Origin of the sequence: Curtobacterium sp. MCLR17_039 (assembly GCF_003234745.1) — a bacterium.
Lineage (GTDB): Bacteria > Actinomycetota > Actinomycetes > Actinomycetales > Microbacteriaceae > Curtobacterium > Curtobacterium flaccumfaciens.
This window is the reverse complement of record NZ_QKTF01000020.1, coordinates 1-45,223: the sequence shown is the minus strand read 5'-3', so window position 1 is coordinate 45,223 and position 45,223 is coordinate 1. Positions and strand designations below refer to the sequence as shown.

46 protein-coding genes and 1 riboswitch are annotated in these 45,223 nt (G+C 72.3%); of the genes, 27 read left to right on the top strand and 19 right to left on the bottom strand.

The features are described from left to right. Positions 1-105: 105 nt before the first annotated feature. Positions 106-201: riboswitch (TPP riboswitch) on the top strand. The 3 genes from thiM (at position 190) to thiD (ending at position 3,379) form a co-directional block, all read left to right on the top strand. Continuing rightward, positions 190-1,056, top strand: a complete 867-nt coding sequence (thiM, locus tag DEJ00_RS17120) for a hydroxyethylthiazole kinase (RefSeq protein ID WP_181440225.1) — start codon at positions 190-192, stop codon at positions 1,054-1,056. It overlaps the preceding riboswitch by 12 nt. After that, positions 1,053-1,805, top strand: coding sequence for a thiamine phosphate synthase (gene thiE / locus DEJ00_RS17115; protein WP_258373724.1), 753 nt, complete (start codon positions 1,053-1,055; stop codon positions 1,803-1,805). The genes thiM and thiE overlap by 4 nt, the downstream gene beginning before the upstream one ends. Continuing rightward, complete coding sequence (gene thiD / locus DEJ00_RS17110) at positions 1,802-3,379, top strand: bifunctional hydroxymethylpyrimidine kinase/phosphomethylpyrimidine kinase (RefSeq protein WP_111058187.1); 1,578 nt, start codon at positions 1,802-1,804, stop codon at positions 3,377-3,379. Before thiE ends, thiD begins: the two co-directional genes overlap by 4 nt. On the opposite strand, the gene DEJ00_RS17105 is transcribed toward thiD, so the two are convergent. From DEJ00_RS17105 to DEJ00_RS17090, 4 genes are all read right to left on the bottom strand, one after another. Beyond that, entirely contained in the window at positions 3,324-3,833 is a 510-nt protein-coding gene (locus DEJ00_RS17105) for a metallophosphoesterase (RefSeq protein ID WP_111058186.1), read from the bottom strand. The genes thiD and DEJ00_RS17105 overlap by 56 nt on opposite strands. Then, positions 3,830-4,300, bottom strand: coding sequence for a MarR family winged helix-turn-helix transcriptional regulator (locus DEJ00_RS17100; protein WP_051596672.1), 471 nt, complete (start codon positions 4,298-4,300; stop codon positions 3,830-3,832). The genes DEJ00_RS17105 and DEJ00_RS17100 overlap by 4 nt, the downstream gene beginning before the upstream one ends. 83 nt (positions 4,301-4,383) lie before the next feature. After that, the gene (locus DEJ00_RS17095; protein WP_111058185.1) at positions 4,384-4,845 is read right to left on the bottom strand and encodes a VOC family protein; all 462 of its coding nucleotides are present in this window, start codon (positions 4,843-4,845) and stop codon (positions 4,384-4,386) included. A gap of 21 nt (positions 4,846-4,866) precedes the next feature. Next, positions 4,867-5,163 carry a GNAT family N-acetyltransferase gene (locus tag DEJ00_RS17090; RefSeq protein WP_110862566.1) on the bottom strand — a complete coding sequence of 99 codons (297 nt, stop codon included), beginning with the start codon at positions 5,161-5,163 and terminating at the stop codon, positions 4,867-4,869. A gap of 77 nt (positions 5,164-5,240) precedes the next feature. Between DEJ00_RS17090 and DEJ00_RS17085 the strand changes: the two genes are divergently transcribed. Beyond that, positions 5,241-5,876: an NADPH-dependent F420 reductase gene (locus DEJ00_RS17085; protein WP_111058184.1), complete on the top strand. Its 636-nt coding sequence runs from the start codon at positions 5,241-5,243 to the stop codon at positions 5,874-5,876. A gap of 144 nt (positions 5,877-6,020) precedes the next feature. On the opposite strand, the gene DEJ00_RS17080 is transcribed toward DEJ00_RS17085, so the two are convergent. Further along, positions 6,021-6,989: an aldo/keto reductase gene (locus DEJ00_RS17080; RefSeq protein WP_111058183.1), complete on the bottom strand. Its 969-nt coding sequence runs from the start codon at positions 6,987-6,989 to the stop codon at positions 6,021-6,023. A gap of 97 nt (positions 6,990-7,086) precedes the next feature. Between DEJ00_RS17080 and DEJ00_RS17075 the strand changes: the two genes are divergently transcribed. Next, positions 7,087-8,322 carry a hypothetical protein gene (locus tag DEJ00_RS17075; RefSeq protein ID WP_181440224.1) on the top strand — a complete coding sequence of 412 codons (1,236 nt, stop codon included), beginning with the start codon at positions 7,087-7,089 and terminating at the stop codon, positions 8,320-8,322. A gap of 177 nt (positions 8,323-8,499) precedes the next feature. Here the strand turns inward: DEJ00_RS17075 and DEJ00_RS17070 are convergent, their stop codons facing one another. Then, on the bottom strand, positions 8,500-9,357 hold the full coding sequence (locus tag DEJ00_RS17070) for a LysR substrate-binding domain-containing protein (RefSeq protein WP_017886578.1): 858 nt from the start codon (positions 9,355-9,357) through the stop codon (positions 8,500-8,502). A 169-nt stretch (positions 9,358-9,526) separates the two neighbouring features. Here DEJ00_RS17070 and DEJ00_RS17065 point away from each other — a divergent pair, with 169 nt between their 5' ends. Then, positions 9,527-10,849, top strand: a complete 1,323-nt coding sequence (locus tag DEJ00_RS17065; protein WP_071247258.1) for an MFS transporter — start codon at positions 9,527-9,529, stop codon at positions 10,847-10,849. Between the two features lie 177 nt (positions 10,850-11,026). Here the strand turns inward: DEJ00_RS17065 and DEJ00_RS17060 are convergent, their stop codons facing one another. Then, positions 11,027-11,674 carry an NAD(P)-dependent oxidoreductase gene (locus DEJ00_RS17060; protein ID WP_111058181.1) on the bottom strand — a complete coding sequence of 216 codons (648 nt, stop codon included), beginning with the start codon at positions 11,672-11,674 and terminating at the stop codon, positions 11,027-11,029. A gap of 108 nt (positions 11,675-11,782) precedes the next feature. On the opposite strand from DEJ00_RS17060, the gene DEJ00_RS17055 reads away from it, so the two are divergent. Then, the gene (locus DEJ00_RS17055; protein ID WP_071247254.1) at positions 11,783-12,145 is read left to right on the top strand and encodes a helix-turn-helix domain-containing protein; all 363 of its coding nucleotides are present in this window, start codon (positions 11,783-11,785) and stop codon (positions 12,143-12,145) included. 49 nt (positions 12,146-12,194) lie between these two features. After that, positions 12,195-13,226, top strand: a complete 1,032-nt coding sequence (locus DEJ00_RS17050) for an NADPH:quinone reductase (protein ID WP_111058180.1) — start codon at positions 12,195-12,197, stop codon at positions 13,224-13,226. A gap of 144 nt (positions 13,227-13,370) precedes the next feature. Here DEJ00_RS17050 and DEJ00_RS17045 read toward each other — a convergent pair whose 3' ends face one another. After that, positions 13,371-13,556: a hypothetical protein gene (locus DEJ00_RS17045; protein WP_027465208.1), complete on the bottom strand. Its 186-nt coding sequence runs from the start codon at positions 13,554-13,556 to the stop codon at positions 13,371-13,373. Positions 13,557-13,597: 41 nt separating this feature from the next. After that, on the bottom strand, positions 13,598-14,407 hold the full coding sequence (locus tag DEJ00_RS17040; protein WP_111058179.1) for a GAF domain-containing protein: 810 nt from the start codon (positions 14,405-14,407) through the stop codon (positions 13,598-13,600). Between the two features lie 113 nt (positions 14,408-14,520). Between DEJ00_RS17040 and DEJ00_RS17035 the strand changes: the two genes are divergently transcribed. Then, the gene (locus DEJ00_RS17035; RefSeq protein ID WP_111058178.1) at positions 14,521-15,417 is read left to right on the top strand and encodes a patatin-like phospholipase family protein; all 897 of its coding nucleotides are present in this window, start codon (positions 14,521-14,523) and stop codon (positions 15,415-15,417) included. Further along, on the top strand, positions 15,414-17,474 hold the full coding sequence (locus DEJ00_RS17030) for an alpha/beta fold hydrolase (protein ID WP_111058177.1): 2,061 nt from the start codon (positions 15,414-15,416) through the stop codon (positions 17,472-17,474). Before DEJ00_RS17035 ends, DEJ00_RS17030 begins: the two co-directional genes overlap by 4 nt. A gap of 39 nt (positions 17,475-17,513) precedes the next feature. Here DEJ00_RS17030 and DEJ00_RS17025 read toward each other — a convergent pair whose 3' ends face one another. Then, positions 17,514-18,695 carry an acyl-CoA dehydrogenase family protein gene (locus tag DEJ00_RS17025; protein WP_111058176.1) on the bottom strand — a complete coding sequence of 394 codons (1,182 nt, stop codon included), beginning with the start codon at positions 18,693-18,695 and terminating at the stop codon, positions 17,514-17,516. Between the two features lie 59 nt (positions 18,696-18,754). Between DEJ00_RS17025 and DEJ00_RS17020 the strand changes: the two genes are divergently transcribed. After that, positions 18,755-19,363, top strand: coding sequence for a QsdR family transcriptional regulator (locus tag DEJ00_RS17020; protein ID WP_071247243.1), 609 nt, complete (start codon positions 18,755-18,757; stop codon positions 19,361-19,363). Beyond that, positions 19,360-19,803 (top strand): thioesterase family protein, encoded by a 444-nt coding sequence (locus DEJ00_RS17015; RefSeq protein ID WP_111058175.1) that lies wholly within the window; start codon positions 19,360-19,362, stop codon positions 19,801-19,803. The genes DEJ00_RS17020 and DEJ00_RS17015 overlap by 4 nt, the downstream gene beginning before the upstream one ends. A gap of 182 nt (positions 19,804-19,985) precedes the next feature. Here DEJ00_RS17015 and DEJ00_RS17010 read toward each other — a convergent pair whose 3' ends face one another. Both DEJ00_RS17010 and DEJ00_RS17005 read right to left on the bottom strand, forming a co-directional pair. Next, positions 19,986-20,426, bottom strand: coding sequence for a VOC family protein (locus DEJ00_RS17010; protein WP_111058174.1), 441 nt, complete (start codon positions 20,424-20,426; stop codon positions 19,986-19,988). A gap of 224 nt (positions 20,427-20,650) precedes the next feature. Continuing rightward, complete coding sequence (locus tag DEJ00_RS17005; RefSeq protein ID WP_111058173.1) at positions 20,651-24,133, bottom strand: bifunctional proline dehydrogenase/L-glutamate gamma-semialdehyde dehydrogenase; 3,483 nt, start codon at positions 24,131-24,133, stop codon at positions 20,651-20,653. Between the two features lie 105 nt (positions 24,134-24,238). Here DEJ00_RS17005 and DEJ00_RS17000 point away from each other — a divergent pair, with 105 nt between their 5' ends. The 6 genes from DEJ00_RS17000 to DEJ00_RS16975 all read left to right on the top strand — a co-directional run bounded on the left by DEJ00_RS17000 (position 24,239) and on the right by DEJ00_RS16975 (position 33,196). Beyond that, the gene (locus DEJ00_RS17000) at positions 24,239-25,141 is read left to right on the top strand and encodes a LysR substrate-binding domain-containing protein (protein WP_027465200.1); all 903 of its coding nucleotides are present in this window, start codon (positions 24,239-24,241) and stop codon (positions 25,139-25,141) included. Positions 25,142-25,307: 166 nt separating this feature from the next. Then, a complete protein-coding gene (locus DEJ00_RS16995; RefSeq protein WP_111058172.1) occupies positions 25,308-26,915 on the top strand; it encodes a hypothetical protein in 1,608 nt (535 codons plus the stop codon). Between the two features lie 227 nt (positions 26,916-27,142). Continuing rightward, positions 27,143-28,483: a hypothetical protein gene (locus DEJ00_RS16990; protein WP_111058171.1), complete on the top strand. Its 1,341-nt coding sequence runs from the start codon at positions 27,143-27,145 to the stop codon at positions 28,481-28,483. Positions 28,484-28,723: 240 nt separating this feature from the next. Further along, positions 28,724-30,616: a hypothetical protein gene (locus tag DEJ00_RS16985; RefSeq protein ID WP_111058170.1), complete on the top strand. Its 1,893-nt coding sequence runs from the start codon at positions 28,724-28,726 to the stop codon at positions 30,614-30,616. A 209-nt stretch (positions 30,617-30,825) separates the two neighbouring features. Continuing rightward, entirely contained in the window at positions 30,826-32,439 is a 1,614-nt protein-coding gene (locus DEJ00_RS16980) for a putative Ig domain-containing protein (RefSeq protein WP_111058169.1), read from the top strand. A 124-nt stretch (positions 32,440-32,563) separates the two neighbouring features. After that, positions 32,564-33,196, top strand: coding sequence for an FMN-dependent NADH-azoreductase (locus tag DEJ00_RS16975; RefSeq protein ID WP_027465195.1), 633 nt, complete (start codon positions 32,564-32,566; stop codon positions 33,194-33,196). Positions 33,197-33,198: 2 nt separating this feature from the next. Here DEJ00_RS16975 and DEJ00_RS16970 read toward each other — a convergent pair whose 3' ends face one another. Then, complete coding sequence (locus tag DEJ00_RS16970) at positions 33,199-34,242, bottom strand: MBL fold metallo-hydrolase (protein ID WP_181440223.1); 1,044 nt, start codon at positions 34,240-34,242, stop codon at positions 33,199-33,201. Positions 34,243-34,423: 181 nt separating this feature from the next. Between DEJ00_RS16970 and DEJ00_RS16965 the strand changes: the two genes are divergently transcribed. The 3 genes from DEJ00_RS16965 (at position 34,424) to DEJ00_RS18650 (ending at position 35,911) form a co-directional block, all read left to right on the top strand. Continuing rightward, positions 34,424-35,467 (top strand): ATP-dependent DNA ligase, encoded by a 1,044-nt coding sequence (locus tag DEJ00_RS16965; RefSeq protein WP_111058168.1) that lies wholly within the window; start codon positions 34,424-34,426, stop codon positions 35,465-35,467. A 142-nt stretch (positions 35,468-35,609) separates the two neighbouring features. Further along, positions 35,610-35,771: a hypothetical protein gene (locus tag DEJ00_RS18655; RefSeq protein WP_163343780.1), complete on the top strand. Its 162-nt coding sequence runs from the start codon at positions 35,610-35,612 to the stop codon at positions 35,769-35,771. Further along, positions 35,768-35,911, top strand: coding sequence for a hypothetical protein (locus DEJ00_RS18650; protein ID WP_181440222.1), 144 nt, complete (start codon positions 35,768-35,770; stop codon positions 35,909-35,911). Before DEJ00_RS18655 ends, DEJ00_RS18650 begins: the two co-directional genes overlap by 4 nt. Before the next feature lie 58 nt (positions 35,912-35,969). Here DEJ00_RS18650 and ligD read toward each other — a convergent pair whose 3' ends face one another. Next, the gene (gene ligD / locus DEJ00_RS16955) at positions 35,970-36,992 is read right to left on the bottom strand and encodes a non-homologous end-joining DNA ligase (protein WP_111058167.1); all 1,023 of its coding nucleotides are present in this window, start codon (positions 36,990-36,992) and stop codon (positions 35,970-35,972) included. 153 nt (positions 36,993-37,145) lie between these two features. On the opposite strand from ligD, the gene DEJ00_RS16950 reads away from it, so the two are divergent. Genes DEJ00_RS16950 through DEJ00_RS16940 form a run of 3 tightly spaced genes read left to right on the top strand, consistent with a single transcriptional unit; the run spans position 37,146 to position 39,802 of the window. Further along, positions 37,146-37,982 (top strand): DUF429 domain-containing protein, encoded by an 837-nt coding sequence (locus DEJ00_RS16950; RefSeq protein ID WP_111058166.1) that lies wholly within the window; start codon positions 37,146-37,148, stop codon positions 37,980-37,982. Between the two features lie 9 nt (positions 37,983-37,991). Continuing rightward, positions 37,992-39,194 carry a glycosyltransferase gene (locus DEJ00_RS16945; RefSeq protein WP_111058165.1) on the top strand — a complete coding sequence of 401 codons (1,203 nt, stop codon included), beginning with the start codon at positions 37,992-37,994 and terminating at the stop codon, positions 39,192-39,194. Next, a complete protein-coding gene (locus tag DEJ00_RS16940) occupies positions 39,191-39,802 on the top strand; it encodes a uracil-DNA glycosylase (protein ID WP_111058164.1) in 612 nt (203 codons plus the stop codon). Before DEJ00_RS16945 ends, DEJ00_RS16940 begins: the two co-directional genes overlap by 4 nt. 28 nt (positions 39,803-39,830) lie before the next feature. On the opposite strand, the gene DEJ00_RS16935 is transcribed toward DEJ00_RS16940, so the two are convergent. Next, positions 39,831-40,259, bottom strand: coding sequence for a DUF6892 domain-containing protein (locus DEJ00_RS16935; RefSeq protein ID WP_051596670.1), 429 nt, complete (start codon positions 40,257-40,259; stop codon positions 39,831-39,833). Between the two features lie 97 nt (positions 40,260-40,356). Between DEJ00_RS16935 and DEJ00_RS16930 the strand changes: the two genes are divergently transcribed. Further along, positions 40,357-41,811, top strand: coding sequence for an APC family permease (locus DEJ00_RS16930; protein ID WP_027465189.1), 1,455 nt, complete (start codon positions 40,357-40,359; stop codon positions 41,809-41,811). Positions 41,812-42,167: 356 nt separating this feature from the next. Then, positions 42,168-42,788, top strand: coding sequence for a hypothetical protein (locus tag DEJ00_RS16925; RefSeq protein ID WP_111058163.1), 621 nt, complete (start codon positions 42,168-42,170; stop codon positions 42,786-42,788). 4 nt (positions 42,789-42,792) lie between these two features. Here DEJ00_RS16925 and DEJ00_RS16920 read toward each other — a convergent pair whose 3' ends face one another. From DEJ00_RS16920 to DEJ00_RS16910, 3 genes are all read right to left on the bottom strand, one after another. Further along, the gene (locus DEJ00_RS16920) at positions 42,793-43,227 is read right to left on the bottom strand and encodes a hypothetical protein (protein WP_027465188.1); all 435 of its coding nucleotides are present in this window, start codon (positions 43,225-43,227) and stop codon (positions 42,793-42,795) included. 96 nt (positions 43,228-43,323) lie between these two features. Continuing rightward, positions 43,324-43,797 carry a DUF6264 family protein gene (locus DEJ00_RS16915; RefSeq protein WP_375537596.1) on the bottom strand — a complete coding sequence of 158 codons (474 nt, stop codon included), beginning with the start codon at positions 43,795-43,797 and terminating at the stop codon, positions 43,324-43,326. Beyond that, positions 43,770-44,150 carry a hypothetical protein gene (locus tag DEJ00_RS16910; RefSeq protein WP_111058162.1) on the bottom strand — a complete coding sequence of 127 codons (381 nt, stop codon included), beginning with the start codon at positions 44,148-44,150 and terminating at the stop codon, positions 43,770-43,772. Before DEJ00_RS16910 ends, DEJ00_RS16915 begins: the two co-directional genes overlap by 28 nt. Before the next feature lie 90 nt (positions 44,151-44,240). Here DEJ00_RS16910 and DEJ00_RS16905 point away from each other — a divergent pair, with 90 nt between their 5' ends. Continuing rightward, entirely contained in the window at positions 44,241-44,573 is a 333-nt protein-coding gene (locus DEJ00_RS16905; protein ID WP_035808197.1) for a hypothetical protein, read from the top strand. A gap of 93 nt (positions 44,574-44,666) precedes the next feature. Here DEJ00_RS16905 and DEJ00_RS16900 read toward each other — a convergent pair whose 3' ends face one another. Continuing rightward, positions 44,667-45,167, bottom strand: a complete 501-nt coding sequence (locus DEJ00_RS16900; protein WP_111058161.1) for a DUF427 domain-containing protein — start codon at positions 45,165-45,167, stop codon at positions 44,667-44,669. Positions 45,168-45,223 lie beyond the last annotated feature (56 nt).

The window sequence follows — 45,223 nt, the reverse complement described above, 5'->3', positions numbered from 1 at the left end:
GGCCGGGTGGGGGCCCGGGGGGCGTTGCATCTGGCACGGTCCAACCCTGGCACACGGTGCCCGGAGCGGGCCTCGAAGTGGTCACCGGGCGTCGTGTACGGTGTCGCTCGAGACACGGGGTGCCGCATCCAGCGGCTGAGATCACACCCGTCGAACCTGCTCGAGCTCGTACTCGCGAAGGGATCGTCCATGGAAACCGCTGCGCCCTCCCCTGCCTGGGCCCACCGAACCGCCGAACTGCTCGAGGCCGTGCGTGCCCGGGCCCCGCTGGTGCAGTGCATCACGAACACCGTCGTGCAGAACGTCACGGCGAACGTGCTGCTGGCACTCGGGGCCTCGCCCGCGATGGTCGACGTGGCGACCGAGGCGGGGCCGTTCGCGCGCGTCGCGGATGCTCTGCTGGTGAACACCGGCACCCCGCACGCCGAACCGCGGGTCGCCGCGCTCGAGGCCGTGCACGCGGCCCGTGACGCGGGCACCCCGTGGGTCCTGGACCCGGTGGCCGTCGGTTCGCTGCCGGTGCGGACCGCCCTGGCGCGTGACCTGCTCGCGCTGCGCCCGACGGTGCTGCGGGGCAACGCGTCCGAGGTGCTCGCCCTGCTCGGCGACTCGGCCGGTGGCCGCGGGGTCGACAGCACCGTGGGCACGGAGGACGCCCGGGTCGCGTCCGTCGCTGCTTCGGACGGGAGGCTCGTGGCTGCGGTGGCCGTGTCGGGTGCGGTCGATCTGCTGGTCGCGCCCGGCATCGGTGTGGTCCGGGTCGCGAACGGGACCGATCTGTTGACGCGGATCACCGGTGGCGGGTGCGCGCTCGGCGCGGTCGTCGCCGCGTTCACGTCGGTCGCGCCGGAGGACGCGGGGGCCGCTGCCGTCGCCGCCACCGCGGTGCACACGATCGCCGCCGAGCTCGCGGCACGGGAGGCCGGCGGGCCGGGGACCTTCCAGCCGCTGTTCCTCGACCGGCTGGCGTCGCTGACCCCGGAGGACGTCGTCCGCGAGGCCCGGATCACGGTCGAGGCCGCTCCTGCGGTCGACGCCCGGGCGGTGTCGGCGTGAGCGGGCTGCAGTCTGCGGGGTTCGGCGTCTACCTGGTGACCGACGGTGCCCTGGCCGACCGGCACGGCATCGGGGTGCTCGGGGTCGTCCGCGCCGCCGTGCACGCCGGGGTCCGGATCGTGCAGGTGCGGGACAAGGACGCCTCGGCGCGTGACCTGCTCGCCCTGACCGCCGCGGTCGCCGACGCCGTCGGGGACCGCGCGAGGGTGGTGGTCGACGACCGGCTCGACGTCGTCCTCGCCGCGCGGCACGCGGGACACCGGGTCGCGGGCGTGCACCTCGGCCAGTCCGACGTCCCCGTCACGGCCGCCCGTGCCCTGCTCGGAGCGGACGCCCACGTGGGCCTCACGGCGAACACGCTCGCGCACCTGGCTGCCGTCGAACGACTCCCCCGCGGCACCGTGGACCTGCTCGGCGTCGGGGTCGTGCACCCCACGGCGACGAAGGCCGACCACCCGCCGGCCCTCGGCCACGACGGGTTCGCCCGGTTGGCCGCCGCCACCGACCTGCCGTGCGTGGCGATCGGCGGGGTGACCCTCGACGACGTCGTGCCGCTCCGGGCAGCCGGTGCCGCGGGCGTCGCGATCGTGTCGGGCATCTGCGCCGCGGCCGACCCCGGGTCCGCCGCGGCGGCGTACGTGGCCGCGTGGGGCCCTGGACCCGGCCACGGGGCGGAGGCGGGGCGGCCCGCAGAAGGCGCACCGGTCCTCCCGGCCTCCACCTCCACGCGCCGCGGGGCGGACGCATGAGCGTCCCACGGGTGCTGAGCATCGCCGGGACCGACCCGACGGGTGGGGCCGGGATGCAGGCGGACCTCAAGGCGATCGCCGCGCACGACGGGTACGGGATGGGGGTCGTGACGGCGCTCGTCGCGCAGAACACGCACGGGGTGCGGTCGGTGCACGTGCCGGACGTCGGGTTCCTGCGGGAGCAGCTCGACGCGGTGTCGGACGACGTCGTGGTCGACGCGGTGAAGATCGGGATGCTCGGCACCGCCCACGTCGTGCGGGTCGTGACGGACTGGCTGCGGGAGCACCGGCCGGCGGTGGTCGTCGTCGACCCGGTGATGGTGGCGACGAGCGGGGACCGGCTGCTCGACGAGGACGCGGCGTCGGCCATGGGGGCGCTGTTCGCGCTCGCCGACCTGGTGACGCCGAACCGGGCCGAGCTCGTGGTGCTGGCGGAGCTGGCGGAGTCTGGTGCGGCTGGTTCCGGTTCGTCTGCATCGACGTCGGCTTCGTCGCTGGATGCCGCGCGTGCGGTGGCGGCGCGGTGGGACGTCCTGGTGCTGGCGAAGGGCGGCCACGACGAGGGACCGACCTCCGACGACGTGCTCGTGGCACCGGACGGCACCGTGCGGGTGTTCACCGGCCCCAGGGTCGCGACGACGAACACGCACGGCACCGGGTGCTCGCTGTCCAGTGCGATCGCGACGCTCGCCGCACGGCACGGCGACTGGGAGCTCGCGGTCGGGGTGGCGAAGGAGTGGCTGACGGCGGCGCTCCGCGGGGCCGATGCGCTGTCGGTCGGGAGCGGCAACGGCCCGGTCGACCACGGGGCGCAGGCGCGGGCGGCCCTGCCGGCGCTGTCGTACACGGACGTGTGGTGGGCGGATGCGGCATCGGTGCTGCAGGAGACGATCGACTGCGCGTTCCTGGTGGGGCTCCGGGACGGGACGCTCGAGCCGGAGGTGTTCGCGGGCTACCTGGCGCAGGACGTCCACTACCTGCGGGCGTACGAGCGGCACCTGGCGGCGCTCGGGGTCGGTGCACCGGGTGCCGGTTCGGATGCGGGTGCTGCCGCTGCTGCTGCGTTCTGGGCGGCTGCTGCGCAGGGGTGTGCCGACGAGGCCCGCGACCTGCACCACCGTCGACTGGCCGGTTCGCACGCCGACGATCCCGTGCACCCCACGTGCGCCGGGTACCTCGCACACCTGCAGCAGGCGGCCGACTCCGGCTCCGCGGCGGTGCTCGCCGCCGCGGTGCTGCCCTGCTTCCGGGTCTACGCCTGGGTCGGGTCGCAGCTCGGGGTCGCTCCGGACGGGCACGCATTCGCCGACTGGATCACGGCGTACGGGGACCCGGGGTTCGCGGCGTCGAGTGCCGAGGCGACCCGGCTCGTCGAGGAGCTGGCCCGTGCCGCGACACCCGACGAGCGAGGGCGGATGGCGCGGGCGTTCCGGCGTTCGACGGAGTGGGAGCTCGCGTTCTTCCGGATGCCGACGGAGGCACGCGACCGGGGCGAGCGGCCAACCGGGGCTAGCGGGGCTAGCGGGCGACCGGCGGCAGCCGCACCAGTTCGACGGACAGCTCGGCGCCGGTGACCGTGCCGCGCATCCACGTGTGGTCGGGCTGGCGACGGCGGTCGGTCGGCGAACCGGGGTTCAGCAGGCGCATCCCCGACGGTGCCACGGTGTCCCACGGGATGTGCGAGTGGCCGAAGACGAGCACGTCGGTGTCCGGGTACTCGGCGTCCATCCGCCGCTCCCGACCGGTCGACGCCCCGGTCTCGTGCACCAGGGCGAAGCGCAGGTCCTCGACGCCGAACCGAGCGACGAGCGGCAGCCGGTCGTCGAACTCCGGGCCGTCGTTGTTGCCCCGCACCCCCGCGAAGCGGCTGGACCGCGCCTGCACGGCGTCGAGGGTGGCGAGGTCGACCCAGTCCCCCGCGTGCACCACGAGGTCGGCCGCGTCGACGTCGGCCCACAGCCCGGGCGGCAGGTCCTTCGCGCGCTTCGGCAGGTGCGTGTCGGACAGCAGGACGAACGACGTCGTCACGACTCGGTGGGTGCCGGCATCGGGAGCCCGGCCTCGTCGGAGGCGCCGAGGCGCTCCAGCAGCCCGGCGAGCAACGCGATGTCGTCGTCCGACCAGTCCGCGAGCCGTTCGTCGAGCGCGTCCCGGTGCAGCTGCACCGACCGCTCGAGCGCTGCACGGCCGGCGTCGGTCGCCTCGAGCGGCTTCGCGTTGCCGCTGCCGCCGTCGGTCGTCCGCACCAGTCCGGTCGCGAGGAGCCCGGACAGCTGCCGCGAGATCGTCGAACGGTTCAGCCGCAGGTAGCGGGCGATGTCGATGGCCATGCAGCCCGGGTGCTGCACGACGAAGTCGACGAGGGACTGGTCGACGACGCTCAACACCTGGTCCGAGCCCCGGGCACGGATGCTCGCCCGACGGGTGATGCGGGCGAGCTCGGTGTACGCCCGGCTGATGTCGCTGTTCCGGACCCTCGAACTCGGGTGGTCCATGGTGGCTCCAGCCTGTCTGTGCCGGCGCCTGCCGGCGGTCTCCTGGTCCGGTCACACTACCGGCGGGTCCGTGTGGAGTGGGGTCAGCGACCGGCCGCGGCAGCCTGCAGTGCGGGGATGTCCAACTTGACCATCTGCATCATGGCCTCGAACACGCGGGCGTTGGCCTCCGGGTCGCCCGATCCGCTCATCAGCTCCCCCAGCATCGACGGGGTCACCTGCCACGCCAGACCCCAGCGGTCGGTCAACCACCCGCACGCCGTCGGGCTCCCGCCGTCGGCGAGCAGAGCGTCCCACAGCCGGTCGAGCTCGTCCTGCGTGTCCACGTCGACCTGGAACGAGACCGCGTCGGTGTGCGGGTGCCCGGGGCCACCGTTCATCGCGCGGTACGGAGCGCCGAGCAACGTGAACTCGACGACGAGGGCACGACCGTCGGGCATCCGGCTGACACTGTCGACGCGGCTGTCGGGGAACAGTCCGACGTAGTACTCGGCCGCTTGTTCGGCCTGGTCGTCGTACCAGAGGAACGGGGTGATGGTGGGCACGGGAGCCCCTTCGTTCGGTGCTCAGTCCGCGGCGCTGCGGCTGAGCAGGTCGGCTTTCTCGGGGTGTTCGTCGAACCACTTGCCGACGAACCAGCACATCGGCACGATGCGCTTCGTGGTCGACGACTCGACGTCGGCGACGGCGTACTCGACGAGTTCCGCCGCGTAGCCGTGGCCGCGGTGCTTCGGGACCGTGTAGGTGTGCGGGAACGCGACAGCGTCACCGTTCACCCGGTAGTCGAGCACGCTCACGAGCTCGCCACCGACGTACATCGCGTAGCGGTCCTGGTCGGTCTCGTCGCGGAACTCGTGGTCCATGCCCGCCATCATGCTCCCGGCGGGGCGATCGTGCCGCCCGGGGAATGCACGACGGCGGGCAGCGTTGCAGGGACACCATGACAACCATCGGAATCATCGGCGCCGGCAACATCGGATCCCAGCTCGCACGACTCGCGGTACGGAACGGCCACCAGGTCGTCATCGCGAACTCCCGCGGCCCGGAGACCCTGACCGACCTGGTCACCGAACTCGGCGACGGCGCACGCGCAGCGACCCGGGACGAGGCAGCCGCAGCGGGCGAGATCGTCGTCGTGACGGTGCCGCTCGCCGCGATCGAGACGATCCCCGTCGAGCCCCTCGTCGGCAAGGTCGTCATCGACACGAACAACTACTACTGGGAGCGCGACGGCCACATCGCCGCCCTCGACGACCAGTCCACGACCACCGCCGAGCTGCTGCAGGACCACCTGCCCGGCGCCCGTGTCGTGAAGGCGTTCAACCACATCGGCGCCGACGACCTGACCGGCCACGCGACGCCGGCCGGCACCCCGGACCGTCGTGCCCTCGTCATCGCCGGTGACGACGACTCCGCCAAGCAGACCGTCGCCGAGCTCATCGACGCGTTCGGCTTCGACGTCGTCGACGCCGGGCCCCTCGCCGAGGGCTGGCGCATCCAGCGGGACACCCCCGGCTACGGCCCGCGGATGACCGCCGCCGAGCTGCGCGACGCCCTGGCCGCCGCGACGCGCTAGTCCTCGGCTCCGCGCAGCCCGCCGCCGTTTCGCGCTGAGCGACACCTCACGGGCTCCGCAGCCCGTGACCTGTCGCTCAGCGCGAAACACGCCGGCGCGAAACGACTCAGCGCGAAACAGCGCGAAACGGCGCGAAGCGCCCGCTCAGGCCCGGTCGAAGATCGTCGTCATGTCGGCGATGTCGTCCTCGGTCGGCGTCCACGTCGTGCCGGCCTCGACGTTCTGCGTGATCTGCTCCGGCTTCGTCGCCCCCGCGATGACGCTCGACAGCCCCGGCTGCGCCAGGAGCCACGCGAACGTCGCCTGCAGCATCGTCACGCCCCGGTCGTCGCAGAACCGCTGGTAGTCGTCGAGCACGTCCCACGGGGCGTCCTCGAGCACCTGCGGCTTCGATGTCGTCAGCCGCCCGTCGGCCGGGCCGCCCGCCTTCGTGTACTTGCCGGTGAGCAGCCCGTTGTACAGCGGGAAAAACGGCAGGAACCCGAGCGCGTACGCCCGCACGGCCGGCAGGACCTCGGCCTCGGCGACCCGGGCGAGCGGGCTGTACTCGTTCTGCGCGGACACGAACGCGGTGGTGCCGGCGATCGACGCCGTGAGCTCGGCCTCGGCGATCTGCCACCCCGCGAAGTTCGAGTGGCCGACGTAGCGGATCTTGCCCTCGCGGACCAGGTCGTCGAGGACCGACAGGGTCTCCTCGATCGGCGTCACGTCGTCGGGCCGGTGCATCTGGTACAGGTCGATCCAGTCCGTGCCGAGGCGGCGCAGCGACGACTCGACCGCGAGCCGCACGTACCGACGGGATCCGCGGACGCCCCAGTCCGGGCCGTTCGCGCCCTGCATGTCCATGCCGAACTTCGTCGCGAGGACGATCTCGTCGCGCCGGCCGCGGATCGAGCGACCGAGCATCTCCTCGGACATGCCCGGCACGCCGCCGTAGATGTCGGCGGTGTCGAAGAGCGTCACCCCGGCGTCCAGGGCCGCAGCGACGACGGCGTCGGTGCCCTCCTGCGTCTCGGACGCGGTTCCCCGCCGCCCGAAGTTGTTGCAGCCGAGGCCGACGGTGGAGACGACGAGCCCCGAGGGGCCCAGGGGACGGTGTTCGATTCCGGTCATCACCCGAACGTACCGGCGACCCCGAACTGGGGCTGCGATCCACACAGCGGTTGCCGCTACAACTGAGCATGGATCAGTCGACGGAAGGAGCGCCGCAGTGGCAGCGCATCGCATGCCCGAATCGGACCGGCCCCGTCGGCCCGTCCCGGCCTGGGTGACCGCGCCGCCCGTCGACGAGGTCGCGCCCGAGCGGGTCGCCGCGGCCGGTCACGTGAACGCCTCCGCCCGGGAGGCCCGCCCCACCCCCGCCTCGTCACGCGCCGCCCACGCGGCGCCGGTCCCACCGACCACGGTCGCCCCCGCCAGGACCGTGCCCACCGCGCACGCACCGACCGCCGAGCCCGCGTCGATCGCCGCCCTGGTCGAAGCCGACGCCCCGGTGCCCGACTTCCCGCCGCAGCAGGAACTGCTGCCCCCGGCCCCGACGTCGCCGAACGTGCACACCGTGCCGTTCGAGACCCCCGCGATGCCGCCGTCGTCGGTCGTCCCCGCGTCCGGGCTCGTGGTGCCGGTCTCCCCGGTCGCCGCCGCACCCGCCTCGGCCGACGCCACTCCGCTCGTCGCACCGCTCACCACCCCGTCGCCGGAGGCCGCCCCGGCACCGCCGACCGCTGCGCCAGCGGTGCCCGTCGCCGGACAGCCCCGGTTCTCGGTGCCCGGCCTCGAGCACGTGGTCGTCGAGGGCACCGATCCCGAGCCCGTCGGCCCGATCGGCTACCGGACGCCCCGACGCTTCGCGCACCAGCAGGCCGCCGCACGGTCGGCCGCACCGGCGCCCGCACCCGCACCCGCACCCGCACCCGCACGATCCTTCGACGCCGTCCTGCACGCGGCACCGGCCGCCGCCGCTCCCGGCAGCCCCGCCGTCGCGACCCCGAACGTCGACGCGACCACGGCCGTGGTCGCACCCACCCCGGTGCCGCAGGGTGCTGGCGGGGGCGGGGCGGGCCTCCCGACCGAGCTGCTCGACCAGCCCGTGGCCGCAGCCGCCGTGCCGGAGCCGCGCCGTGCGCTCGGCGCGACCGCCGGTGCGGTGCTCGGCGCCGTCGCCGGGATCGCGACGATCGGTCTGGCGGCCTGGTGGTTCACCGCTCCCGCGACCGTGCACGGTGTCGGCGTGGTGCTCGGACTGCTCGCGCTGGTGCTCTCGATCGTGACGCTGCGCGACCGGACGGCCACGTGGCAGCGCCCGGTCGCGCTGCTCGGCGCCGTGCTCGGTGGTGTCGGTACGGTCGTGCTGCTGTGGGCCGTCGCGGCGGCGCTGCTGCCGCTCGCGGGGGTGACGCTGCCGGACGTCACCGGCACCGGCACGACCCCGACGCTCGCCCCGTAGCGCAGCGCGCCCCAGGAGCGCTCGGACGCCGTCGTCTCGGCAGGACGCCGCGTCGACGTCGAGACGCCCCCGAACGTCGCGGCGTCTCGGTGGCTCGGCGGCGGCGGGACAACACGACGGCGTCTCGCTGCAGCCACCAGCCCCCACACGCCGGCGTCTCGGCGCCGATGCGCGCGCTCAGACGGCGCGGACGACCCCGCGGGACAGGATCGCGTTCGTCAGCGCGTCGATCGGTTCCCGCTGCACCGTCGGGTTGGCGATGAGGACGTAGTCCACCGCCGGCAGGTCCGGCAGCCCGAGCCGCTGCGACACCTTCACCAGGTCGGCAGGGATCAGCGAGTGCGGGAACACCGCGACGCCGATGCCCGCGCGCACCGCGGCGAGCACCCCGTTGACGTCGCGGGTGTTGCAGGTGATCCGCCAGGTGCGGCCGGCGGCCTCGAGGGCGTCGATCGCCATCTGCCGGCTGATGCTCGGCGCCTGGTACGCGATGAGCGGGACGGGTTCGCCGGGTTCCAGGGCGATGCCGTCCTGCGCCATCCACACCATCTGGTCGGTGGCGACCCGGGTGCCCTCGGCGGACTCCCCCGCCGTCTGCTTGATGAACACCAGGTCGAGCTGGCCGGCGTGCACCCGGCGGAGCAGCGGTGACGACTGGTTCACCGTGAGCTCGAGGTTCACCTGCGGGTGCAGTCGTCGGAAGTCCCGCAGGATCCGCGGCAGCTGCGTGATGGCGAGGTCGTCCGCCGCCCCGAACCGCAGCCGTCCGCGGGTCGCCGCGCCCGAGAAGTAGGCGTCGGCGGTGGCGTGCGCGGCGAGGATCGTCCGCGCGAACCCGGCCATCGCGTCCCCGTTGTCGGTCAGGGCGACGCCGCGGGTGTCCCGGGCGACCAGGGTGCGCGCCACCGCGGTCTCCAGGCGCCGCACGTGCTGGGACACCGTCGGCTGGCTGATGCCGAGCCGGGTGCCGGCCTGCGTGAAGCTGCCGGTCTCCGCCACGGCCAGGAACGTCTGCAACAGGACCGGATCGAGCACGGGGCACCTCGTTCGTTCGCGCGGCGTTCGCGGTCGTTCGCGCGGTCGTTCGCGCGGTCATTCGACATCGCAATGGAGTGATAGCCACCATAGGGGTATCGAATGGGCCGGCGCCACGTAGTTTCGTTGGGGTACCAGATCCACACCGACGTCCGGAGAACCCCGCACCGTGAGCGCGTCACCGACGACCCTCCCCCCGCCCACCGAACCGCTCCCGATCCAGGCCACGCGACCGCCGTGGCGCCACACGCTCATCGCCCTGTCCGTGCCGAACTTCCGGCTGTTCACGGCGACCAACCTGGTGGCGATGACCGCCGGCTGGATGCAGCGCATCGCACAGGACTGGCTCGTGCTGCAGCTCACCGGGTCGGTCGCGCAGGTCGGCATCACGGTCGCCTGTCAGTTCGCACCGATGCTGCTGTTCGGGCTGCTCGGCGGCGTCCTGGTCGACCGGTTCTCGAAGCGCGCGCTCATGATGATCACGCAGGGAGCCTTCGCGGTGCTGTCCGCGCTGCTCGCCGTCCTGACGCTGGCCGGCGTCGTCGAGGCGTGGCACATCTGGGTGATCGCCTTCCTGGTCGGCATGGTCACCGTGATCGACAACCCGGCACGGCAGGTGTTCGTCACCGAGATCGTCGGCCACAAGCACCTGCGGAACGCCATCAGCGTGAACTCGTCGGTGTTCCAGCTCGGCGGCATGATCGGTCCGGCGCTGTCCGGGGCCCTGCTCGTCGCGGTCGGCGCGGGGTGGTCGTTCGGTGTGAACGCGATCGCCTGCGTCGCCGTCGTCGTGACGCTCGGGTTCCTGAAGGTCTCGGAGCTGCACCGCACACCCCCGGCGCCCCGCGGCAAGGGCCAGCTCGTGGAGGGCCTCCGCTACGCCGTGCACAAGCCGACGATCATCGTGCCGGTGATCCTCGTCGCGTTCTTCTCGGTGTTCGCACTGACGATGCCCGTGCTGCTCTCCGCCTTCGCGTCACAGGTGTACGACGTCGGTGCCGGCGGTTACGGGGTCTTCAACTCCGCCGTGGCGATCGGCGCCCTGGTCGGCGCGCTGCTGTCCACCCGCCGGGCCGTCGTCCGGCTCCGCACCATCGTCGGCGGGGTGTTCTGGACGGGCGTGCTGCTCGTCGTCTCGGGGTCGATCCCGGCGATCGCACCGTTCACCGTCGCGCTCGTGGCGGTGGGGATGTCGCAGCTGCTGTTCCAGACCGCGTCGAACTCGCTCGTGCAGCTGTCGTCGAACGTGGCGATCCGCGGCCGGGTGATGTCGCTCTACGTCCTGGTGCTGCTCGGTGGGCAGGCGATCGGCGGGCCCCTGATGGGACAGATCGTCGACCACTACGGCGCGCACGTGGGGATGATGGTCGCCGGTGGCGTGCCGGCAGCAGCCGCCGCGGTGATCGCGCTCGTGCTCGCCCGCCGGGGCGGCCTGCACCTGGCGGTGCGGATGCGCCACCACCTGCCGGTGCCGGCGATCGTCGCCCACTAGCGGGGGCCCTGGCGGTGACCACCCGCCGGTCTGGAGGCCCGTGGCGGCCCCGCCCCGCGCCTCCCGTCCGCCCGTTGGTCGCGTCGGGCAGTGCGCAAAACACCGGTGTTCACGCTCGACGCCGCGGGATCCGGCGGTGTGTTGTGTGAACACCGGTGTCTTGCGAGGGGCAGTGCCTCAGTAGGCGACGCCGAACCGCGTCTGGTGGTGTGCCGGGGTGACGATCTCGTCGACGAACGCGATCGCGTAGTCGGCGCCGGAGATGTCCGAGTTGCCCTCGGCGTCGGCGAGCAGGACCTCGTCCGAGGCGCGGTAGGTGCCGCGACGCTCGCCCGGGTTGTAGCCGCCGAAGGCCGCGGCGGGGCTCACGTAGAACCAGTCGACCTGGGTGTCCGAGGCGCGCAGGGCGTCGAGGATCTGCGCGTGGCTCTTCGCCTCGCCCTTGAAGGCGTCCGGGAAGCCGTCGGTGTCGAAGAGGCGGGGGCCGTCCTCGGACACGCGCATCGAACCGGCACCGCCGACGATGCCGAGACGCGCACCCGCTGCGGCGGCGGCGTCGACGAAGTGCTGGAACTTGTCCTTCAGCTCGCTGCCGTCCGCCTGCACGGCGTGGAGCGAGACGACGACGACGTCGGCACCCTTCGTGACCTCGGACACGAAGTCGGCGTCGAACGCGTCACCCTGCGCCAGGGTGAGGCCCTCGGCCGGCTCGAGCTTGCTCGTGTCGCGGGCGACCGCGGTGACGGTGATGCCGCGGGAGAGTGCCTCGTGGGTGATGGCGGAGCCGGCGTAGCCGGTGCCTCCGAAGACGACGATGTTGGTCATGGTGTTCCCTTCGTGGACGTGCTGGGCGTCAGTGACGTTGACAGTCACCGTACAAGAGTTACTCTCTTTGAGTAAGTAGGCACCTGGCGGTGCGTTGCGGAGGACACCATGTCAGCACTCGAGTACAGCCCCTATGCGGCGGACTGCCCCAGTCGGCAGCTGCTCGACCGCATCGGCGACCGGTGGAGCGTGCTGACGATCGGCGCCCTCGCCGACGGTCCCGCACGGTACTCGGCGGTGGCGGCCCGGGTGCAGGGGGTCTCGCAGAAGATGCTCACCCAGACGCTGCGGGCCCTCGAACGCGACGGCATGGTGACGCGGACGGTGTTCCCCGAGATCCCGCCGCACGTGGAGTACGAACTGACCGAGCTCGGCCGGTCGCTGCGCACGGTGCTCGTGCCGCTGGAGGACTGGGCCACCTCGCACATGCCCGACGTCGCCGAGGCGCGCGAGGGGTACGACGCGCGCTGAGCACCCCGCACTCGGAATCCCCGACGGCGACGAGTGGTTGCCTGGGGACATGCGATCGATCGTCTACACGAAGCCCGGTGCCAGCAGCGTCCTCGAACTCGTCGAGCGGGAGATCCCGGAGCCCGGAGCCGGTGAGGTCCGCGTCCGCGTCGTCGTCTCCGGCGTCAACCCGACCGACTGGAAGGCACGCGCCGGCGGGACCTACGGCGACGGGCTGCCGTTCCCCGAGATCACGCCGAACCAGGACGGCGCAGGTGTCGTCGACGCCGTCGGTGCCGGAGTCGACGGACTGGCCGTCGGCGACCGTGTCTGGCTGTTCATGGCGGCCGCCTCGCGGCCGACCGGCACCGCGCAGGAGTACACGGTCGTGCCCGAGTCGCGCGTGGTCCCGCTGCCCGACGGCGTCTCGTTCGACGTCGGCGCCTCGCTCGGCGTCCCTGCGATGACCGCGCACCGAGCGCTCACCACCCACGAGGACGGCCCCGCACGCCTGGGCCCCGGTGCCCTGGACGGCTTCACCGTGCTCGTCGCCGGCGGTGCCGGTGCCGTGGGGCACGCCGCGATCCAGCTCGCCCGCTGGGCCGGCGCGACCGTCATCACGACGATCAGCTCGGACGCGAAGGCAGCACTGGCGACTGCGGCCGGCGCCCACCACGTCGTGAACTACCGCGACGAGGACGCCGCCGAGCGCATCCGGTCGATCGCACCGGACGGTGTCGACATCGTCGTCGAGGTGTCGATCCCACAGAACGCCGCGCTGGTCGCCGACGTGCTGGCGAACCACGGCGTCGTGTCGATCTACGCGAACAACGGCGGTGACGAGGCGAGCCTGCCGATCCGCCCGAACATGAGCGTGAACGCCCGCTACCAGTTCCTGCTGCTCTACACGATCGGCGACGAGGCGCTGTCCGCGGCGGCCGAGGACCTCACCGAGGCGCTGCACGACGGTGTGCTTCCGGTCGGCGAGGACGCCGGTCTCCCGCTCACCCGGTTCGCGCTCGAGCAGACCGCGCAGGCGCACGACGCCGTCGAGCAGGACACGGTCGGCAAGGTGCTCATCGACGTGACCGAGGGGCGGTAGCCGCGACACCGGCTCCGGCTCCGGCTCCGGCTCCGGCTCGGGCTCCGGCTCGGGCTCGGGCTCGGGCTCCGGCTCGGGCTCGCAGACGACGAACGGCTCCCACGCATGCGTGGGAGCCGTTCGTCGTGGACGATGCGGGAGGGGTCAGCGACCCAGACGCGCGGCGATGGCTGCGGTGACCCGGAGCCGGGCTGCAACGCGCTCGCGTTCGATGTTGGCGGCGATGACGTCGAGGTCTTCGTAGTCGGCGTCGGTGGTGGTGTCGTTCCAGTTCGGCGAAGAGATCCGGGCACGCCCGAACGACGGCGGAGCAGGGTTCACGGTCGTCATGGGGGCATCGTACGTCGAGCGTCCGACAGAGCGTGTGAGCATCACGGGCCTTTCCTTGGATTGCGGTCGCGCTCGGGGAACGAGTAGGTCAGCGAGAACGCGACGGCCATGAACGACGCCATCATCGCGATGTTCTTGGCGTCGAGTTCGGTGAAGGCGTCGGGGACCGGGGAGTCGACGGTGAGCATGCCGAACGAGTACTGGTCGGACCGGATCACCACCGAGACGTACGAGGTGTACCGCGGTTCGAAGCCCGGCAGGTCCTGGTCGACGTCCACGTCGGCCGAGCGGTCACCGACGATCCGGGGTGATCCCCCGACCAGCACCCACTCGAGGTTGCGGTCGCCGTAGGGCGTGCCCGCTCGGAAGACCCCGGCGGTGTCGCCGGCGCCACCGTGACCGATCGGCTCGAGCGCCCGCAGATCGGTGGACAGCTGGTACACGTTGGCGCGGACGTCGGGCACCTTCGGCAGCAGGTAGAACGCCAGGGCCACGGCGACGCGGTCGGCGACGACCGAGAGTTCGCCGTGGCGATCGGACCGGGGCAGCTCGGTGAACCGGACGAGCCGGGTGGCGATCTGGCCGAACGCGTACCGGACCGCCGTCGACTGCTCGAGCTCGGCCGCGGTGGCGTTGTCCTCGGCCACGGACCGTGCGGCGTCGCTGCGCCGGGTCCGAACGACCTGCAGGGTCACGGCACCGACGAGCACGACGAGCCCGAACGCGACGAGCGACAGTCGGACCGCCGGCGTGACGAACAGGTTCGGCAGCTGGAACGCCGCGGTGGGCGCAGCAGCCACCACGATCGGCCACACGACCGTGCCGACCCGTCCTGAACGCTGGTTCCCCATGACCACGACGCTAGGTCACGCCACCGACGCGGACGGAGTTGTCCACAGGCCGGTTCTCCACAGGATCCATCGGCCTCCACCGGCCCGTCGCACGCAGCTGGTAAGCAGGACCCATGACCGACGTCAGCACGCCCGTTCCCGGATCCAGAGCCCTCGTCCTCGGTGGCGGAGGTGTCGCCGGCATCGCGTGGGAAGTCGGTGTCCTCGTCGCCCTGCAGGAAGCCGGCGTCGACCTCGACGCCGCCGACCTCGTGGTCGGCACCAGCGCCGGCAGCGTCGTCGGCGCGTTCGTCCGGAACGGTGCCGTCCAGCAGGCCTACGACCAGCAGCACACCCCTGCGCCCACCACCTACGAAGAGCCGGCGCCCATCGACGTCGAAGCCGTGCAGCAGCACATCGGCGCAGCACTGCAGGGCGCGACCGGCGAGCAGGACGCCCGCGCTCGACTCGGCCAGGCCGCCCAGCAGGTCGTCGGCGGGCAGAGCGACGACGAGCGCACGGCGACCTTCGGCGAGACGCTCCCGTCCACCGAGTGGCCGGAGAAGCCGCTCACCGTCACCGCGGTCGACGCCACCGACGGCACCTTCCGCCTGCTGACGGCGGCCGACGGTGTGCCGCTCCCCCGTGCGGTCGCTGCCAGCTGCTCGGTGCCCTTCGTCTGGACACCGGTCGCCGTCGACGGCCGCCCCCACGTCGACGGTGGCGTCCGCTCGGGCACCAACGCCGACGCGGCCGCCGGGTACGAGCGGGTGCTCGTCATCGCCTGCGGCCCCGAGGGCCCGTCACCGTGCGGGCCGTGGCTCGACGTCGCCGTCGAGGCACTGCGCGCCGGCGGTTCGTCGGTCGAGGTCGTCGTGGCGGACAGCGCGTCCCAACAGGCCTTCGGCACGAACTCGCTCTCGCTCGCCACGCAGGCGCCGTCGGCCGAGGCCGGTCACGCCCAGGGCACCGCGGTCGCCGAGCAGGTCGCTGCCTTCTGGGCCGAGGACCTGGCGAGCGTGCACGCATGAGCACCCCGTTCTCCGACCTCGACCAGTACATCGCGCTCCCCCGCGTCGACGGCATCGACATCAGCCCCGACGGCACCCGCGTCGCGCTGACGGTCAGTGCGCTCGACCCGGACGCCACCGGGTACCGCCGATCGATCTGGCAGGTGCCCGCGACGCCGACCCCCGACACCGCCGCGCGACCGGTCCGCCTCACACGCTCCGCCAAGGGCGAGGGCGGCATCGCCTTCACCCGCACCGGCGACCTGCTCTTCGTCTCCGCCCGGCCCGACGCCGACGCCACCGACCTCGAGGCCGCCCAGCTCTGGGTGCTGCCCGCGGCCGGCGGCGAGGCCCGTCCGCTCACCCGCCTGGCCGGGGGCATCGGTGGGGTGCTGGCCACCGCGGCATCGTCGGACCTCGTCGCGCTGACCGCCGACCTGCTGCCGGGGGCCGGCTCCGACCCGGCGACCGTGCTCGAAGCCGACGCGGAGCTCCGGAAGACCCGGAAGGACAAGCACGTCCGCGCGATCCTGCACGAGACTTACCCGGTCCGGTACTGGGACCACGACCTCGGCCCGGCACAGACGCACGTCCTGACCCTCGACACGGCGGGCATCGACACCGACAGCGACGGCGACGCCGCCGGCGTGAGCGCCGAACCCGTCCCGCCCGTCGACCGCACACCGGCCCCCGGCCGTTCGCTCGACCACGTCAGCGGAGCGCTCACGCCCGACGGCTCTGTCCTGTTGGCATCCGTCGGTGTCCGGGAGGCCCGTGGGGACCGCTCGACGCTCGTCACCATCGACCTGTCCAGCGGCCACCGCACGGTGCTGTTCGACGACGTCGACGTCGACCACGAGATGCCGGCGCTCAGCCACGACGGCCGGACGATCGCCTGGGTCCGCACCGTCCGCTCCACCCCGGCCGGCGCGAACCAGCAGGAGGTCTGGGTCGCCGGCATCGACGGCTCCGACGCCCGCCGCGTCGCGACCGACTGGGACCGCTGGCCGAGCGAGCTCGTGTTCGAACACGGTGACCGCGCGCTCCTGGCGGTCGCCGACCAGGACGGCCGCGCGCCGGTCTTCCGCATCCCCCTCGACGGCGGAGCCGTCGAGCAGCTGACGCACGACGACTGGGCGTACTCGAGCCTGCGCGTGGCGGCGGCGACGGGCGTGGTCGTGGCGCTCCGGGCCTCCTGGGCGGCCCCGCTGCACCCGGTGCGGATCGCGACGGACGGCACGGTGACCCCGTTGGGGACGCCGGCGTCCCTGCCGGACCTGCCCGCGCACCTGGAAGAGGTCGAGACGACCGCCGCCGACGGCGCCCGCGTGCGCGGCTGGCTCGTCGTGCCCGAGGGCGACGGGCCGCACCCGCTGGTCCTGTGGATCCACGGCGGACCGCTCAACTCGTGGAACCAGTGGTCCTGGCGTTGGAACCCGATGCTGCTCGCCGCCCGGGGCTACGCCGTGCTGCTGCCGGACCCCGCGCTCTCCACCGGTTACGGACTCGACTTCGTGAACCGCGGCTGGAACGCCTGGGGGCAGGCGCCGTACACCGACCTGATGGCGATCACCGACGTGGTCGAGGCGCGGGCGGACATCGACGCGACCCGGACCGCAGCGATGGGCGGGTCGTTCGGCGGGTACATGGCGAACTGGGTCGCCGGGCACACCGACCGGTTCCGCGCGATCGTCACCCACGCGAGCCTGTGGGCGCTCGACCAGTTCAACGGCACGACGGACTCGTCGCAGTACTGGTCGTCGATCTTCGACGCCGACGGGATCGCGGCGAACGACCCGCACCGGTTCGTGGCCGAGATCACGTCGCCGATGCTCGTGATCCACGGCGACAAGGACTACCGGGTGCCGATCGGCGAGGGGCTGCGGCTCTGGTCCGAACTCGCGGAGCACCACGCGGCACCGGACGGCTCGATGCCGCACCGGTTCCTGTACTTCCCGGACGAGAACCACTGGGTCCTCGCTCCGCAGCACGCCGTGGTCTGGTACGAGACGGTGTTCGCGTTCCTCGGGCAGCACGTGCTCGACCAGGAGTGGGAGCGGCCGGCCCTGCTCGGGTAGCGCTCGCGCCCGGCGAGCGGGCGCGAGCCGGGCGGGCCGCTAGACGAACGCGGCCTGCCCGGTGATCGCCCGCCCGACGATCAGGGTGTTGACCTCGCGCGTGCCCTCGTACGAGTAGATCGCCTCGGCATCGGCGAAGAACCGGGCCACGCCCTTGTCGAGCACGATGCCGTTGCCGCCCTGCACCTCGCGGCACCAGGCGACGGTCTCCCGCATCTTCGCGGTCGCGAACGCCTTGGCCATCGCGGAGTGCTCGTCGCCACCGACCCCGGCGTCCTGCATGGCCGAGGCCTGGGTGCACAGAGCGATCGAGGCCGTGATGTTCGACAGCGACTTGACGAGCAGGTCCTGCACGAGCTGGTGCGCAGCGATCGGCTTGCCGAACTGGATCCGCTCGCGGGCGTAGGCCAGCGCAGCCTCGTACGCCCCGACCGCGATGCCGACGGCCTGCCAGGCGACCTCGGTGCGGGTCAGCCGGAGCACCTCGGCGGTCGAGCGGAACGACGTCGCGTTCTGCAGCCGACGCGACTCGGGCACCCGGACGTCCTGCATGACGATGTCGGCGTTCTGCACCCCGCGCAGGGCGATCTTGTCCTCGATCTTGGTCGCGGTGAAGCCCGCGGTGTCGGTGGTGACCAGGAAGCCCTTGACCTGACCGTCGGCGACGTCCTTCGCCCAGATCACGACGACGTCGGCGAAGGTGGCGTTGCCGATCCAGCGCTTCTCGCCGTCGAGCACCCACTCGTCGCCCTCGCGCCGGGCGGTGGTGCGCAGGCCCTTCGCCGAGTCACTGCCCGAGTACGGCTCGGTGAGCCCGAACGCCCCGACGATCTCGCCCGTGGCCATCCGGGGCAGCCACTCACGCTGCTGTTCGTCGCTACCGGCGACCGCGATCGAGTTCATCGCCAGGCCGGACTGCACGCCGATGAAGGTGGCGACGCTCGCGTCCACGCGTCCGAGTTCGAGGGCCGCCCAGCCGCGGTACACGGCCGAGTTCTCGAACTGCCGCACGAGCGGGACGCCCGGCCCGTACATGCCGAGTTCGGCCAGCGGCGCGATCACCTGCATCGGGAACTCGGCGCGCGCCCAGTACTCGTCGGCGATCGGCGCGACCTCGCGCTCGAGGTACTGCCGGAGCCGCCCGAGCGACGCGCGCTCCTCGACCGTGAGCTGCTGCTGGAAGCCGTAGAAGTCCGATTCGAGCAGGGGCGTCGCGGGCATGGTCGTTGACATGGGAACCACGATGCATCATTCTCGAAAACGTTGCAAGAGAGGATCGCGTGTACACATCGGATTCAGCGCTGCGCGCCTTCCGGGAGGCCCGTCACACCTTCATCGCCGGCTCACGGATCGACATGGGGGCGTTGGCTGCCGCACTCGGCGTCGACCGCACGTCGCTGTTCCGGTGGGTCGGCAACCGTGACCGGTTGCTGTCCGAGATCCTGTGGTCCCTCGCAGTCCCGACCCTCGACGGGGCGACCCACGCCGCCGACGAGATCGGGGCGACCGGAGCAGCCCGGCTCGTCGTCGTGCTCGACCGGTTCACCGCCGACCTGATCGACGCCCCGTACTTCCGGGCGTTCCTGACCCGCGAACCCGCTCGGGCGATGCGTCTGCTCACCACCTCGGACAGCGACGTGCAGAGCCGGTTCGTCGCCCGGGTGACCGCACTCATCGAGCAGCAGGAGTCGTCCGGTACGTTCGATCCGGCACCGTTGTCGGCTGAGGAGCTCGCACGGCTGCTCGTCCGGATCTCCGAGTCGTTCACCTACGCCGAGTTCATCTCCGGTGAGACCCCTGATCCCGACCGGGCACGTGCGGCGTTCGAGTACGTCCTACGGCCCGACGCGGTGCACGCCACACCCGCACCACCGATCGGAGACCGATGACCATCGACGAGTACCCGTTCCGCCGGACCTACCCCACCAGGTGGAACGACAACGACATGTTCGGGCACGTCAACAACACGATCTACTACTCGGCGATGGACAACGCGTCGACGTACTGGTTCCGCGAGGTCGCCGGGCTCGACCCGTTCTCGTCGGAGTGGATCGCCGTGCTGGTGTCGTCGAGCTGCCGGTTCGTCGAGTCCGCCGTCTGGCCGGACGTCATCGAGGTCGGGATGCGCTCGAAGCACCTCGGCAACACGAGTCTGTCGTGGGAGTTCGGCCTGTTCCGCCAGTCCGACGGCGCCCTGCTCGCCACGGGTGAGTTCGTGCACGTCATCATCGACCGCGAGGGCGCCCGCCGGCCGATCCCGCTGCCCGCCGAACTCCGCGAGCTCGTGACCGGCTCGATGGTCGCGCAGCAGCCCGCCGTCGCCGACTGACCAGCCGCGCGGCGCACGTCCCGCGCACGCCCCGGCGCACGTCCCGCCCGACCCCGCGCACGTCCCGCCCGGAGCCCCGCGCACAGCCAAAGTGCTCCCGAACCGCGCAATCGCGTGGTTCGGGAGCACTTTGGTTGCGCCGATCGGATCGGCACCGGGGCCCGGCAGAGGGCGCAGACTGCTCAGGACTTGAGGGCTGCGAGCTCGAGGTTGATGTCGTCGGGGTCCTGCACGGACAGGATCACCATGCCGGCGTCGCCGAGGTCGGTGACCTCGCCGTGCTCGACACCCGCGGCATCGAGTCGTGAGGCCGCCTCGTGCAGCTCGTCGACCGAACCCACGACGAAGCTCACGTGGTCGAGGCCGACGGTGTCCGGATCGAACGTCTGCCCTGCGGGAGCGACCGGACGGAGCCCGAACACCTGGTCACCGAGCCGGAACACCGATCCGCCGTAGAAACGCTCGCGATCCTCGCGGACACCCGGCTCGTCGACCTGGTCGCTGAAGTCGATCGCCGGATCCGTGCCGAGCAGCAGCTGGTAGAAGGCCTTGCTCCGGTGGATGTCGGTCACGGTGACACGGACGTGGGCCAGGGCGGTCGGGCGTGCGAACGGCTCGGTCATGGTGGAGCTCCTCAGGGGTTGCGCGCCGTGGTTGCGACGCGCACCCGAGGCAACGCTCGGTCCCTCCGAAGCACCCGAGGCCGTGCGGCGACCGGACATCCCCGTAGACGACGTTCCGCACGCCGCAGAACCGAAGTGCCCCCGAACCACGCGATCGCGCGGTTCGGGGGCACTTCGGTTGTGCAAGCGGCGCTGGACCCGAACGCCAGCGCCGCAGTCCAGGGTCAGATCAGGTCGTCGGTCAGGTGGTTCGGCGTGCCGAAGCGGTGCGCCGTGATGGACACCGCCTGCTCGCGGACGAACGGCAGGATCTCGAGCCGCCCGGCCTCGGTCACCGGGCCGCCGTACACCGCGACGTCCGGACGACCACCGACGGCCGAGTACAGCGCCGAGGTGTCCCCACCGATGAGCCGCACCCGGGTCGACGGCCCTGAGGCGACCGAGCTGGCGAAGGCCTCGTCGGACACCGTCTGCGACAGGGAGCGGACGATCGGCAGCGAACGGATCGCCGCGGCGACGGACGACGGCAGCGTCGCGGCCGTGGAGACCTCGATCGTCGTGCCGGCACGGAGCGCAGCGGCGACGACGCGGACGAGCTCGACCACCGAGGCGTCGGGGTCCGTGTCCGAGCCGGCACCCGCGGCCAGCCGCACCTGCACCGCCGGGAACGGCAGGTACCGGGCGATGTTCCGCTCGGCGGAGAGCGCCGAGACGTCGGTCGCGGTGCCGAACAGCGTCGCCCACGCCTGCTCGTCCGACGCCAGCGAACGGTCGAGCACCGGCGAGGACACCTCGGCCGCCCGGACGAACGCCGAGACCGGACCCGACACGGCGACACCGGACGCAGCGACCGCCGGTGCAGGCGTCCACGAACCGAGCCCGAGCAGGTAGTTCAGCCCACCCGCCTTCGTGCCGGCACCCACGGCCGACTTCTTCCACCCGCCGAACGGCTGACGCCGGACGATGGCACCCGTGATGCCGCGGTTGACGTAGAGGTTGCCTGCCTGGATCCGCGACAGCCACGTGCCGATCTCACCCGGGTCGAGCGAGTGCAGGCCCGAGGTCAGGCCGTAGTCGACCTCGTTCACGATGTCGATCGCCTCGTCGAGGGAGTCGGCGGTCATCATGCCGAGGATCGGGCCGAAGTACTCGGTGCGGTGGAACTCCGAACCACGGCGCACGCCCTGTCGGACACCCGGGCTCCAGAGCTTGCCGGTCTCGTCGAGCTGCTTCGGCTCGACGGCCCAGGACTCCCCCGCGCCGAGCTTCGTCAGCCCGTCGAGCAGCTTGCCCGAGGCCGGCTCGATGACCGGGCCCATCTGGGTAGCGGCGTCGGTCGGGTACCCCACGGTGAGCGAGGACACCGCGTCGAGCAGCTGGTTGCGGAAGCGCTTCGACTTGGCGACCGAGCCGACCATGACGACGAGGGACGCGGCCGAGCACTTCTGGCCGGCGTGCCCGAACGCGGACGCGACGACGTCCTTCACGGCGAGGTCGAGGTCGGACGACGGCGTGACGATCACGGCGTTCTTGCCCGAGGTCTCGGCGAGCAGCGGCAGGTCGGGGCGGAACGAGCGGAACAGCTCGGCCGTCTCGTAGGCACCGGTGAGGATGACCTGGTCGACCATCGGCGACGCGATCAGCTGCTGCCCGAGGTCGTTCTCCGACACCTGCAGGAACGCGAGCACGTCGGCCGGGGCCCCGTGGGCGTCGAGCGCGGTCTCGATGATCGAGGCGAGCACGGCCCCGGAGCGCTCGGCGGGCGGCGCGGGCTTCAGCACGACGGCCGACCCGGCTGCCAGCGCAGCGAGGGTCGATCCGGCGGGGATCGCGACGGGGAAGTTCCACGGCGGCGCGACCAGGGTCAGCGCCGCGGGCGTGAAGGTCGCACCGTCGACGTCGTCGAGCGAGGACGCCAGGGTGCCGTAGAAGTGCGCGAAGTCGATCGCCTCGGACACCTCGGGGTCGGCCTGGTCGATGGTCTTGCCGGTCTCCGACGCCATGACCTCGACGAGGGCGGCGCGGTTCGCCTCGAGAGCGTCACCGACGGCGTGCAGCACGGCGCCACGTGCACCACCGGACCAGGTCCCCCAGACCGCACCCGCGGCCTTGGCGCGACCGAGCGCGGTGTCGAGCGCCGTGGCGGAGTCGACCCGGGCCTCCTGGACGGCACGGACGCCGAGCGTCGACGAGGCGACGCGTGCGGTGATGGCGTCGCCCCAGGCGCGGACGGCGCCGACCGAGGGGTCGCTGTCCGGGGTGTTCTCGAAGTGACCGGGGCCGGGGCGGCCGACGGCGGCGTAGCGGTCGGCGACACGGTGTGATGCCGGTGCTGCGAGCCCTTCGGGCGTCGCGAGCGGCACCAGGGAGGCGCGGAAGCGCTCCTCTTCGCGGGCGAACAGCGGCGGCGAGGACACCAGCGAGAAGACCGCGGACATGAAGTTGTCCTGCGACGCGCCCTCCTCCAGACGACGGATCAGGTAGGCGATCGCGACGTCGAACTCGCCCGGGTGGACGACCGGCGTGTAGAGCAGGAGCGAACCGACCGTGTTCTTCACGGCCGACGCCTGCCCCTGCGCCATGCCGAGCAGCATCTCGAACTCGATGCCGTCCCGCACGCCGCGTTCGCCGGCGAGCAGCCAGGCGTGCGCGACGTCGAACAGGTTGTGCCCGGCGACACCGACGCGGACGTTCTCGACGCGCGATGGGGTGAGCGCCCAGTCGAGCACACGCTTGTAGTTGGTGTCCGAGTCCTGCTTGGTGTGCCAGGTGGCGAGCGGCCAGCCGTGCACCGAGGCCTCGACCTGCTCCATCGGCAGGTTCGCGCCCTTGACCAGACGGACCTTGATGCCGGCGCCACCACGAGCGCGGCGGGCGGCGGACCACCCCTGCAGCTCCTGCATCGCGGCGAGCGCGTCGGGCAGGTACGCCTGCAGCACGATGCCGGCTTCGAGGCCGAGGAACTCCGGCTCGTCGAGGAGCTTCGTGAAGACCGCGATGGTGAGGTCGAGGTCCTTGTACTCCTCCATGTCGAGGTTGATGAACTTGGCCGGGCTGGCGGCTGCGGCGCGCTGGAAGAGCGGTCGGAGCTGCTCGACGATGTCGTCCACCGCGTGGTCGAACGCCCACGGCGAGTGCGGGTGCACCGTCGAGGAGACCTTGATGGAGACGTAGTCGACGTCGTCGCGGGCCAGGAGCTTGTGCGTGCCCTCGAGACGGCGGGCGGCTTCGCGCTCGCCCAGCACGGCCTCGCCGAGCAGGTTGACGTTGAGGCGGACGCCATCGCGCTTGATGCCGGCGATGGCCGGGCCGAGCTTGGAGTCGGTGGCGTCGACGATGAGGTGGCCGACCATGTTGCGCAGGACCCGTCGGGCGATGGGGACGACGACGTTCGGCAGCACCGGGGCCATGCCGCCGCCGAGCCGGACGAGTCCGCGGAGCGCGGCCGGCAGGAACCCGGGGGCGTCCGGGGCGATCTGGCGGAGCTTGCGGGCGGCGACGGCGAGGTCCTCCGGTCGCACGACCCCGTCGACGAACCCGACGGCGAAGTCGAGGCCGGCGGGGTCGGCGAGCACGCCGGCGAGCTGCTTCGCGGAGCCGTCGACCGGGTACGACTCGGCCTCGGCGAGCCACTGTCGGACGAGCGCGACGGACTGGTCCGCCAGGGCGTCGTGGTCGATGGCGGAGTCCTCGTGCAGCGTCGTCATGGGTTCAGTGTGGAGGTCCGGGATGCGGTAGCGGAAGTGAGCGTTCCTGATGGATACCGTTCAATTGCGCTACCGTTTCGGTCGTGACCCGGCTAGCGTCGGACCATGCTCGACGTCCGCCGTCTCGTGCTCCTCCGTGAGCTGTCCATCCGCGGCACGATCGCGGCCGTCGCCGAGGCGGTGAACTTCACTCCGTCGGCGGTCTCGCAGCAGCTGAGTGCCCTGGAGCGGGAGGCCGGCGTGCAGCTCCTCCGCAAGGCCGGGCGGCGGCTCCAGCTCACCCCGCAAGCCGAGGTGCTGGTGGCCGCGGCGGGCCAGGTGCTCGACGTCCTCGAGCACGCGCAGTCCCAGGTGGAGGAGACCCTGTCGTCCGTGCAGGGCCGGGTGCGGGTCGCCGTGTTCCAGTCGGCAGCCCTCGCCCTGATGCCGAGCGCCCTGCACGAGATGGCCACGGAACACCCCGACGTCCGGGTCGAGATGGTGCAGCGCGAACCGGAGACCGCGCTGAACGAGACGTGGGCTCGCGACTTCGACATGGTCATCGCGGAGCAGTACCCCGCCCATGCCGCTCCGCACCTGCCCGGGCTCGACCGGTCCGACCTGACGACGGACGCGGTCCGGCTGGCCTTGCCCCCGCGCGACACGGCGCTGCGCCCGGTGTCGTCACTCGAGGACGCCCGCACCATGCCCTGGGTGATGGAGCCCCGCGGGACCGCGTCGCGGCACTTCGCCGAGCAGGTCTGCCGGCGCTGGGGTTTCGAGCCCGACGTCCGGTACGAGACCGCCGACCTGCAGACGCAGATCCGCCTGGTCGAGTCGGGCAACGCCGTCAGCCTGATGCCCGACCTGATGTGGACCGGTCGGACGACGACGTGCCGGCTGCTCGAGCTGCCCGAGCGGCCGCGGCGGACGATCTTCACGGTGGTCCGCGCCGCTGGCGCATCGTCGCCAGCCGTGCGCGCACTCCGCTCCGCGCTCGAACGCGCCGCGTCCGTCGTCGGAGCGTGACAGGGCGGTCTGGAGGCGCGGCGCGGGTCCGGCACGACGGCTGCGGACCTCCGTGCCATCGTGATCGTTCCGTGATCGAGCGATCGTCAGGAGTGGTCAGCGGGCGACATTCCCTGAGTAGAGGACGCTGATCCGGCGTCCCACCCAGGCATCCGAGGGGGATCCCGTGAACCAGTCCTGCAAGTACACCTTCCGCCGCAGCGCGGCGATCGGAGCGGCGATCGCGATCGTCACCGCTTCATCGGCGTTCGGCATCGGGGCGAGCGCCGCCTCCGCAGCGACCGACGAGACGGCTGCACCGAGTACCACCGCGACGTCGGCTCCGCAGGACGCGACCACCGCGACCACCGCGACCGCCGCAGCCGACACCACGGCGGCTGACACCGGCACCGACACCGCTCCCGACACCGCGCAGGCCACACCGGACGGCGAGACCGCCGACCCGGCACCGGCGCCGGCACCGGCACCGGCCGACGAGACGGCGACGCCGGACACCACCCCGGCCGCGACCACGCCGCCCGCCGCGGACACCGCGCCGACGACCCCCGCCGCCGCCGAACAGCCCGCCCCCGAGGCATCGACGCCCGTCACCTGGGCGGAACCGTCGACCGAGGACGCGCCGATCGTCCTCACCGCGACCGCCGGTCAGCCGTTCTCGCACACCTTCACCGCCCAGGGCGGTGACGGCCCGCTGGAGTACCTGTTCAACCCGCTGAACTTCTCCCCGAACAACGACGTCAACGGCTGGTCCTGGAACGAGCAGACCGGCGTCCTGAGCGCCACCCCGAAGAGCACCTTCGACGGGCCCGCACTGTTCGCGGTCACCGCGACCGACCTGCACCAGAGCGCCGTGCAGTACGTCCAGGTCGACATCGAACCCGGCGCCCCGGTGGGTGTCACGTTCGGCGTCGACAGCTCGGACTCCGACGTCAGCTGGCAGGTCGACGCCGACGGGACGATCCGGGAGTACGCGCCGGGTGGCACCGGTGAGACCGTGGTGTCGGAGGTCCCCGCCACCGTCGGCTCCTCGATGACCCTCGCGGGCGTGGCCGTCGACGCGCTGGGCAACCGCACCACCCCGGGCGACGAGTACCCGCGCTCGACCGTCACGAGCACCACCGCGTCCGACGGCGTGGTCTGGGACCCGAACTGGTCGGCGAACACGGTGACGTTCTCGGAGCCGGGTACCCGCACGCTGACGGTGTCCGAGGGCGGCGTCTCCACCTCGTTCACGGTCCGCGTCTCCGAAGCCCCCGCTCCCGTCGTCGGCATCACCATCGGGGTGCTCCCGGCGGACGGGACGTCCGGCGACCGGTGGGGCGTCGAGGGTGACGTGATCACCTACTACCCGGCGGACGGCGACGCGCAGCGGGTCGACGCGATCCCGGCCCGACAGGGCGACCGGGTGCAGATCCGCGCCCTGGCCGTGGACGCCGACGGGCAGCCGGTCGGTGACCACACCGACCTCGCCTTCACGAGCGACGTGGCGAGCGACCGCATCGAGTACGACGCCGAGGCTGCGGCCACGTGGGTGACCTTCGAGCACGCGTCGCCGCACACGATCACCGTGGCGTCCGGGGACGTGACGAGCACCATCCGCTTCGAGGTGCAGCCGACGGCGACGACCACGGTCACGACCACCCACACGCCGACCGCGTCGGGCACGCTCGCGTACACCGGTGCCGACGAGTCCGGCCCGCTCGCGTGGGCCCTCGGCCTGCTGGCGTCGGGTGCCGGCCTGCTCGTCTGGCGCCTGCGTCGCCGACTCGGCTGAGGCACGTCACAGCGACCGCCTGACGGACCGGAGGCGCGGGGCAGGACCGCCCCGCGCCTCCGGTCCGTCTTTGCGCGATTCTGTGAAAAACCCCAGATGAGAGCCGGTAGTACCGAGATGAAACCGTGATCTCCAGTAGGGGTCGGAACGCGTCCGCGAACCGTAATGTCAGCACCGAGGAGCGCGCGGGCACCGTGTGCTCGCCACCAGACTCCCGAGGGGGAACCATGCACCAGTCCACCAAGCCGCCCGTCCGCCGCGCGGCGACGATCGGCATCGTCGTGGCGGCGACCGCCATCGGCTCGGTCATCGGCGTCGGCGCGCCCGCGACGGCGGCGACGCCGACGGGGACGACGACACCGACGAGCACCACGGCGACCTCCACGGCCGCCAAGACGTCGAGCGCCAGCCCGACGCCCGGCGCCGGCCCCGCCGCGAAGGCCACGGACGGCGCCACCCCGGCGGCAGCACCGGGTGACGGCAGCGACCTCGCGTTCACCGAGGCGTCGACCCAGGCCGCCCCGATCGCCCTCACCGCGACGGTCGGCACGCCGTTCAGCCACACGTTCACCACCACGGGCGGCAACGGCACCGTCGGGTACGCCATCCAGGACGCCCCGTCGGCGGACTACACGGTGAACGTCGAGACCGGCGTGCTGAGCGGCACGCCGACGACCGCCGGCACGTTCGACTTCGAGGTCGTGGCGCTCAGCGGGTCGACACAGGTGACCGAGTACGTCCGCCTGACCGTCTCGCCGTCGCCGGTCGTCTTCACCGAGCCGTCGACGAAGGCGAAGCCGCTCGCCCTCACCGCCACCGCCGGCGCGACCTTCACGCACACGTTCCGCACCACGGGCGGCACGGGGTCGCTGGCGTATGCGATCCAGGACGCACCCTCGTCCGACCTGACCGTCAACGTCGAGACCGGGGTGCTCACCAGCACCGTCACCACCGCTGGCACGTACGACTTCGAGGTCGTCGCCCTCCGTGGCACCGCGACCGCCACGGAGTACGTGCGCCTGACCGTCCTGCCGGCCGCACCCATCGGGGTCCGCGCGATCGTGGACACCGGCACACCCGGCGCAACGGTCTGGTCGGTCGCACCCGGTGGCGTCATCAGCGCGTTCTCCGGCGGGGGCGAGCCCCTCGGCACCGTCGCGTCGATCCCCGTCCAGCAGGGCGGTTCGCTCGTGGTGTCCGGCCTCGCCGTCGACCGGTTCGGCAACCCGACCGCGCCGGCTTCCGCGAGCACCGAGTTCGGCTCGACGGTGACGAGCTCGGTGGCGGCGGACAAGGTCGTCACCGATCCCCGGGGCGACGCATCGAAGGTGGCGTTCCCGCACGCTTCGGACCACCGTCTCACCATCACCCAGGATGGCGCCTCGACCACGTTCGTCGTCGCCGTCCGTCCCGTCGCCACCGCCACCGCCGCGACCACGACGAGCGGCACCGGCGGCACGCTCGCCTACACCGGCGCCGACGAGACCACGCCGTTGGCGTGGGCCCTCGGCCTGCTCGCCGCCGGCGGCGGCCTGCTGGTCCTCCGCCTGCGTCGCCGTCGCGCCTGAGACGCGACCGACGAACGGACGGGAGGCCCGGTGCCAGCTGGCACCGGGCCTCCCGTCCGTCTTGCGGGAACCCCCGACCCGGTCCCATCCCGCACCTGTCCGCCTCGCGGTCGCGCCGGTCCCGGCGCAGGTCGTGACCAATCCGTGATCGAGCGATCGTCAGGACTGGTCAGCGGGCGACATTCCCTGAGTAGAGGACGCTGATCCGGCGTCCCGACCTGGTATCCGAGGGGGATCCCCGTGAAGCAGTCCTGCACATCCACGTTCCGACGCAGCGCCGCGGTCGGCGCAGCCGTCGCGATCGTCGCCGCGTCGTCCGCGTTCGGCATCGGCGCCACCGCGGCCGTCGCCGACACCGCCGACACGTCGACGTCCGTCACCACCGGGACCGGCACCGGCACCGGCACCGGCCAGGCGACGCCGGACGCACCGGAGCCCACGGCCCCGACGCCCGAGACCGCGACCCCGACGCCGACCCCCGAGGCAGCGGACACCGACGCCCCTGCCGACACCACGCCGACCGCCTCCCCTACTCCGGCGCCCGACCCGGGTCAGACCCCCGGCTCGACGGAGACCCCGAGCCCGACCGCGGCGGCTCCCGCAGCGTCGACCCCGGCAGCGGATGCCCCTGCGGACGGAGCCGTCACGTGGCCGACGCCGTCGAGCCGCGAGAAGCCGATCGAGTTCACGACGACGGCTGGCGAATCGTTCTCGCAGCAGTTCGTGGCGCAGGGCGGCGACCAGGCGCTCGAGTACGGCTTCGCCCCCGTCGGCGACTGGGACCAGTACGCGAAGGAGTTCCGCTGGGACGACTCCGGGCTCCTCCGTGGTACCCCGACGACGCCGGGTGTCTACGAGTTCAGCGTCCTCGCGACCGACACCCGACACAACGACACGCAGTGGATCCGGGTCACCGTCGAGCCCGCCGCGGCGGTCACCCTGACCACGTCCGTGTCCTCGACGGCCGATGGTTTCGGCCCGGCCTGGGAGGTCACGAAGGACGCGATCCGGCCCTGGAGCTACGGGAACCTCGGTAAGGCCGTTTCCGCCATCCCCGCGAAGCCCGGCCAGTCCCTGTGGCTCGCCTCCACGCTGATCGACCGCTACGGCAACCCCAAGGACGGCCCTGAGATGTCGTCGGCCACCGAGCTGACCAGCAGCGCACCGGGTGACGTCCTCTCCTTCGACGACGTCACGAACCGCTGGAAGGTCACCTTCTCCGACGTCGGGCGCCACGAGCTGACGGTGCGGGCCGACGGGCTCTCGCTGTCGATCCCGGTCGACGTCGCCGACACCCCGCTCGCGTTCACGGAGCAGTCCTCCTCCGATGCCCCGCTCGACCTGACGGCGACGTCGGGCACGCCGTTCAGCCACCGCTTCTCGGTGCAGGGCGCGACCGGCCCGGTCGAGTACTCGCTCGCCGGCTCCGACGGCGGCGACGTCATCGGTGACGGGGACTTCTTCCGCTCCGAGTTCTCGATCGACCCCGCCACGGGCGTCCTGTCCGGCACGCCGCGCCCCGCGACGCAGTACGACTTCGAGGTGATCGCACGCAGTGGTTCCGAGACCGCGACGGCGCACGTCACCCTGACGGTCGAGCCCGGCACCCCGGTCGGAGTCCTGGCGTCGGTGTACCACGGCGCTGAGGGCCCGGAGTGGGAGGTCGCACCCGACGGATCGGTCACCGAGTACACGATCGACGCCGCGGGGTCGGTGCAGACGAAGTCGGTCGACAGCGTGCCGGCGGACCAGGGCATCCCGCTGTTCGTGAAGGCCGTCGCGGTCGACGCCAACGGCAACCGCACGACGACCCCGGGCAGCCCGCACCCCGTCGTGACGAGCGACGTGGCCACTGACCGGATCACCTGGGTCGCGGAGGCGGAGTCCAACCAGGTCGACTTCCCGCACGCGTCGATCCACACGCTGACCGTGTCCAACGGAGGGGTCACGACCTCGTTCCGGGTCGATGTCCGAGCGCACGCCGACGCCGCCGGGACGTCGACGACCCGTCCGGCGTCCGGCACGCTCGCCTACACCGGCGCCGACGAGTCCGGTCCCCTGGCGTGGGCGCTCGGCCTGCTCGCCGCCGGCGGTGGCCTGCTGGTGCACCGTCTGCGCCGTCGACGCGCCTGACACGTGATCCGATGCGGACGGGAGGCGCGGTGCGGGTCCGCACCGCGCCTCCCGTCCGTGAATCGTGCGGGAACCCCCAACCCGGGTCACATTCCGATCAAGCCCGTCGCGCACGTGCGCGACTAACCCCTACGATCCGATCATGCCGAGGATTCTCGGCGAACTCTTACGTTCCGGCACCCGACCGGACTCAAACCCTGGGGGACGAAGTGCGCCGCAGCACCTCCACCGTCCGACGCGCCTGCGCCGTCGGCACCACCGTCGCGCTGATCGGTCTCACGACCGGTCTGGGCGTCATGACCGCGACCGCAGCGACCGCTGCCGAGTCGAACCCGGCCGTCAGCGCTCCTGCGACGGCCGCCGCCGACGGCACCACGCCGAGCGACACCGCCACGGACGGCACGGGCACGCCCGCGACCGGCTCCGAGGCGGACGGCAGCACGCCGCCCGCCGGCGACACCACCGGTGACGACGCTCCCGCGGGCGACGACTCCGGTGCGACCGGCCCGGACACCGAGCCGACCGACGCCGGCACCCCCGGCACCGGCTCGACCGCTCCGGCCGGCACCCCCGCCGCCCCGGCCGCGACCACGCCCACGGAGCCCACCGCCACCGCGACCACCCCGGCCGCCGCAGCCGCCGCGGAGCAGTCGGTCACCATCACCGGCGACCTGTACGTCGGCTCGGACCTCGTCGCACGACAGTCCGGGTTCACCAAGGGCAGCAAGATCTCGTACGTCTGGACCTCCCCGACCGGGGCCGTCCTGTCCGAGAGCGCCACCTACACGATCACGACCGCCGACGCCGGCCAGGAGATCACGGTCACGCTCGAGGGCTCGGTCGCGGGCGAGACCGCCACGGCGACCACCGAGACCGCAGTGGCCCCCGTCTTCGTGGACGAGGACGGCCAGCCGCTCTCCGACGAGGAAGGCGACACGTCCATCGAGGCCACCGCCGGCGAGGCCTTCTCGCAGACCTTCCGTGCACTCAGCACCCCGGCGCCGGAGCTGTCGGCATCGTCGTTCGACGACGACGGCAACGAGCAGTCCACCCTGCCGAAGGGGATCTCCTTCGACGCGAAGACCGGCGTGCTCTCCGGCACCCTGACCGACGCCGAGCAGTACTACCAGGTCATGATCACGGCGACGTCGACGAGCCCGAGCGGCCCCGTCTCGAACCAGCAGTTCGTCGACATCGACGTCCAGGCCGGTGCCCCCGTCGGCATCGAGGTCGTCACGCTCAACCAGAACGCGCTCGAGGACGGCAGCGACACCACGGCGTGGATCATCCACCCGAACGGTGACGTCTACACGGGTGACCTGCTCAGCGACTCCGAGCCGGTCAAGGGCGGCAAGGTGACCGTCAAGCAGGGCGGCACGCTGCTCGTCTCCGGTGCCCAGGTCGACCGCTTCGGCAACCAGATCATGCCCGACTTCGACGAGGAGACCGGCGAGCCGGAGTTCTTCACGCCGACCGTCACCTCGGACGTCGCGACCGACGTCATCGCCGCGGACTCCGACCTGGGCGGGGTCGGCCTGGTGTCCGTCACGTTCCCGCACGCCTCGACGCACACCCTGACCGTCTCCGGTGCCGCGGTGCCGAGCACGGTCTTCGCGGTGGACGTGCAGCCGACGATCGCCCCGGCCGCCGTCATCAAGCCGATCGTCCCCGCGGCGGTCGCCACGCACCACACCGGCTCCGGTCGGCTCGCCTACACCGGAACCGATGCGACGGGTGCCCTCCCCTGGGCGCTCGGCCTGCTCGTCGCCGGTGCCGGTCTGATCGGCGCCCGCACCCTGCGCCGTCGCCGCGCTCAGCGCTGACGGTCCCCGTCGTCTCCCGTCCGTCGCGCGCCCGCGTGACGGACGGGAGGCCCGGCTCGGCCCCGCCTGTCCCCGCACGGGGCGGCGGGGCCGTTTCCGTCCCACCGTCGGTAGCGTGGGCACCATGCCCACGCTGCTGCACATCGACTCCTCGGCCGACCTCACCCACTCCCGCTCGCGCGCACTGACCGCGGCCTTCGCCGACGCCTGGCGCGCCCGCGGCCCGGAGTACACGGTCGTCCGGCGGGACCTGCACGTCGACCAGCTCCCCCACCTGGAGAGCTCGGCGCTGCACTGGGCCGCCGCCGACCGCACCGCCGAGGAAACCGTGGCGCCCGAGGCCGAGGCCCTGCGCCAGCAGGTCATCGACGAGCTCCTGGCCGCCGACGTCGTCGTGGTGGGTGCGCCGCTGTACAACTACACCGTGCCGTCGACCCTGAAGGCCTGGATCGACCGCATCCACGTCCCCGGCATCCTGACCGGCGGCGTGCAGCCCCTGGCCGGACGACCCGTCGTCACCGTGGTGAGCCGCGGCGCGACCTACGACGCCGGCACCCCGACGGAGGGCTGGGACCACGGCTCCCCCGTCCTGCACATCGTGCTCGGCACCGCGCTCGGCATGAAGCTCTACCCGATCACCGTCAGCGCGACCCTGGCCGACCGACTGCCGGACCTCGCACCGCTGGCCGACCACGCCGCCGCGGAGTTCGCCGACGCGAAGACGACGATCGAGCGCCTCGCGACCACTCTCGGCTGAGGTCAGGCGGGCCGGATCTCGCCGACCCGCCCGAGCAGCTCCGCGTGGAAGGCCGTCTGCGTCAGCGCGCTCGCGAGCAGGAACCCGGTCATCGACTCGATCCCGCCGCTGAAGGGCACCCGGGCCGCGACCTCGAACAGCGTGGGACGGTGCAGCGCATCGAGGGCCGCGGCGACGTGACGCGAGCGCTCCTCCCGGTGCCGGGCCAGGGTCTCGGCGCGGGTGACGACGTCACGGAACCGGTACTCGTGCCCCGGGCAGACCTCGAGCTCGGCGTACGGGTCGAGCCGCTCGAGCGACGCCAAGTAGTCCCCGAGCGGGTTCGTGCCGGTCCGGCCGCCGAGCCCGATGCCGGAGTTGATCCGCGGCAGCACGTGGTCGCCGGAGAACAGCAGCCCGTCGGCCTCGTCGAGGAAGCACACGTGCCCGGTCGTGTGTCCCGGGGTCCAGAGCGTCCGGATCGTCCGACCGGGGATCGGCAGCAGGTCGCCGTCCTCGAGCAGCACGTCCGCGTACGGCGCCTCGATCCGGCCCATCCCGATGCGACGTCCGCTGCCCCATGCCTCGACGACCCCGGCCCGCAGGTGCTCGGGCAGCCCCCACGTCGCGATGTCCGCGTCGTTCCGCTCGGCGTCGATCCGCTCCCGTTCGAGAGCGCTGACCTCGAGGCCGTGCATCGCCACCCGGGCCCCCGTCGCCCGGCGGATGGCCGCCGCGGCCCCCAGGTGATCGGCGTGCAGGTGCGTCACGGCGACGAGCGACACGTCGTCCAGGGAGCGGCCGATCCCGGCGAGCCCGTCCCGCAGCTCGGCGAGTCCGCCGTCGGCCGACCACCCGGGGTCGATCACCGCGAGCGAGCCGTCCGACCCCTCGACGACGTACACGAGGGTCGCGTCGGGCACCCCGAACCGGAACGGCACCGCGAGGGTCCAGATGCCCGGCCGGACCTGCTCGACGGGTGGCAGGACGCCGTCGCGGAGCGCGGCGGCCTGCACGGGGCTGATCGGTTCCGGGGCCGGCGCTGCCGGCGGGGGCACGGTCGTCACGCCGGCCACCCTACCGACGCGTGTCTGGCCCTCGACGGCCCTGCTCCCGACGCATGGTGAGCAGAAATGGTCGGGTGCGGGCCGTGGACCCGACCATTTCTGCTCACCGAGCGCACGCGCGGGGCGCGGCACGGGCCTCCAGGCAGACAGTCGCGCCGACGCGCGCGAGTAGACAGGACGCATGGAGATCGCACCGATGCTCGCCAAGGCCGTCGCCACCGTCCCCGAGCCGGACAGCACGAAGGGCGGGCTGCGGTACGAACCGAAGTGGGACGGCTTCCGGGGCATCGTGACCATCGACGGTGACGACGTCGAGATCGGCAGCCGCGGCGCCAAGCCGCTCACCCGGTACTTCCCCGAGCTCGTCGAGGCGTTCCGTGCGCAGTTCGGCGGCCGCGACCACCCGGTCGTCCTGGACGGCGAGGTGATCCTGCGTTCCGGCGAGTCCGGTGCCGAGCGCCTCGACTGGGAGGCGCTGTCGCAGCGCATCCACCCGGCGGCCTCGCGGATCGCCAAGCTCAGCGTCGACACCCCGGCGCAGTTCGTGGCCTTCGACCTGCTGGCCGTCGACGGGCAGGAGCTCCTCGACCTGCCCTTCGACGAGCGTCGTGAGCGCTTGGAACAGCTCGGCGACGGGATGGCCGACCCGCTCTTCGTCACGCGCACCACGCTCGACGTCGAGCAGGCGCGCGAGTGGCTCACCACCTTCGAGGGCGCCGGGCTCGACGGCGTCGTCGCGAAGCCCCGCGCGCGGCCCTACGAGCCGAACAAGCGCTCGATGCTCAAGATCAAGCACCACCGCACCGCCGACGTCGTCGCCATCGGCTACCGCGTTCACAAGAGCGGCTCCGGCGTCGGGTCGCTGCTGGTCGGCCTGTACGACGCGGACGGCGAGCTCCGCCAGGTCGGCGGCGTCTCCGCCTTCTCCGACAAGCGGCGGGCCGCGTTGATCGACGAGCTCGAGCCCGTCGTGCTCCGCGATGCGGACGGGAGGCCCGTCACCGGTGACGGGGAACGGTCGCGGTTCTCGTCGGGGCGCGACACGTCGTTCGTCCGGCTGGCGCCGGAGCTGGTGCTCGAGGTCCGGTACGACCAGATGGAGGGCGACCGGTTCCGGCACACCGTGCAGTTCGAGCGGTGGCGGCCCGACCGTGACGCGACGTCGTGCGGGTTCGAGCAGCTCGAGGTGCCGAGTGCGTACGACCTGAGCGACGTGCTGTCCTGACGCGGAACGCACTGCGGTGTCCGTTTGTCGCTGTTCTGTCACGTTCGGGGAAAAGTAGTTAGCCGAACTAGCGAAGCCGTGCCAGGATGATCTCAGCAGCACGAGGCGTCCAGTCCGGATGCCCGGATCGGAGCGGATCGACATGAGCACCAGCACGCTTGTCCGCCACCCTCGGCGGAGCCCCTTCACAGAAGTCCGAGAGGCACGGCGCCAGCGCGTCCTGCAGCTCAGCGCGGTCATCAGCGCCATCGCCGGCGTGACCGCCACGGCGCTCGCCCTCGTCACGGTCGGACTCGGCTCGTGATCGTCGACGGCATCACCGACGTGCACCGCGGCACCTGGTCGCGGCTCACCCGCCTGCACACCGCCAGCATCGGGCTGCCGACGCACACCACGCGCGTCGAGGACCCGGACCGTCAGCGGGACGTCCCCTCCGCAGCCTGAGGCTCGGTTCGGTTCGACCCGGCTGGGCCCGGTTGCTCGGCCACCCGGCCGCTCGGCCTCAGCTCGGCTTCTTCGCCCGTGAGGGCTGCACGCGCGGTGGCTCCCCGGGCATCTTCGGGAAGTCCGGCGGGAACGGCAGCTCACCCTCGCCGTTCGCCAGGTCCCGCTCCCACCACTCGAGCAGCGGTGCGATGCTGCCCGGCTGCTCCCCCATCGACTCCCACGGGTCGCCGGTGGTGCGCAGCCGCTCCGGCACCGTCCGGATCGTGAAGGCCGTCGGGTCGGCGGTCCGCAGTTCCTCCCACGCGATCGGCGTGGACACCGAGGCGTGTGCCAGGGCCCGGGGGCTGTAGGCACCGGCCATCGTGCGGTCGCGGTTCGCCTGGTTGAAGTCGACGAAGATCCGTTGCCCCCGCTCCTCCTTCCACCACGCCGTCGTGACCCGGTCGGGCATCCGTCGTTCGAGTTCGCGCGCCGCGGCGATCACCGCGTGCCGCACCTCGAGGAACTCGTGCTCGGGGCGGATCGGCGCGAACACGTGCAGGCCGCGGTTGCCGCTCGTCTTGATCCAGGTCGTCAGGCCGACCTCGTCGAGGACCTTCCGCAGCTCCTCGGCCACCGGCACGGTGTCGCCGAAGTCCGTGCCGGGCTGCGGGTCGAGGTCGATGCGGAGCTGGTCCGGGTGGTCGCTGTCCTCGGCACGAGACGCCCACGGGTGGAACACCACGGTGTTCATCTGGGCGGCCCACACCGCCACGGCCGGCTCGTCGATCACGAGCTGCGGGTGCGACCGGGCACTCGGGTAGGTCACCGTGACCGAGCGGACGTAGTCGGGCGCCCCCTTCGGCGGGTTCTTCGAGAAGAACTGCTCGCCGTCGACACCGCCCGGGAACCGCTGCAGTGAGATCGGCCGGTCGCCGTTCGCCCGGACGAAGGCGTCGCCCACCGTCACGAGGTACTCCGCCAGGTCGAGCTTCGTGATGCCCGCCTCGGGCCAGAGCACCCGCGAGGGGCTGCTGATCCGGACCTCGCGGTCACCGTCGGGCCCGGGCACCCGCACCGTCGTCGCTTCGCTCGCCATGCAGCGGACCGTACACGCGTGCCGGCTGCCCGCCCGCAGCCGGGTGTGCGCCGCCGAGCTCTCGCAAGACACCGGTGTTCCCTGGTCGAACACGCGCACGCCGGTGTTCAGCGCGCGAACACCGGTGTCTTGCGGGCACGGCAGGATGGGCGGGTGAACGCGTACCTCGGCATCGACCTCGCGTGGGGGCTCGGCTCCGAGCGCAAGGCCGCGAACGAGACCGGGCTGGTCGCGATGGACCACGACGGCACGATCACCGACGCCGGGTGGGGTCGCGGGGTCGACGCCGTCATGGACTGGATCGCCGAGCACCTCGGGCCACGATCCCTGATCGCCGTGGATGCCTCGCTCGTCGTGACGAACCCCACGGGCATCCGCGAGTCCGAGCGGCAGGTCGGGCAGCGCTACGGCCGGTGGAAGGTCGCGGCGAACCCGACGAACCAGGCATCGGCGGCGAGCGCCGGCTCAGCGCTGCTCGACCGGCTGACCGCGCTGGGCGTGGGGTACGTCTCCGACACGGACTCGATGCGCCGACGCACCGGTCCGGCGATGTTCGAGTGCTACCCGTACACGACGCTGGTCGGGGTCGAGGAGCTCGGCTACGACGTGGAACGACCCCGGTACAAGCGGCTCGACCTCCGGATCCCCGCCGCCGAGGCACGTGCCCGCCGCGCCGAGGCCTTCGACGAGCTGGTCCGGCGGCTGCGCGAGACCCCGCTCGACCCGCCGCTGCTGCTCGACTCCCATCCGCTGACGCGGCGGCTCGCCGACCCGTCGGTGCTGCACGGTCCGACGCACAAGCACCGCGAGGACCTGCTCGACGGCGCCCTGTGCGCGTGGACGGCGGCGTTCTGGGAGCGACACGGCGACCAGCGCGTGCAGATCCTGGGAGGTGATCGGGGCCTCCCATCCGACCCGCTGGACGAGGCGGGCCGCCGGCCCGTCGTGGTGGCGCCCGCGCGCCCGTCGCAGCGGAGGCCGCGCGGCTAGGGTTGAGCGGTGAGCGCGACGACCGAACCCCTGCACGTCGGGCTGGTGTCGCTGCACACCTCCCCCGGAGACGAACCCGGCTCGGGCGAGGTCGGCGGCATGAACGTCGTCGTCCGGCACCAGGCCGAGGCGCTGGCCGACCTGGGCCACCACGTGGACATCATCACGCGCCGGTCCGCTCCGACGCAGCCGGACTCGGTGTCGCTCGTACCGGGCGTGTGCCTGCGGTTCCTGTCCGCGGGGCCGGCCGAGCCGGTGCCGAAGGGTGAGCACGACGCGTTCATCGAACCGTTCCGTCACGAGCTGCAGCAGCTCGGGCCGTTCGACGTCCTGCACTCGCACCACTGGTTCTCCGGCGCCGCCGCACTGCCCGTCGCCCGCGAGCGCGGCATCCCCCACGTGCAGTCGTTCCACTCCATCGCCGCCGACCCGGCCACGCCGCTGTCCGAGGGCGAACGCCCCGAGTCGGCCGGCCGCATCGCCGGCGAGGAACTGCTGGCTCGCGAGTCGGACGCCGTCGTCGTGGTGTCCGAGGCCGAGGCGTCGACCGTGCGCACCCGGCTCGGCGGCGACGACGCCCGCATCTGGATCGTGCCGCCGGGGGTCGACGGGTCCGTCTTCCGGCCCGCGGCGGTCGGTGCGCGCCGCGCCGCCACCCCCTACGTGGTCGCGGCGGCGCGCGTGCAGCCGCTCAAGGGCCTGGACCTGGCGATCGAGGCGATCGCGGACATCAGCCTGGAGGCCCGCCCCACGTTGGTCATCGCGGGCGACGTCTCGAGTGAGGCGGGCGACTACGTGGACGAACTGCGTCGGCTCGCCGACGAGCGGGGCATCGCCGACCACGTCACCTTCGTCGGGCCGCAGTCGCGTGCCGACCTGGCGTTCCTGTTCCGTGGCGCGGCAGCCGTGCTCGTGCCGTCCCACTCCGAGACCTACGGGCTCGTCGCGCTCGAGGGCTCCGCTTCCGGGGTGCCGGTCGTGGCCGCGGCTGCCGGGGGTCTGCGTGAGGCCGTGGTCGACGGGGAGACGGGCGTCGTGCTCGAATCCCGCGACCCCCAGGCGTGGGCGGACGAGATCGAGCGGATCCTGACGGATGCGCCGTACGCCGCCGGGCTCGCCGCTGCGGGCCGGGAGCACGCGGAGCGCCTGAGCTGGGAGCGGTCGGCCGCGGGGCTCGAGGACGTCTACCGCCGGGTGCTCGGGCGATCGTGAGCGGGACGGGCGGTCGGTTCGCCGCGTTCTGGCCGGCGCTCGACTCCGTGCCCGTCGAGTCGGACGCCGAGGCGCTCTACGACGTCGGATCGGCCGAGGGACGGCTGCGGCGCGCGAACCTGACGCGGTACCTGGAGCAGTCCGGGGCGGGGGCCGACACGTTGCTCGTGGCCGAGGCCCCGGGGTGGCGCGGCATGACGAACACGGGTGTGCCGTTCACGAGCATGCGCGAGCTCGCGCCCGGGTACTCGGTGCCACCGGAGCCGACGGCACCGTGGGAGGCCTCATCGCGCGTCGTGCACGCTGCGCTGGAGGGCTGGCGCGGTGCGCTCCCGGTCGCGTGGGCGATCTTCCCGCACCACCCCTTCGCGGCACCGGACCGGCTGACGAACCGGACGCCACGGCCCGCCGAGGTCCGCTCGGGCGCGCCCGTCGCGCTCGCGCTGCTGGAGGCCCTCGGCGGTGCGGATCGGGTCCGGGTGGTCGCGGTCGGTCGGAAGGCGCAGGGAGCACTCGCCCTGGCCGGCATCGAGGCGATCGCCGTGCGGCACCCGGCGCAGGGCGGCGCGAAGCAGTTCACCGAGCAGCTGCGGGCGCTGAACCGCTAGCCGTCGGAGCGTCCTGGTCGCGTCCCGCTCAGGCGGAGCGGACCTCGACGCCCTTGGCCGCGAGCCGCTCGGCGACGTGGGCGGGCAGTGGAGCGGCGGCGTACACGGTCCGGAGCTCCGGCAGGTCGAGCAGGTCGTCCCAGTTCTGCGGGTCGAAGCGGTCGTCCGAGCCGTCCCAGCCGGGGTGGACGTCCCGCAGCACCTCGAGGTCGGAGTCCACGGTGATCTCGGTGACGAGCGACAGGTGCGACGGCAGCAGGTCGAGGTCGTCGTAGTACTCGCGCGCCCGGTCGTCCTGCCCGTCGACGTCGAGGTCCTCGTCGGTCTCGTCCTCGGCGTCCGGGTCGTAGGGGTCGAGGACGTCGAGGTCGTAGCAGAGGACGTCGAGCACCAGGAGCTTCGCGTTGAAGTCCGCGAACTCGATGGGCTCCTCGGTGGTGTTCGACTGCTGGTCCATGGCCGGAGCGTATCCGTCGCCGAGCCACCGTGTTGCGATCGCGAGAAACCTTCCTGTGGGACTGGACAGAAAGGCGTCTCGCGCGCAAGGGTGACGCATGGCCACCACCAAGACGGACCGCCCACAGCAGGAGCAGCACGAGCTCCGCCGGGTCATCGGTCCCAAGCTCCTGCTGCTCTTCATCGTCGGCGACATCCTCGGCACGGGTGTCTACGCGCTCACCGGTCAGGTCGCGGCCGAGGTCGGCGGGGCAGCGTGGCTCCCCTTCCTCATCGCGTTCGCGGTCGCGCTGCTGACGGCGTTCTCGTACCTCGAACTCGTGACGAAGTACCCGCAGACCGCCGGTGCCGCCCTCTACGTGCACAAGGCGTTCGGCATCCACTTCGTCACCTTCATCGTGACGTTCATCGTGATGTGTTCCGGGATCACGTCGGCGTCGACGGCATCGCGGGCGTTCGCGGCGAACCTCGGCGCCGGGTTCGGCATCGAGCTGCCGAACGGCGTGGTGATGCTCATCGCGATGGGCTTCATGCTCGCGGTGATGTTCATCAACTTCCGCGGGGTGAGCGAGAGCGTCAAGACGAACGTCGTGCTGACGCTCGTCGAGCTGTCCGGTCTCGTCATGGTGATCCTGATCGGGTTCTGGGCGATCGCGGGCGGCAACGCGGACTTCTCGCGGGTCGTGATGTTTGAGACGCCGGAGGACAAGTCCCTGCTGCTGTCGATCAGCACCGCGACGTCGCTGGCGTTCTTCGCGATGGTCGGGTTCGAGGACTCGGTCAACATGGCCGAGGAGACCAAGGACCCTTCGCGCATCTTCCCGAAGATCATGCTCACCGGCCTCGGCATCACCGCCGTGATCTACGTGCTCGTGTCGATCTGCGCCGTGGCCGTCGTGCCGATCGGTGAGCTGGCCGGCAACGAGACCCCGCTCGTCACCGTGGTGCAGACCGCCGCGCCGGACTTCCCGATCGCCGACCTGTTGCCCTTCATCTCGATGTTCGCCGTCGCCAACACGGCCCTGATCAACATGATGATGGCGTCGCGCCTGCTCTACGGCATGAGCAAGCAGGGCGTGCTGCCGGGGTTCCTGTCCCGCATCTCCCCCGCCCGTCGCACCCCGTCGACCGCGATCGTCTTCACCACGCTCATCTCGCTGCTGCTGATCGGGTGGGTCTCGCTCGACCCGGACTCCCCCATCGTCGTCGTCCTCGGTGGCACAACCTCGCTGTTGCTGCTGACGGTGTTCGCCGTCGTCAACGTGACCGTGCTCGTGCTGCGCCGCGACAAGGTCGACCACAAGCACTTCCGAGCCGGCGTCGTCATCCCGGTCATCGGCATCGTCACGTGCCTGTGGCTCGTCATGCCGTTCTCGTCCGGTCGTGACCCGCAGCAGTACCAGATCGCCGGCGCACTGCTGGCCCTGGGCGTGCTGCTCTGGGTCCTGACTTGGTTCACGCACGGACGGAAGCAGGCCGAGAAGGCCCCGACCGGACTCGTGACGGAGCCGACGAAGGTGCAGCGCCCGCCGCACGACCACCGCGACGTCTGATGGACGCGACGAGCGTCATCTGGACCGTCGTCGTCGTGGTGATCGCCGCACTGGCCCTGTCCGCCGGAGGCTGGCGCCTTCGTCGGGGTCGCCGGGACGACCGACGCGACCGGTGACCGCCGCGCACGAATGACCCGTGACGGTTCTGGTGCGCGAAGCCCTGCGCTTCGTGAACCAGAACCGTCACTCGTCGCCGGGAACGCACCTGCCCCGGAGCGAGCAACCGACGGCGAACCCAGAACCGCGGAGCGCGGAGCGTGCGATCACGGCGGGCCGCCGCACGCTTCCCAGGAGGCGCCCGTACGCTCGTGCTGCTCTTCCTGCTCCGCCCGCCCAGCCCGTCGAGAGGTCCCGTCATGCGCCGCGTCGGCATCACCCTCGCCTCGGTGTTCGGCGCCGGGATCGTGGCGGTCGGCATCGGTGTGGTCGTCCTCGTCGTGATCGCTGTCAACTCGCTCGCCGGCATCGCGAAGTCGAGCGCCGCCACCCCGACTCCCGCGTGCCCGGCCGTCGCCTCGCAGACGATCGGCGGGATGGTCGTGCCCGCCGGACCCGTCGGCGGCTTCTGCCAGGACCGCCTGGTGAACGCCGCGCACGTGATCGAAGCCGCCCAGGCGCTCGGCATCGGCCCGCACACGCAGGCCGTCGGGGTGATGACCGCGATCGGCGAGTCGAGCCTGGTGAACCTGGACCATGGCGACGCCGCGGGCCCGGACAGCCGTGGCCTGTTCCAGCAGCGCGACAACGGCGCGTGGGGCACCTACGAGCAGCGGATGGACCCGTACACGGCCGCGTCGATGTTCTACGCGAAGCTGGTGAAGGTGCCCGGCTGGAAGACGATGAGCCCGACGCAGATGGCGCACGCGGTGCAGATCAACTCGGACCCGGACCACTACGCGAAGTCGTGGCCGCAGGCGAAGGCGATCGTCGAGGAGCTCACCGGCCAGGACGTGCCGGACGCCGCTCCCCAGGGCTGACCACTCACGAGGCCACCGGCTGCGTGTCCTCGTCGAACTCGACGATCGCGGCTCCGCCGGAGTGCACGACGACCTGGGCGCGGAGCCGGATCGAGTGCTCGTCGAGGGCGCACGCACAGGCGTCGACCCACTCCCAGTCCACCGGGTAGAGCCGGTCGGCGTCAGGGCGCTCCCACACGAGCACGACGTCGACGGCGCCGAGCTGCGCCACGATGTCCGCGATCAGGGCCGCGAAGTCGTCGACGTGTTCGTCCGGGGAGTACGGCAGGTCGGCGATCGGCAACAGGAACGGGATCGACATCCCACGGTCGTCGAGGAACAGCACCCAGCACTGCCGGCGCAGCGGTCGTTCGACGACGGCTTCGACGAGTCGGACGACGTCGTCGTCGGTGCGGACGGGTTCACGGATCAGGCGGTCGAGCATCTCGGTGTCAGGCATGGCTCCAGCGTGTCGGTCCGACCGCCGCCACCGAGGCGCGCGTCGGCTTCTGTGGAGAGACGCCCGACACTCCCCCACCTGTGGAGGAAGAAGCGCCTAGATGCCGTGCGTGACCGAACTGTCGACGAGCAAGAGCGAGGCGAAGAACACCGCGACGATCGCCGCCATGCCGACGAGCACCACCGGCCAGGTCAGCCGACGTCGCACGAGCCGCAGCACGCAGACCGCGATCGTCGCGACCAGGACGGCTGCCACGATGATCGGCCCCACGACGACGACCGAGTCACCCAGCGTCTCGTTGCACGTGTTGCCCGGCGCCCCGCACGACACGAACGCGAGCGACATCAGGCGGATCCCCCACCCCGCTGCCAACGCGCCGACCGTCAGCACGACGAGCAGGGCGGTGGAGGCGACCAGGTCCGCGACGCGGCTGCGACCGGCCAGGGGGTGGCGGGCCTCCCGACCGAAGCGTGACGGGCCGGACCCGAGTGGATCCGGATCCGCGCCGGGCGCCGGACCGCTCTGCCGCGCGGGCGCTCCCATCAGGAGCGCCGGCCGCGCGTCGACCAGAGGGCGAGCGCGATGAGGACGGGCTGACCGAACAGGCGGACGAAGCGCTTCTCGTCGCTGTCCAGACCGAAGGCGTCGCGACGGTTCACCCACTGCGACAGGTTGCCGGGGAAGATGACCGTGAAGAACAGGGCCGCGACCGAGCCGGCGAAGCGGCGGGCCGGCTTCGGAGCGAGCACCAGGGCCGAGCCGAGCGTGATCTCCGCGACCCCCGACGCGAGCACCGTCGTGTCGTCGTCCAGGGGGACGAAGTCGGGCACCTGCGCCGTGAACTCCTTGCGCGCGAAGGTCAGGTGACTGGTGCCCGCGACGACGAGGGCCAGGCCGAGCAGGACTCGGAAGAAGGAACGCATGCCTCCATGGTGCCCGTTCCCGCGATCGGGTGCCCGCGCTGCGCGACCTGGACGTGCTCGAAGCGAGGTTCACTCGCTAACATGCGGTCCATGGGAGCAGTTGCTCGTGACCACGAACCGCCGGCAGCCCCGGCGACCTTCGCGGTGCTGCTCGGACCGGTCGCGTTCTACCTCGGCATCATCGTGCCCGCGCAGTCCACCGTGCGGCACGTGCTGCTCGGTGCGGTGTTCGGGCTCGTGTGCGTCCTGAGCGGCTGGCGGGCGATCCGGATCGCCGGGCGTCGCCGCGCGGTGCAGGTGTGGTCGTGGATCGGCATCGTGATCGGGACCGCCGGGCTCGTCATGCTCGTCTGGCAGGTGCTCGTGATCGTCACCGGGGGCGCGTTCCCGCCGCCGTTCTGGTCGCCGTACGCCAACCGCTGACGCGGTCCGGCCGGGAGGCCCGGGTCGGGTCCGCCCCGCCGCGCACGACTCCGGTCGGTCCCGACCAGGGCCGCCCCGCGAGACGAGACCGGATCACCAGCCGAGCGTGCCGGGCGCGCCCTTGAACGGTCCGACGATGTCCGCCGTGATCCAGCCGCCGTAGAAGTCGCCGTCCTGCGCCTGGACCCGTTCGCCGCCGACCTCGCACGAGTCCATCGCCGACGGGTAGATCGCCACGCGTTCCCGCAGCGACTCGTAGCCGGGCACGGGCGTCGGGTAGTTCCAGGCGGCACGGCTCGCGACCGTCCCGTCGCCGCCGACGACGTCGAAGTAGCGCGCCAGGCCCTTGAACTCGCACATGCTCGAACCGGACGCCTTCACGAGCGCACCCTTGGCCAGGTCGGCCATCGGCAGGTAGTAGACCGGCGGGTGCGAGGTCTCGAGCACGCGGACGGCGTCGGTCGTGTCGGCGACGACCGAGCCGCCCAGACGGACGACGACGCGGGCGGTGACCCGCTCGACGGCGGGTGGGCGGGGGTAGTCCCAGACGGACTCCTGGCCGGGGCCGGGCTCGGTCCTCTTCGGGTGGCGCATGCTCCAGGTCTACGCCCGGTGCCTGCGGTGCGGCCGCGTGCGGCGGGGGCGCGTGC

Bases quoted from the DNA above. Each gene is read 5' to 3' on its own strand.
- DEJ00_RS17010 (WP_111058174.1), bottom strand. From the start codon at position 20,426: ATGACCGAGCCGTTCGCACGCCCGACCGCCCTGGCCCACGTCCGTGTC.
- DEJ00_RS17040 (WP_111058179.1), bottom strand. From the start codon at position 14,407: ATGGGGAACCAGCGTTCAGGACGGGTCGGCACGGTCGTGTGGCCGATC.
- thiM (WP_181440225.1), top strand. From the start codon at position 190: ATGGAAACCGCTGCGCCCTCCCCTGCCTGGGCCCACCGAACCGCCGAA.
- DEJ00_RS17045 (WP_027465208.1), bottom strand. From the start codon at position 13,556: ATGACGACCGTGAACCCTGCTCCGCCGTCGTTCGGGCGTGCCCGGATC.
- DEJ00_RS16900 (WP_111058161.1), bottom strand. From the start codon at position 45,167: ATGCGCCACCCGAAGAGGACCGAGCCCGGCCCCGGCCAGGAGTCCGTC.
- DEJ00_RS17090 (WP_110862566.1), bottom strand. From the start codon at position 5,163: ATGGACCACGAGTTCCGCGACGAGACCGACCAGGACCGCTACGCGATG.
- DEJ00_RS16990 (WP_111058171.1), top strand. From the start codon at position 27,143: ATGCACCAGTCCACCAAGCCGCCCGTCCGCCGCGCGGCGACGATCGGC.
- DEJ00_RS16930 (WP_027465189.1), top strand. From the start codon at position 40,357: ATGGCCACCACCAAGACGGACCGCCCACAGCAGGAGCAGCACGAGCTC.
- DEJ00_RS16925 (WP_111058163.1), top strand. From the start codon at position 42,168: ATGCGCCGCGTCGGCATCACCCTCGCCTCGGTGTTCGGCGCCGGGATC.
- DEJ00_RS17100 (WP_051596672.1), bottom strand. From the start codon at position 4,300: ATGGACCACCCGAGTTCGAGGGTCCGGAACAGCGACATCAGCCGGGCG.
- DEJ00_RS17085 (WP_111058184.1), top strand. From the start codon at position 5,241: ATGACAACCATCGGAATCATCGGCGCCGGCAACATCGGATCCCAGCTC.
- DEJ00_RS18655 (WP_163343780.1), top strand. From the start codon at position 35,610: ATGAGCACCAGCACGCTTGTCCGCCACCCTCGGCGGAGCCCCTTCACA.
- DEJ00_RS17030 (WP_111058177.1), top strand. From the start codon at position 15,414: ATGAGCACCCCGTTCTCCGACCTCGACCAGTACATCGCGCTCCCCCGC.
- DEJ00_RS17025 (WP_111058176.1), bottom strand. From the start codon at position 18,695: ATGCCCGCGACGCCCCTGCTCGAATCGGACTTCTACGGCTTCCAGCAG.
- DEJ00_RS16965 (WP_111058168.1), top strand. From the start codon at position 34,424: ATGGAGATCGCACCGATGCTCGCCAAGGCCGTCGCCACCGTCCCCGAG.
- DEJ00_RS17005 (WP_111058173.1), bottom strand. From the start codon at position 24,133: ATGACGACGCTGCACGAGGACTCCGCCATCGACCACGACGCCCTGGCG.
- DEJ00_RS16975 (WP_027465195.1), top strand. From the start codon at position 32,564: ATGCCCACGCTGCTGCACATCGACTCCTCGGCCGACCTCACCCACTCC.
- DEJ00_RS17055 (WP_071247254.1), top strand. From the start codon at position 11,783: ATGTCAGCACTCGAGTACAGCCCCTATGCGGCGGACTGCCCCAGTCGG.
- DEJ00_RS16935 (WP_051596670.1), bottom strand. From the start codon at position 40,259: ATGGACCAGCAGTCGAACACCACCGAGGAGCCCATCGAGTTCGCGGAC.
- DEJ00_RS17060 (WP_111058181.1), bottom strand. From the start codon at position 11,674: ATGACCAACATCGTCGTCTTCGGAGGCACCGGCTACGCCGGCTCCGCC.
- DEJ00_RS17000 (WP_027465200.1), top strand. From the start codon at position 24,239: ATGCTCGACGTCCGCCGTCTCGTGCTCCTCCGTGAGCTGTCCATCCGC.
- DEJ00_RS16920 (WP_027465188.1), bottom strand. From the start codon at position 43,227: ATGCCTGACACCGAGATGCTCGACCGCCTGATCCGTGAACCCGTCCGC.
- ligD (WP_111058167.1), bottom strand. From the start codon at position 36,992: ATGGCGAGCGAAGCGACGACGGTGCGGGTGCCCGGGCCCGACGGTGAC.
- DEJ00_RS17080 (WP_111058183.1), bottom strand. From the start codon at position 6,989: ATGACCGGAATCGAACACCGTCCCCTGGGCCCCTCGGGGCTCGTCGTC.
- DEJ00_RS16905 (WP_035808197.1), top strand. From the start codon at position 44,241: ATGGGAGCAGTTGCTCGTGACCACGAACCGCCGGCAGCCCCGGCGACC.
- DEJ00_RS16910 (WP_111058162.1), bottom strand. From the start codon at position 44,150: ATGCGTTCCTTCTTCCGAGTCCTGCTCGGCCTGGCCCTCGTCGTCGCG.
- DEJ00_RS17015 (WP_111058175.1), top strand. From the start codon at position 19,360: ATGACCATCGACGAGTACCCGTTCCGCCGGACCTACCCCACCAGGTGG.
- thiD (WP_111058187.1), top strand. From the start codon at position 1,802: ATGAGCGTCCCACGGGTGCTGAGCATCGCCGGGACCGACCCGACGGGT.
- DEJ00_RS17050 (WP_111058180.1), top strand. From the start codon at position 12,195: ATGCGATCGATCGTCTACACGAAGCCCGGTGCCAGCAGCGTCCTCGAA.
- DEJ00_RS17035 (WP_111058178.1), top strand. From the start codon at position 14,521: ATGACCGACGTCAGCACGCCCGTTCCCGGATCCAGAGCCCTCGTCCTC.